49 protein-coding genes and 1 tRNA gene (2 of these 50 running past the window's edge) are annotated in these 57,671 nt (G+C 57.2%); 20 read left to right on the top strand and 30 right to left on the bottom strand.

The features are described from left to right. From ROI90_RS13670 to ROI90_RS13655, 4 genes are all read left to right on the top strand, one after another. Positions 1-1,149: the 3' portion of an IscS subfamily cysteine desulfurase gene (locus tag ROI90_RS13670; RefSeq protein WP_315998905.1), read on the top strand. The gene continues 66 nt to the left of window position 1, outside the view; the window shows 1,149 of its 1,215 coding nt (coding positions 67-1,215); its start codon lies off the left edge, out of view; the stop codon is at positions 1,147-1,149. A gap of 108 nt (positions 1,150-1,257) precedes the next feature. Next, positions 1,258-1,674 (top strand): Fe-S cluster assembly scaffold IscU, encoded by a 417-nt coding sequence (iscU, locus tag ROI90_RS13665; RefSeq protein ID WP_044001465.1) that lies wholly within the window; start codon positions 1,258-1,260, stop codon positions 1,672-1,674. Positions 1,675-1,794: 120 nt separating this feature from the next. Continuing rightward, on the top strand, positions 1,795-2,205 hold the full coding sequence (locus ROI90_RS13660) for a hypothetical protein (RefSeq protein WP_315998904.1): 411 nt from the start codon (positions 1,795-1,797) through the stop codon (positions 2,203-2,205). A 94-nt stretch (positions 2,206-2,299) separates the two neighbouring features. Beyond that, positions 2,300-2,626 carry a HesB/IscA family protein gene (locus ROI90_RS13655; protein WP_125429177.1) on the top strand — a complete coding sequence of 109 codons (327 nt, stop codon included), beginning with the start codon at positions 2,300-2,302 and terminating at the stop codon, positions 2,624-2,626. Positions 2,627-2,750: 124 nt separating this feature from the next. Here ROI90_RS13655 and ROI90_RS13650 read toward each other — a convergent pair whose 3' ends face one another. The 15 genes from ROI90_RS13650 to ROI90_RS13580 form a co-directional block, all read right to left on the bottom strand. Beyond that, positions 2,751-6,221 (bottom strand): choice-of-anchor D domain-containing protein, encoded by a 3,471-nt coding sequence (locus ROI90_RS13650; RefSeq protein ID WP_315998903.1) that lies wholly within the window; start codon positions 6,219-6,221, stop codon positions 2,751-2,753. A gap of 1,055 nt (positions 6,222-7,276) precedes the next feature. After that, the gene (locus ROI90_RS13645; protein ID WP_315998902.1) at positions 7,277-10,669 is read right to left on the bottom strand and encodes a T9SS type A sorting domain-containing protein; all 3,393 of its coding nucleotides are present in this window, start codon (positions 10,667-10,669) and stop codon (positions 7,277-7,279) included. Between the two features lie 468 nt (positions 10,670-11,137). Then, positions 11,138-12,550 (bottom strand): carboxypeptidase regulatory-like domain-containing protein, encoded by a 1,413-nt coding sequence (locus ROI90_RS13640; RefSeq protein ID WP_315998901.1) that lies wholly within the window; start codon positions 12,548-12,550, stop codon positions 11,138-11,140. A gap of 167 nt (positions 12,551-12,717) precedes the next feature. Continuing rightward, entirely contained in the window at positions 12,718-13,110 is a 393-nt protein-coding gene (gene csgH, locus ROI90_RS13635) for a curli-like amyloid fiber formation chaperone CsgH (protein ID WP_315998900.1), read from the bottom strand. Between the two features lie 90 nt (positions 13,111-13,200). After that, entirely contained in the window at positions 13,201-13,743 is a 543-nt protein-coding gene (locus tag ROI90_RS13630; protein ID WP_315998899.1) for a curlin repeat-containing protein, read from the bottom strand. Positions 13,744-13,922: 179 nt separating this feature from the next. Further along, positions 13,923-14,891: a hypothetical protein gene (locus ROI90_RS13625; RefSeq protein ID WP_315998898.1), complete on the bottom strand. Its 969-nt coding sequence runs from the start codon at positions 14,889-14,891 to the stop codon at positions 13,923-13,925. Positions 14,892-15,134: 243 nt separating this feature from the next. Further along, the gene (locus tag ROI90_RS13620; RefSeq protein WP_315998897.1) at positions 15,135-16,532 is read right to left on the bottom strand and encodes a CsgG/HfaB family protein; all 1,398 of its coding nucleotides are present in this window, start codon (positions 16,530-16,532) and stop codon (positions 15,135-15,137) included. Between the two features lie 19 nt (positions 16,533-16,551). After that, positions 16,552-16,980: a curli production assembly/transport component CsgF gene (locus ROI90_RS13615; RefSeq protein ID WP_315998896.1), complete on the bottom strand. Its 429-nt coding sequence runs from the start codon at positions 16,978-16,980 to the stop codon at positions 16,552-16,554. Positions 16,981-17,030: 50 nt separating this feature from the next. Next, positions 17,031-17,663 (bottom strand): CsgE family curli-type amyloid fiber assembly protein, encoded by a 633-nt coding sequence (locus ROI90_RS13610; RefSeq protein WP_315998895.1) that lies wholly within the window; start codon positions 17,661-17,663, stop codon positions 17,031-17,033. A 312-nt stretch (positions 17,664-17,975) separates the two neighbouring features. After that, entirely contained in the window at positions 17,976-18,806 is an 831-nt protein-coding gene (murI, locus tag ROI90_RS13605) for a glutamate racemase (protein WP_315998894.1), read from the bottom strand. Between the two features lie 48 nt (positions 18,807-18,854). Continuing rightward, positions 18,855-19,475: a DUF4304 domain-containing protein gene (locus ROI90_RS13600; RefSeq protein ID WP_315998893.1), complete on the bottom strand. Its 621-nt coding sequence runs from the start codon at positions 19,473-19,475 to the stop codon at positions 18,855-18,857. A gap of 22 nt (positions 19,476-19,497) precedes the next feature. Next, entirely contained in the window at positions 19,498-21,420 is a 1,923-nt protein-coding gene (locus ROI90_RS13595; protein WP_315998892.1) for a RecQ family ATP-dependent DNA helicase, read from the bottom strand. 38 nt (positions 21,421-21,458) lie between these two features. After that, positions 21,459-21,944, bottom strand: coding sequence for a DUF2306 domain-containing protein (locus ROI90_RS13590; RefSeq protein WP_315998891.1), 486 nt, complete (start codon positions 21,942-21,944; stop codon positions 21,459-21,461). A 217-nt stretch (positions 21,945-22,161) separates the two neighbouring features. Beyond that, the gene (locus ROI90_RS13585) at positions 22,162-22,962 is read right to left on the bottom strand and encodes a hypothetical protein (protein ID WP_315998890.1); all 801 of its coding nucleotides are present in this window, start codon (positions 22,960-22,962) and stop codon (positions 22,162-22,164) included. Positions 22,963-23,357: 395 nt separating this feature from the next. Then, positions 23,358-24,014, bottom strand: a complete 657-nt coding sequence (locus ROI90_RS13580) for an ABC transporter ATP-binding protein (protein ID WP_110979954.1) — start codon at positions 24,012-24,014, stop codon at positions 23,358-23,360. Between the two features lie 214 nt (positions 24,015-24,228). Here ROI90_RS13580 and sucC point away from each other — a divergent pair, with 214 nt between their 5' ends. Beyond that, positions 24,229-25,434, top strand: coding sequence for an ADP-forming succinate--CoA ligase subunit beta (gene sucC, locus ROI90_RS13575; RefSeq protein WP_315998889.1), 1,206 nt, complete (start codon positions 24,229-24,231; stop codon positions 25,432-25,434). A 124-nt stretch (positions 25,435-25,558) separates the two neighbouring features. Further along, entirely contained in the window at positions 25,559-26,443 is an 885-nt protein-coding gene (locus ROI90_RS13570; RefSeq protein ID WP_315998888.1) for a transglutaminase-like domain-containing protein, read from the top strand. Between the two features lie 88 nt (positions 26,444-26,531). On the opposite strand, the gene ROI90_RS13565 is transcribed toward ROI90_RS13570, so the two are convergent. Further along, the gene (locus tag ROI90_RS13565) at positions 26,532-27,020 is read right to left on the bottom strand and encodes an organic hydroperoxide resistance protein (protein ID WP_315998887.1); all 489 of its coding nucleotides are present in this window, start codon (positions 27,018-27,020) and stop codon (positions 26,532-26,534) included. Positions 27,021-27,168: 148 nt separating this feature from the next. Here ROI90_RS13565 and ROI90_RS13560 point away from each other — a divergent pair. Continuing rightward, a tRNA-Arg gene (locus ROI90_RS13560) sits at positions 27,169-27,243 on the top strand. 276 nt (positions 27,244-27,519) lie between these two features. On the opposite strand, the gene ROI90_RS13555 is transcribed toward ROI90_RS13560, so the two are convergent. The 3 genes from ROI90_RS13555 to ROI90_RS13545 form a co-directional block, all read right to left on the bottom strand. Next, positions 27,520-29,409, bottom strand: coding sequence for a PAS domain-containing sensor histidine kinase (locus ROI90_RS13555; RefSeq protein ID WP_315998886.1), 1,890 nt, complete (start codon positions 29,407-29,409; stop codon positions 27,520-27,522). 113 nt (positions 29,410-29,522) lie between these two features. Beyond that, positions 29,523-29,984 carry a BLUF domain-containing protein gene (locus ROI90_RS13550; protein WP_315998919.1) on the bottom strand — a complete coding sequence of 154 codons (462 nt, stop codon included), beginning with the start codon at positions 29,982-29,984 and terminating at the stop codon, positions 29,523-29,525. Positions 29,985-30,048: 64 nt separating this feature from the next. Beyond that, a complete protein-coding gene (locus tag ROI90_RS13545; protein ID WP_315998885.1) occupies positions 30,049-30,465 on the bottom strand; it encodes a BLUF domain-containing protein in 417 nt (138 codons plus the stop codon). Between the two features lie 656 nt (positions 30,466-31,121). Here ROI90_RS13545 and ROI90_RS13540 point away from each other — a divergent pair. Both ROI90_RS13540 and ROI90_RS13535 read left to right on the top strand, forming a co-directional pair. After that, a complete protein-coding gene (locus tag ROI90_RS13540) occupies positions 31,122-31,613 on the top strand; it encodes a fasciclin domain-containing protein (protein WP_315998918.1) in 492 nt (163 codons plus the stop codon). 215 nt (positions 31,614-31,828) lie between these two features. After that, positions 31,829-34,156, top strand: coding sequence for an endonuclease (locus ROI90_RS13535; RefSeq protein ID WP_315998884.1), 2,328 nt, complete (start codon positions 31,829-31,831; stop codon positions 34,154-34,156). A 308-nt stretch (positions 34,157-34,464) separates the two neighbouring features. Here ROI90_RS13535 and ROI90_RS13530 read toward each other — a convergent pair whose 3' ends face one another. Together ROI90_RS13530 and ROI90_RS13525 are read right to left on the bottom strand one after the other, a co-directional pair. Next, complete coding sequence (locus ROI90_RS13530; protein WP_315998883.1) at positions 34,465-35,352, bottom strand: universal stress protein; 888 nt, start codon at positions 35,350-35,352, stop codon at positions 34,465-34,467. 116 nt (positions 35,353-35,468) lie between these two features. Further along, positions 35,469-35,762, bottom strand: coding sequence for a GNAT family N-acetyltransferase (locus ROI90_RS13525; protein ID WP_315998882.1), 294 nt, complete (start codon positions 35,760-35,762; stop codon positions 35,469-35,471). 131 nt (positions 35,763-35,893) lie between these two features. On the opposite strand from ROI90_RS13525, the gene ROI90_RS13520 reads away from it, so the two are divergent. From ROI90_RS13520 to ROI90_RS13490, 7 genes are all read left to right on the top strand, one after another. Next, the gene (locus ROI90_RS13520) at positions 35,894-36,352 is read left to right on the top strand and encodes a hypothetical protein (RefSeq protein WP_315998881.1); all 459 of its coding nucleotides are present in this window, start codon (positions 35,894-35,896) and stop codon (positions 36,350-36,352) included. 48 nt (positions 36,353-36,400) lie between these two features. Beyond that, the gene (locus tag ROI90_RS13515) at positions 36,401-36,682 is read left to right on the top strand and encodes a hypothetical protein (RefSeq protein ID WP_315998880.1); all 282 of its coding nucleotides are present in this window, start codon (positions 36,401-36,403) and stop codon (positions 36,680-36,682) included. 141 nt (positions 36,683-36,823) lie between these two features. After that, a complete protein-coding gene (locus tag ROI90_RS13510; protein ID WP_315998879.1) occupies positions 36,824-37,174 on the top strand; it encodes an ArsR/SmtB family transcription factor in 351 nt (116 codons plus the stop codon). Positions 37,175-37,208: 34 nt separating this feature from the next. Continuing rightward, positions 37,209-37,763, top strand: a complete 555-nt coding sequence (locus ROI90_RS13505; RefSeq protein WP_315998878.1) for an ArsI/CadI family heavy metal resistance metalloenzyme — start codon at positions 37,209-37,211, stop codon at positions 37,761-37,763. 46 nt (positions 37,764-37,809) lie between these two features. Further along, the gene (arsB, locus tag ROI90_RS13500; protein WP_315998877.1) at positions 37,810-38,898 is read left to right on the top strand and encodes an ACR3 family arsenite efflux transporter; all 1,089 of its coding nucleotides are present in this window, start codon (positions 37,810-37,812) and stop codon (positions 38,896-38,898) included. Positions 38,899-38,943: 45 nt separating this feature from the next. Then, positions 38,944-39,354 carry an arsenate reductase ArsC gene (locus ROI90_RS13495; protein ID WP_315998876.1) on the top strand — a complete coding sequence of 137 codons (411 nt, stop codon included), beginning with the start codon at positions 38,944-38,946 and terminating at the stop codon, positions 39,352-39,354. Positions 39,355-39,517: 163 nt separating this feature from the next. Further along, positions 39,518-40,342: a universal stress protein gene (locus ROI90_RS13490; RefSeq protein ID WP_315998875.1), complete on the top strand. Its 825-nt coding sequence runs from the start codon at positions 39,518-39,520 to the stop codon at positions 40,340-40,342. Positions 40,343-40,445: 103 nt separating this feature from the next. Here the strand turns inward: ROI90_RS13490 and ROI90_RS13485 are convergent, their stop codons facing one another. Further along, positions 40,446-40,943 carry a GNAT family N-acetyltransferase gene (locus tag ROI90_RS13485; protein ID WP_315998874.1) on the bottom strand — a complete coding sequence of 166 codons (498 nt, stop codon included), beginning with the start codon at positions 40,941-40,943 and terminating at the stop codon, positions 40,446-40,448. A 230-nt stretch (positions 40,944-41,173) separates the two neighbouring features. On the opposite strand from ROI90_RS13485, the gene ROI90_RS13480 reads away from it, so the two are divergent. Next, positions 41,174-42,208, top strand: coding sequence for a Gfo/Idh/MocA family protein (locus ROI90_RS13480; RefSeq protein WP_315998873.1), 1,035 nt, complete (start codon positions 41,174-41,176; stop codon positions 42,206-42,208). Positions 42,209-42,503: 295 nt separating this feature from the next. On the opposite strand, the gene ROI90_RS13475 is transcribed toward ROI90_RS13480, so the two are convergent. After that, positions 42,504-44,630: a TonB-dependent receptor family protein gene (locus ROI90_RS13475; RefSeq protein WP_315998872.1), complete on the bottom strand. Its 2,127-nt coding sequence runs from the start codon at positions 44,628-44,630 to the stop codon at positions 42,504-42,506. A 473-nt stretch (positions 44,631-45,103) separates the two neighbouring features. Here ROI90_RS13475 and ROI90_RS13470 point away from each other — a divergent pair, with 473 nt between their 5' ends. Genes ROI90_RS13470 through ROI90_RS13460 form a run of 3 tightly spaced genes read left to right on the top strand, consistent with a single transcriptional unit; the run spans position 45,104 to position 47,769 of the window. After that, the gene (locus ROI90_RS13470) at positions 45,104-45,775 is read left to right on the top strand and encodes a hypothetical protein (protein ID WP_315998871.1); all 672 of its coding nucleotides are present in this window, start codon (positions 45,104-45,106) and stop codon (positions 45,773-45,775) included. A gap of 10 nt (positions 45,776-45,785) precedes the next feature. Continuing rightward, positions 45,786-46,484 (top strand): hypothetical protein, encoded by a 699-nt coding sequence (locus tag ROI90_RS13465; protein WP_315998870.1) that lies wholly within the window; start codon positions 45,786-45,788, stop codon positions 46,482-46,484. A 58-nt stretch (positions 46,485-46,542) separates the two neighbouring features. After that, complete coding sequence (locus ROI90_RS13460; protein ID WP_315998869.1) at positions 46,543-47,769, top strand: PQQ-dependent sugar dehydrogenase; 1,227 nt, start codon at positions 46,543-46,545, stop codon at positions 47,767-47,769. A gap of 191 nt (positions 47,770-47,960) precedes the next feature. On the opposite strand, the gene ROI90_RS13455 is transcribed toward ROI90_RS13460, so the two are convergent. The 7 genes from ROI90_RS13455 to ROI90_RS13425 form a co-directional block, all read right to left on the bottom strand. Continuing rightward, a complete protein-coding gene (locus ROI90_RS13455) occupies positions 47,961-49,238 on the bottom strand; it encodes a cation:dicarboxylate symporter family transporter (RefSeq protein ID WP_315998868.1) in 1,278 nt (425 codons plus the stop codon). 99 nt (positions 49,239-49,337) lie between these two features. Next, positions 49,338-50,258 (bottom strand): AEC family transporter, encoded by a 921-nt coding sequence (locus ROI90_RS13450; RefSeq protein ID WP_315998867.1) that lies wholly within the window; start codon positions 50,256-50,258, stop codon positions 49,338-49,340. A gap of 125 nt (positions 50,259-50,383) precedes the next feature. After that, the gene (locus ROI90_RS13445; RefSeq protein ID WP_315998866.1) at positions 50,384-53,242 is read right to left on the bottom strand and encodes a TonB-dependent receptor; all 2,859 of its coding nucleotides are present in this window, start codon (positions 53,240-53,242) and stop codon (positions 50,384-50,386) included. A gap of 124 nt (positions 53,243-53,366) precedes the next feature. Then, complete coding sequence (locus ROI90_RS13440) at positions 53,367-54,713, bottom strand: MFS transporter (protein ID WP_315998865.1); 1,347 nt, start codon at positions 54,711-54,713, stop codon at positions 53,367-53,369. A gap of 104 nt (positions 54,714-54,817) precedes the next feature. Further along, on the bottom strand, positions 54,818-56,110 hold the full coding sequence (locus ROI90_RS13435) for a sensor histidine kinase (protein ID WP_315998864.1): 1,293 nt from the start codon (positions 56,108-56,110) through the stop codon (positions 54,818-54,820). Positions 56,111-56,302: 192 nt separating this feature from the next. Next, entirely contained in the window at positions 56,303-56,983 is a 681-nt protein-coding gene (locus ROI90_RS13430; RefSeq protein ID WP_315998863.1) for a response regulator transcription factor, read from the bottom strand. Between the two features lie 97 nt (positions 56,984-57,080). Then, positions 57,081-57,671: the 3' portion of a TonB family protein gene (locus tag ROI90_RS13425; RefSeq protein ID WP_315998862.1), read on the bottom strand. It continues 228 nt past the right edge of the window; only the last 591 of its 819 coding nucleotides appear in the window; its start codon lies beyond the right edge, outside the window — the gene reads right to left on this strand; the stop codon is at positions 57,081-57,083.

Below are 57,671 nucleotides of genomic sequence, written 5' to 3'. Positions count from 1 at the left end.
GCCATGATGCCGTACCTGACCGAGGTATTCGGCAATGCTGCCTCGCGTAACCATCCCTTCGGCTGGGCTGCTGAGGAGGCTGTGGATTATGCCCGTGAGCAGATTGCCGGCCTGATCAACTGTGACCCCAAGGAAATTATTTTCACCTCGGGCGCCACTGAATCCGATAACCTCGGCATCAAGGGTGTGTTTGAGATGTACTCCCAGAAGGGCAACCACATCATCACCGCTACCACCGAGCACAAAGCCGTGCTCGACACCTGCAAGCACATTGAGAAGCTGGGCGGCCGGGTAACTTACCTGCCCGTTAACGCCGAGGGCCTCATCAGCCTGGAAGAGCTGGAAGCCGCCATGACGCCGGAAACCATTCTGGTGACTATCATGTATGGCAACAACGAAACCGGCACCATTCAGCCCATCAAGGAAATTGCCGCCATTGCCCACAAGCACGGCGCGTTGTTCATGACGGACGGTACCCAGGCCGTTGGCAAAGTTCCGGTAGACGTACTGGCTGATGGCATTGACCTGATGGCCTTCACGGCCCACAAGATGTACGGCCCCAAAGGCGTAGGTGCATTATACGTGCGCCGCAAGAACCCCCGCGTGAAAGTTACCGCCCAGATGGACGGCGGCGGCCACGAGCGGGGCATGCGCTCCGGTACGCTCAACGTGCCCGGCATTGTGGGCTTGGGCAAAGCCTGTGAGCTGGCTAAGCTGGATATGGCCGCCGATACGGCCCGCCTCAGCGCCATGCGCGACCGGCTGGAAAAAGAGTTGCTGACGCTGGAGGAAAGCTACGTAAACGGCTCGGTGGAGCGCCGCTTGCCCCACGTGGCCAACATCAGCTTTAAGTATGTAGAGGGTGAAGGCCTGATGATGGGCGTGAAAGACTTGGCGGTATCATCCGGCTCGGCCTGCACCTCAGCTTCTCTGGAGCCCTCCTACGTGCTGAAGGCGTTAGGCCTCAGCGACGACCTTGCCCATAGCTCTTTGCGCTTCGGCCTGAGCCGCTTCACTACCGATGAGCAAATCGATTATGCCATCAACCACGTAAAGGAAGCCGTTACAAAGCTGCGCGAAATGTCTCCCCTGTGGGAGATGTTCAAAGAGGGCATCGACCTGAACTCTATTGAGTGGGCGGAACATTAACAGTGCATGGTTCTTGGTTGTTAGTGCTTAGGTCGTTCTATCCACTAGCAACCAACCTACAACTAGGCACTAAGCACCAACAACTACGCACTAACAACCACAAAAGCCATGGCTTACTCCGATAAGGTAATCGACCATTACAGCAACCCCCGCAACGTGGGCACGCTGGACAAAAGCAAAAAGAACGTAGGTACCGGCCTGGTGGGCGCCCCCGAGTGCGGCGACGTAATGCGTCTGCAAATTGAGGTAGACGAAACCACCAATACCATCACCGACGCCAAATTCAAAACCTTCGGCTGCGGCTCGGCTATTGCGTCGTCGTCGCTGGCCACGGAATGGCTGAAAGGCAAAACGGTGGATGAGGCTCTGGCCATCGACAACATGGAAATTGTGGAGGAGCTGGCTTTGCCACCCGTGAAAATCCACTGCTCAGTATTGGCTGAGGACGCCATCAAATCGGCAATCAACGACTACCGTGTAAAGAACGGGTTGCCCGAACTGGAAATGGCCAAGTCGCACCACTAGTCTGAGAGCAGAAGTTAAGGAGCCAGAAGATAGAATCAACCTTCCCCAGCGGATAGTTGATCTGTCTTCTGGCTCCTTTCTGCTTACTTCTTTCCGCTAGCAACCATCTTCTGCAAAACCATGGACCTCTCCCCTACCGATATACACATCGAAAGTGCCCGGATTCAGCGCCAGATAGAGGATTATCTGGGTCTGGGAGCGGGTAACCTGCTGTTCGAGTTCCGGCAGCTGGATGGACAAACGCGGCTGGATTTAATTACGGTTAACCCGCGCCACCATCAAAGCTTTCTATTCCGTTATGAAACGGGGTACGACAAGTTGGAGGCGTTGCGCAAGATGCTAGCCTACGTACAGCGTTTTCGCGACGAGGAAAGCTCGTACACCATTCAGTGGCGCACGCGCGGCGACAAGGAATTGCAGACCTCCTATTTCCGGGCGCACAATGTGTATGAAGCACTGGATAAGCTCTACTACGGCCGTGACTTAACTACCATTACGGTATTTAGTGTGGTGCTAAACCCTAGTTCTTAGAATGTTTCTGAACAAGCACCGTATCTTTGGTGTTCTGTATCTGACATTCCTCTCGGGTAACGCCTACAGCGCCCCGGTTTAGCCTTTTTCGCCCATGATTACCGTTTCTGATAAAGCCAAGGAGAAAGTTGAAAAGCTCATGCAGGATGCAGAGCTGGATGCTACCTACCGTTTGCGGGCCTCGGTGGCTGGTGGTGGTTGTTCCGGCCTAAGCTATAAGCTTGACTTCGACAACGAAGTAAAACCCATGGACCAAGAGTTCGAGGATAAGGGCGTTAAGGTGGTAGTAGATATGAAAAGCTTCCTCTACCTGGCCGGTACTCAGCTTGATTTCTCGGACGGCCTAAACGGCAAAGGATTTTACTTTGATAACCCCAACGCGTCGCGCACTTGTGGCTGTGGGGAGAGTTTCTCAGTATAACTTTTGAGTATGGCTGTCAAAAAGGCCTCCCGTAGCTAACGGGAGGCCTTTTTATTGCTAGCAACTACCCACTTCATGCAGGAATGGCTTTTCACTGCGGGTAGCCGCTTCTGCACAGCACTATCTATTCCTTGATGAGTTTGTGCGCGAAACGTCCTGCAGCGGTAGTAATTACTATCTGGTATATGCCGGCAGGCAAGTTGCTCACCTGTATGGGCGTGGCACCCTGAACTACTCCGTGCAGCATCACACGCCCCAGGGTATTTACTACCTGATAAGTGCCCCGAGTGGCTGCCGGTGCCTGCAGCATCAGTTCCGTGTGCACCGGGTTAGGGTACAGGCTGATGGCCACGCGCCGGTTTATAACCCGTACCGCCGAGTATGCCGATTTACCATCTGCGTCTAGCTGGCGGAGACGATAGTATAGCTGCTCACCAGACGCGTTGGAATCGAGGAAGGTATAGTGCTGGCTTTGTGTGGTAGTACCCCGGCCTTTCACATGAGCCACTACCTGGAACTCCTTACCGTCCGTGCTGCGCTGCACCTCAAATCCGACGTTATTGAGTTCAGAAGCAGTGCTCCAACTTAGACGAACATTTGTTTGCGCGGCCTCCGCCTCGAACGACACCAGCGTAACCGGCAGCGGATTCATGGTCAGGGCTGGGTCGGTGCTGGCCAGCGCAAAATCACTGAAGGAGCTGAAAGAACCAGAGGTAAGCGTGCCCGCCACGAAATTATTGAGTGAGGCAGCACCAGAACCGGCACTACGGCCAATACTTTCCCAAGGCCCAGCAGAAGTAGAGCGCTTGGCTACAACAAAGGTCTCGGCGGAAGGGTCATGTACCTGGTCATCGGTATCGAAGCTGAGCGTAACGGTACCGTTGAAACCAGTGGGCTGCACATCAGGAGAGATGGATGTGTAATGGAAAGCCGATACACGGGTGAGCGGAGCCATAAGCGTTGAATTGCGGGCCGACTGGTTGAACAGCTCGGCGGTATAAGTAGTCGTGCTGGTTTGCGTAGCTACGGATAAAGCAGCCGGCCGAGCTTTACCATTCTTGCCAATGGGAAAGACGAAACTGACCGGCGTTGTCACCGGTACAACTATGCGTTTTAGAGGGCCATTCACGTAACTGCCCAGCGTAGAGGCCGAGGAGATGGTGGCAGTGGGCAGCAGCGTGAGCGTATTAGCAGCATCGGTGTTGATGAGGCCGCTGGTCAGGGTAAGCGGCCCTTCCAGTGTTATTGCTCCTACCGGCGTCAGCACATCATTGTTCTGCAGCGTCAGGCTGTGGTAGCTGCCGGCGGCAATAGTAGCAGCCGGGTTGCTAAAGACGAGCTGGCCTACCGTCGCGCCCCAGCCCGTAGCTGCCCGTACGCCATCCAGGGTGAGAGTTGGGGCACTGCTGCCTCCCTGGCGCAACCCAACGGCATTTAGTGTAGGGTAAGTATCGTTGCCTGTAACAGACAACAGTCCAGACGAAGGCTCGGTAGCGGATGCGGCTGGCAGCACATACAGTGTAGCAATATCCCCTCCTGCCACTGTCTGATATTTCAGAACCAGCAGGTAAGTAGTATTTAGTTGAAAAACCTGATTAGCGTACGTTGCAATGCCCGTTATGGACAGCCCCATCTGGTAGCCGCCGGTTGCCGATTTTGCGAATACCCGGCCGCGGAAAGAGCTATTATCCCCAGACTCGAGAAAGTGCAGGAAATAGTCGCCGTTGGTGGTAGCCGCCGATACGCGCACCGTAGTAGCCACGTAGAGTGTAGTAGCGCCAGTTGGTGCCGTAAACGTGCGGTGCAAATCGTCGCCGCTTGGTACCAGCTTCACGCGCCGGGTGGTCGTGGTATCGACCAGGCCCAACGGGTAACCACTCAGTGCGTTATTGCCCGTTACCAAGGTTATCGTATTCGAACCAGTGCCTTGGGACACCCAGCCGTGGGTTTTGAGGTCGTCGCCGGCTGGGTAGGTGAAGTTATCTTCCAGCAGAAGCATACCAGTAGCCGTAGCGGCCAGCGAAGTAGTGCCAGAGCCTCTCACCGTTAGGGGGTAGGGGTTTTCATCAAGGTCATTGCTGGCAATACTCAGTACGGCGCTGCGCATACCAGTTGCGGAGGGGGTGAATAGTACTGTGAACTGCACTGAGCTACCCGCTGCCACACTGGCTACGGTAGGCTGGGTAATAGAAAAGTCGGCGGCATTAGTCCCAGATACCGTTACAATGGGCAGGCCCGTTAAGTCCAGCGGAGCAGTGCCCCGGTTTTGAATATCCAGCACAATGCTGGTGGTGGAGGCCGCGGGAGTGTTCCCGAACGTTACGGTACTACCTGCCGGCAAATTCATGCTAGCTTGGAGCACATCTATTTCCGGCTGCGGCGCGCATATGTTCACTGGCCCCTGGGAGTTACGCGGGGTTGGAGTTCCCACTACAAAGTCAGTAGCATTATTGTCCGTGTCCAGGCAGCCACCGCTTTGGCGCACCACGGCGGTGGCATTACTAGGCTCCGGCGTGGGGCCATTTCCTTCGTAGCAGTTGGTTGAGCTTCCGTAACCCACAAAATCGAGGATACCGCTGGTTGGGCAGGTGCCGGTCAAGACTGTGGTATTCCCAACCAGCGCCACTTTTCCATCTGAGTTACTTAGGGTGAAGCTAGTTACCAGGTCAGCCGTGGGCAATGGGGCGCCGGTTGTGCCCGGGCTGCTGGTTCGAATAAGAAAGTAAGCTCCTGCGGCCAGCGTAGTATTGGCTGGAATTGCCAGTACGCTCCAGCTAGAGCCCGCACCGCTGGCATACTGCACCGACCAGCCACCGATGGCCACCGGGCTGCCGGTTACGTTGTGCAACTCTACGAAGTCGGCATTGTACGGAGCATTACTATTGCCGCCGCCCCCGTAGGCCTGGCTGATAATCACCTGCCCTGCTATTGGGGCTGGGTTCACCGTTCCGTTTACTACTACATCCTGCGAGACGCCGCCCGACGCGTTGGTAACAGCGCCCCCGAAAGAACCTGTAGCTGCCCCGGTCAGCCGCACGTACACCGTAGTGCTACCCGTTGCCGGAGCCTCAACGCTGTTGGCAAATGGCCCACCTGTTGTCAAGGATACAGCGTAGCCCGTCGGAGCCGTAACCACAATGGGAGCTGAAAGGGCCGTGGGTGTGAGTACGTAGGACTGCGTGGCCGACGCCGTACCTACTTGGGTAGTAAACTCGCTCAGGCTGCCTGGAGTAACCTTTATGGCTGGCACCTGTGCCGTTACAATACCATCAAGTGCTACGTTTTTCGTCGCTGCATTGAGGGCGGTGTTGGTAACCAGCAAAGGCGCCGAGGCCGTACCATAAGGTCCAGAAGTAGCAGAAGCAGCCAAGCGCACATAAATGGTGCGGCCGGCCGTGGCATTGCTCTGACTGACGGTAAAAGAGGAAGAGTAGCTACCCGGAGAGGTAGGAGTACCCTGCGCTATTTCATAGCCGCCCGGAGCCGTTACTAGTACGCCACTCGTCAGGTCAGTGCCCTTCAATACATAAGTCTGACTAGCCGAAGCTAAACCTTCCGTTGTACTAAAGCCCGACAAGCTACCGGGAGTAACCATAAGTTCGGGAACGGCAGCTACCGTACCACTCACTGCTATAGTAGCCGTGGTACCGCCACCGTTAACTGTCACTGTTTCGTTGTAGGCACCGGCTGTCAGCCCGGCCTTCAAGCGCACATACATCGGAGTTGCCGCCAGCACGCCCCCCGAATTGGAAATAGAAACAACAGAACTAAAAGTAGCATCATCCCCTGATACCTCGTAATTGTTGGGAGCCGTTATCGTAATAGCTCCGCTCGTCAGATTACGGCCCTCCAGGCTGAATGATTTGGATGCCGACGGCCCACTGCCGACCACATACGTGAAGTTTGTTAGGTTTGTAGGTGTAGTATTAAGTGAAGGAGAAGTTGGGGATGTCGTTAAACTAACTTGATCAAGTTGGATATTCCCGCTCGTTTTTGCCGAATAGTTAAATCGGATGTAGCGACTTGATGACTTTGGATTATCTGTATAATTAGCAGTTGTAGAAGATAGATTAACTATTGAACGTAGAGTGGTGTAAGTGCTACCGTCCGAAGATTCTTGAACTAAGAATGTCCCAACAGTAGTACCAGAAGATGGGTTACCTTTAATATAGTATCCAAGAGATCCAACTATGCCGTTGACGGTGATTACGAGCATATCCCCCGTATCATCGAATTTTGCAGACCCGCCCGTAGTGTTAGTACCTAAATTCCCTGAATAGTCGGAGCCTAGTGCACTTTGGGTCCAGCCAGCAGGCAATCCAGAAGTCCATGGGCCGTTATGCGACGTAGGTAAAGAAGCCTGACCCCAGCTTACCAGCGGCAACAGCAATACTAGCGCAAAAAGAAACCGCCATGTATACTGGCGGCATAACGAGGCGGGGGTGGAACTGTAGAATTGCTTCATTGGCAAAAGGTGAGTAAACAGATGAGGAGACGGTTCAGAGCAATATATTCAACTGTAAAGGTCCTATCCATGCCGGATTAAAATATGGGTTGTCTATTATGGAATGGTTAAGAATAGTAGCCACAAAAAAAGTGCCTCCCGTTACCGGGAGGCACTTTTCATTTTTAACTAAGTAAGCTGATTGCTTATTTCTTCACGATGCGGCGGGTTACTTTCGCAGTTCCCTCACCTACCGTTACTAGGTAAGTACCAGTTTGCAGGCTGCTCATGTTGAGCTTGCTGTCGGCACCTAGTTTCTGCGTGCTGATTACGCGGCCGGTCATGTCGGTAATTACAGCCGTTACGCCTTCTGTAGAGCCACCCAGTTCAATGGTTAGCTGGTCTTCAACCGGGTTAGGGTACATGGTCACATCACCCGAGTTCAGGAAGCTTACTGCTACCAGTGAGCTGAAGCTGCTGCTGCCATCCAAATCAACCTGCTTGAGGCGGTAGTAAGACACCCCGTTCAGCGGCTTCTTGTCAACCTCATTGTAAACAGTGCGGCTGGAGGTAGTGCCTTTGCCCTCGCGAATCAGTACTGTTTCAAACGAACGACCATCACGGCTGCGCTGCACTTCGAAGTGCTTGTTGTTTAGCTCAGCAGCAGTTTCCCAGTTCAAAGCAACTTGGTTGTTTTTCACCTTAGCCGAGAAGGACACCAGCGTAACCGGTAGTGGCGAAGGAGCAATGATGCCAGGAATGGTATTCGGTACTGGTGGCGACAAATAGTTTTCAGCTCCGATTACGCTCGTATTCCCACCTACTCCATTGTCAATATTATTGTACTCAAATGTGTAGAAATAATAGGTGGTGGCCAGATCCAATCCGTCTACTACTACCGTCTGGTTAGCACCGGCATACACAGAGAAATAGCCAGGAGCAATTTGCGGACCTTGACCGTACGTCTGGTTACCAGTCTGATACGAGTTACCATCAAGCGGCTGGTTGCTTCCAGGTAGATTAGGATTCGTACTGGCTACAATCAAGCGACCCTCACCGTAACCGAGCTGGGCGTAGTTAGCAGGCAAGTCAAAAGTCACCGTAGCAGTGCTACCACTGCGGGTCACCGTGGCAGTGCTACGCAGAGTTGGCTCAACATCTATAGAACGGCCTGACAGCAAATCATTAGCGCCAAATGCCTGCACTGATTTGTTAGCGAAGTCGTTGCTCTGGAATTGCAGCGTCGACTGTGCTGTCCCCAGGTACGTAGGCTTGTAACGCACATAGATCTGCTGATTGATAGTATACGTTGTCGTGTTAGGCGTCAGCGTCAGCGTGTTTGTGAAAGTCACATTGTCAAGCGACAATTCAAATTGCGGAGCGTTGCCTGGATTCAGCGGGTTAGTGGCCAGCACCTTGGAAATAGTTACTGGCTGCAATACACGCTGTGCATTAATAGTCAGTGCCTGGGAAGCGGAAGTTGTATTGAGTACAACAAGGCTTACCTCTTGGAAAGCGTTAACAATCTGAATGGTAGGTTCACTGGTACCAGCTACTGGAATACCTTGTCTTACCGCTGGGGGACTAGAATTCAGAATTAGCGAGGAAACAGTACGAGCATCTGTAGGAACGAAGCGTACATAAATAGTGGTGGCCGTTACATCGGGACCCGAGTTGCGTGCTACCACAATAGTATTACCCGTACCAGAAATACCCGTGAAGTTTGGATCAGTCGATACCTGGAAGTACTGGGGAGCAACTACCGTAATATCCTGGAGCAGGTTAGAGCCCGACAGCGTATACGACTGCACATCGGAAGGAACTCCCGGTACAGTGGAGAAAAGCGTCAGGTTGCCCGAAGCATTGATTACCGAGTTGTTACCCGTGCTGTTCGCTGTAATGGTAACCACTTGGTTTGTAGCGCCCGTGCTGGAGGCTGTGATGCTGCCCGTGAAAGGACCGCTGGCAATTGGACCGGTCAGTTGCACTTCGATATTACGGATAGAAACCGTGCCGCTCGAAGGAGCAATTACCAATGGGCCATTTGTAAAGCTGCCACCAGCGGAGGCATCCCGGAATACGATGTTGTTGCTAGAACCCGTAAGCACCAGTGGAGCAGTCAGGTTGCCTGCATTAACAGCAAACGTAAGCGTCTGGGCCGATCCAGTGGCGGATACAGTGCCGAAATCCAATGAGTTGGGATTTACAACAATGAAAGGCCCGGTGGGAATAGGATCAGCCTGACCAGTCACTGCCACCGAAGTAGAAGCGTTGGGAGTAGTAATGTTGATAGCAGACGAATACGCACCGGCTGTGGTAGGCTGGAAAGCCGCCTGAAAGGTAAAGCCAGTCGAAACCTCAGCAGCTGTCAACACAATGGACTGCGCATAGCTGTCAGAAGAAGTCCGACGTACTCGGAAGCCAGTGGGAGCTGTTACTGTTACGTTAGATACCACGTTGGTACCAGATATTGTTACGTTCTGCGGAGTAGAGCTCTGACCCACGAAAACGGAGCCGAAAGCAATAGAAGCAGGATTGGCCGACAGAGTAGGTACAACACCATTACCAGTTAGGTCAACCTCGGCCGATGGTACACCGGGGCTGCTAATTACTAATGTGCCGTTATTTACACCGGCGGCCGTAGGCACAAAGCGTACCTGCACCCGCGTACTAGGTACAACACCATTGTTGGCGGCTAGAGCCAGCGAAGAACCGTACGTACCCGAGCCGAAAGCCCGGATTTGATAACCAGATGGAGCAGTCAGCGTCAGGTTGCCTGTCAGGTCTTGGCCGCTCACCCGAATAACCTGGGCTGTGCCGTTAGAACCCACCTGTACATCACCGAAGTCAAGGTTGTTTGGCTGAGCGGTGACCACCCCAGTGGTAGTACCAGTCAGGGTCGCGTCATCAAGTCGGTAATCAAAAGTATTACTGGTAACGTTTACGCGGGAAAACCGAATAGACACGAGGGGGTTACCGACAGCATTGGCGGGCAACGTAACAGTAGCAGTGCCCCAGCCACCGGCAGAACCAGCCGAATACGTGTAGGGAATGTTGTTGTAATCGTATGATACAGTGCCTGCGGAGTTAACAGTGCCAATACCAAACAGCACCCGAAATCGGCTGTTGTTGGCAGCCACGTTACTGCTTGCAAAAGCACCAGCCGGAGCATTCAGCAAGAACGTAAGTGAAGCCGAAGAGAAACCGGCCGTACTAACCGAGCTGATGGTGAAGGTGGATGCCGCTGCTACGTTAGCGAAATACACGTTTGGTCCTGCTGAACCGGTGCTGGCATTCGTTAGAGACAATACGGGCGGGGTAGTGCCGGTGGTAGCATACGTGAAGCCCTTCTCATTGTCATTGTCAAAGCCTAGATTAGCTTCGTACGAATCTACTGTCTGGCCTTCCGTTGCGGTAGTGCCCATCCGTTCCACAAAGGTCTGAGCAAAGCCCGCACCTGGTAGCAGAACAAAGGCCCAAGCAATGAATAATCGAAACCAGCTAGGCTGCTTTTCGACTGCATTGTAAGTCTTTTTCATAAAGTATGGTAAAAGAAAAGTTTCAGATTGTTTTTTTCTGGGTGTAGCGGCTACTAACAAGCTAGCAACCGATGGTTTTTGGGGAGCTATACGGTGAAATGCATGAATAGATTATAACATTACCAAGATGGATTATTACCTTTTATATGAACAAAGATGCAGGAGCATTGTGCATTGCTTTACCATCATAACACGTGCCAAAAATACTTTGCCTACTCGTAAATGCGTTCATATTCACAGGTATACTCTACTTGTATGCAGAATAAATACAGTAAATATTCTATATTCAAGGTCTTCAAATGAAGTTTTCACAAAATTACAACATATGTCGCAGTAGGCTACTATTATTCTTTGAGATAATGAAATAGCTATGTGAGGATGAGTTTAATAAAATGTCTCCGAAACAAATACGATGATAGCCTAGCCGCTTCTATATGTACTTTTTCTACTGAATGTCACAAACAAAAGTGCCCGGGCAAGTCATATATTGCCTGGGCACTTTTGTTTGTGAGGGGAGCTTTGCGCCTGTTACTTCCAGTCGGGCAGCGTGGCATTTTGGAACAGGCGGATTCGATTCCGACCATCCAAGTCAACTGTATATATATCCGGTATCGACTGTGGAACGTTATTCACCTGCACGAAGATGATTTTCGAGCCGTCTGGAGCGTAACGCGGTACCACATCATTGAAGCCTACGGGTTTGCCGGAAGTAGTGCCGGTTGTACCTGTCCCTGCCGAAACGTCCACTACTCCACTCCCATCCAGGTTTTGGGTTATCAGATGGGAGTTTAACTGGCGGCCAGTACCATCATTGAAGTTGTCCAAATCACGGGTGTAGAGTAACCGACGACCATCTACACTAAAAGAGGGTGAATCGAGCCGGCCAGGTAGGTTGCCTACCGCCTGCGTGAACCCAGAACCGTCGGCGTTTAGGTAATATAACTCTGAGTCGTAAATGCTCACCCCTACCGTTTGCACCACTATCCGGTTGCCGACGGCCGTCCAGTCACATTCCCGGAAATGCCGGTCGGCTGGAGCAGTAGCCAGCAACGTAAGGCCAGTACCGTCCCGATTAATCTTGTACAGTTTGTTATAACTACTATACAGGAGTTGGGACCCATCTGGCGACCAGCGGTAACCAACTCCCATATTGAAGTAGCCATCAACCGGCAGCAATGTTACCTGACGCACGTCAGAGCCATCCCGGTTCATGGTGTAAATCTGGAACTGCCCTGTGGCATTGGAAGTGTAGGCTACCCGGTCACGGTTGGGGCTTAGCTGAGGAGCCGTTTCAATGAACGGCGAGGAGGTAAGCTGCAACAAACTCGTTCCGGCCTCGTCAGACGAGTATATATCGGTGTTGCCGTTAACAGTGCGCGCAAACAGGAACCGGTTGTCGGGCTGGCTACGAGTCCGGAAACTCCAGATGTCGCCCCTTACTACCTCCCCTGCCTTATCTCGTACGGTTACCTGCCAGAAGTAAGTAGTATTGTAGCGCAGTCCGGTAACAGCCGCCGCCGTATCCCGAGAATTATTAAGCACCTGCAACCGGGCAGGGGAGTTACTTTCGTAGAGCACCACATCATTGCGCAAGGAGTCACTTTTCCCATCCGGGTCGGTAACCCGCCAGCGTAACGTCAGAGCAGTGGGTTGGTTAGATGCTTGATCGGCCGGGAATGGGTTGGAGGGCGCATTGGGTCGTCTGTTAGTTCCCGAGGCTCTTTCCAGCACTACCCGCACATCTGTGGGGGCATTCAAATTCACCTGCACATTTACGGCCTCCGTCTTAAAATCAGCTTTTCTGACGTTGAGCGTATACTTTCCAATTGCTACTTCTCTCAGCTCAAACTTTCCCTGCGCATCAGTGGTGAAGGATGACGTAGCCGGTGTGGTGGTAATTACTGCGTTAGCAACCGGCGCATTGTCCCTACTGTCAAGCACGGTACCGGTAAGATTACCATATTGAGCCGGCTCCACAGTAGTGTCCTCGCAGGCCCACATACATACACATACCATACACCACACAGCCGCACGAAATTGAGTGCGCAACAAAGAGAACATAGGAAAAGCGAATTTTTAAGCCAGAGGAAGCAGAGAAGGACTATGTATTACGGGCGGCTATCCGGCCGACGAATAAGGGAATCTTGGGCCAGCAACTGTCCTTGCTCGTCAAACACCTTTAACCGGATGCTACATACATCGGTAGGCTGGTAGTTGATAGTGGTTTGTGAAAGGGCCACTTCCTGCGCTGGTGCCAGATTGATGCGGCCCCCTTGCGTGTTGTGCGTACTGCCGGAGCGGCCTTCCCGCTCCATCGTCAGCTCGTAGCTTGCCGCTAGCGGGGACTCCGTCTGGTTTCGGCAATAACCCGTAATCTGGAGTTCCCCATTTTGAAGCTGACTAACCAGCTTGGCCTGGCACATAGCAGTAGGATTAGGTTGAGGGGTGCCTAGCAACAGCATGCCCGCTGCTACCCAAGCATATGCAGAGAAGAAAATCATGGAAGCAAGTGTTGAAGGAGTTTACAGCTGAAAGACACGATACTTGGGCCGACATGAGTAGGCAAGTACCCTTGCCGGCCCAAGCTTAGGTTAAGGCTTATACACAGACCCTTGCTCAATAGAAAGCCGGATACCGTTACCCTGCATCTTGATTTCGTAGCCGGGAGGTGCGGTAGCTCCTGCTTCACGCTGCACCAATTGGTTATTGGTACCCATCTGTTGCACTAAGTACCGCCGGCTGTCCACGCGCAGCTCCTGCTCCACTGAGTTGTAGGCCCCGTTTTGCTTAATGGTAGAAGTAGTACCATTGCCCACGATGGTCGTATTAATCGTATTACTCGTGCCTGACTGCGCTACGGCCTGCACGTTCTGGTTACCTGTTTGACTGGCTATAATTGTGTTATTAACGCCCGTCTGCAGCAGCGTGGCCTGGTTGCCACTGCCCACTTGTGTTAGCATCACCTTGTTGATTAGCGGTAAGGCCGGAGCTACGGCGGCATTTAACTCCGCTCCTGCATTCTGCAACAGCACAAGGCTTGGTACCGGGTTATCCTCTCCGCTGGTTTGAGCCTGGCTGGCGGTAGCGGCACAACACAGAAGCAAGGATGTGAGAATCAACCATTTCGTTTTCATGAGAACCAGTTTCAGAGTGGGGGTGAAACGTACATTAAATGTATCAATTTTATTACTAAATACACTTTAAATTGTATTTATTTTTTAACAGCAATAGCATCCCGCAGACCCGGAAAGTCTTGCGAGATGCTATTAGTATGCTGGGCTGATTGGAAACAATCTCCCAAATTCACGTAGTACTAGCGGTTCTGCGAAACAGAGCTAATGTTGTTATTGCCGGTTTGCGATACAGTGCTCATGTTGCCGACGCCGCCCTGCAAGGTGGTTGCTTGGTTACCCGAGCCGAACTGGGTTTGCGAAGCCATGTGGCTGCCACCGCCGTTCTGGCTGATGTAGGCCGTGTTACCCGGAGTCAGGAAGTCGCTGGGCGCATCCTGGTCCTGGTAAGCTCTGTTGTTACCGGTACCCGACTGCTCGATAGTGGCCGTGTGGTAGTCGCGGCGCTGGTTCTGGGTGGCTACGTTGCCGGCGCTGGATTGCATAATGCTGGCCTTGGCCCGGTAGCTACCCGAATTGTTGGCACCCTGACTCTGCGAAGCGCTGTTGTCGGCGCTGGTTTGCATGATGGAAGCTTCATTCTCAATACCGCGCTGCAGTTGGGAGGCAGTGTTGCGGGCACCTACCTGCGAGATGCTGGCCTTGTTGCGGTCGGGGCTGCCGGGGTAGCCCGGGGCGGCTACCTGGGTCTGGTAGGCTTTGTTGCCTTCGCTGCCGCTCTGGAAAACAGTGGCTTCGTTGCGGGTGCCTTCCTGAGTCTGAACGGACAGGTTAGAGCCGCTTAACTGGGTTGCAGCGGCTTTGTTGCGGCTGCCCGACTGCGTCTGATAGGCTTTGCTGTTGCCATCGAGCGGAATATTATCCCCCTGCTTTACGCTGGCTTCGTTCAAGGAGCCGCTCTGGGTCTGATAGGCCTCCTGGTAAGTATCACGCTGATCAGCCGTAGCTACGTTGCCTGAACCAGACTGAGTTTGGTACAATTTGTTGTACCCGTCTCTCTGGGCGCCGGTAGCAGTATTGCCCGAGCCCGTCTGATTTACAGACACTTGGTTAGCAGTACCAGACTGGGTGGAAGATTGCACGTTGCTACCCTGAGCAAAGGCACCACCAGCAACCATCATTGATGCAACGAGGAAAGATAACTTTTTCATGGAAAACGGAAAAATGGGTTAGAGAAGGAAGGGTACTTTGGGGAATGATTACTGGTTCCCTCCGGAGGAACAGTACAAATATATACTGGAAAAAGTAAAAGTCAAGACCTGATTAATAAAATATTCAAAAAATTTATCAACATTATTACATTATTGAAACACGTAATTCATTAGCCCATTTGTAGGGCTATTTCAATATGCTGAGTTATACGAGTATGGGCTTCAAGCCGCAGGCCTGACCGTTTACTTTCTTGAGCCAGGGCGGGTACCACGAGTTCCTAAGTAAATGGTTGCCCCAAGCCGGGCCGTCCAGAAATAGTCGTTGTACTTGCCTAGTCTTACAAAATCCAGATTATCAGAAAAATAATACCGCGTATCTGTCCCAACAGAAATTCCTAGCCTATCAGTCAGAAGGAACTCGCCGCCCAGGCCAGCAGCCACGTGTGGTAGTAGCGCATTGCCGCCACTGCGCGGATTTTGAGTAGTGGCTCCACCACCGGCCCACAGGTAAGGAGTAAATCGGTCACGGGGAAATACCCGGTAGTAAGCGGCCAACTCTGCATAGCTGAAAGCTTGCTTGTAGTAGTCGCCAGCGGCTAACTCGAAATAGCCCAAGTGAAAGGCAGTACTCAGATTTGAGGCTGGGTTACGTTGGTAGCGTAAGGCCAACTCAGCATTACCCCTGATTTGAGAACGTTTCAGGTCACCAACGTAGCGGGTGGTAGCTCCACTAAGGCCAATGCCTACTTGCCCACGCCGGTCATGCTGAGTACGGCCCAGAATATCAATCTCCCGGTTCTCACTTTTCTCGCGGAAGTAGGTTGCCACCGCAGGGCCATTAGCGTCGGCTGGGTTACGGGGCACCCACAGCTGCTCCCGAATACCTTCGTACACCAGGGCCTGCACCGATTTTTCAATGGCCTCCTTCACGGCCATTTCCGTGGGCTCATTGTAGGTAAAGCCCGTTTCGGTTTCGAGCAGCCGCTTGAAATTCACAAACCGGAACAGGCTGGCGTCTACCTGCTGGGAAAGAATTGTCTTGGAGGTGTAAACCGTTTTGAGAATCTCGCCGGTGCTGGTGCTAATGGCGCGTAGGTATACTGTTACGCGGTCTTGGCGGTACTGCCCCGAGGCTCCGGCCCCGAAATAGCGTAGCCCGGCCCCACCGGTTATTACGTTGGCATCATAGGAGATAATCCCGCCTTCCAATATTACGCCCGCAAACAGCAGAGAGGGCAGCATGGGCTCTTTCTGGCCCGTAAGCTCCTGGTACTCGGCCCGGCTCGACCGAATTATCTTACGCTCATTGAGCAGATTGCCCAAGTTCTCCCGCTCAATGGGGTTAAACCACCGCGACTCTTCCAGGGCCCGTAGCAAGATGCTGGTACCACCCTGGGTAATGGCCGTTGAAAAGCTGGATCCCCCTTGTGTGGGCTTGTACTGTCCGGTTTGGTCCCGAAACTTATACACGGCCACCACTACCCGGTCGGTGGGTGGCTCCGGAAGTTGGGTTAGCTCCTGGTTGCCGCGCACCTCGGCGCCCAAACGGGCCCGCTCCGTGGTAAAGGGCTGATGAAAGTACGGCGCACAGCCGCCCGCTGCCAGCACTACGGCCAGGCAGATAAACAGTAAAAACCGCATAGCAAGGGAGAGTTATCGGTTACAGCGCCGGAACGGAAATAGTGGTTTGATTACCGGTATTGGAGTCCGTAATCTGAATACTGAACCCTCCCCCATTGGGCGTTACCACAATTTGGTAGCTGCCCACCGTGTAGGCGCCTTCCTGCAGGCCCTGGTTGCTGGCGCCAAACTTGTTGCCCACCAGCTTCTGAGCCAACTGACTCAGGATCTGCTGATTTAGGCTTTGCTCAAACTGCTTGAGTGGATCCTGCTGGAAGATGGATTGCGTCGTCGCGGCGGCGGGGTCATCAATGGTGTTCTGCGCCTGGGCAGCACTCAGCAGCCAGGAGTAGTTAAAGGTGTTGCCGCCCCCGAAAGCCGGGTTTTTCGGCTCATATACCAGGTCCTGGCCACAGACCGGGGCCACTCGTAATAACAGTACACATGCGAGTAAGAATACGTATTTCATACAGCAAGAAAGAAGGTGAGAGGTAGAGAGAAACGGGCGGGTAAGAGGTATCAAAACTGCTCCAGCTGGGTGCGGCCTTCTTTTTCCAGCTGCCGCGTTAGGGCTTGTTGCTGCACCAAGTAGTCCTGCACGTAGCCAATGGCCTCCTGCACGGCATCTTGCACTAAATCATAACTAGGCTGCAGTGGGAATTCCAATAAATCGGCCTCGTTTACCCGCACGGTGAGCAGGGTACTGGTGGCCCGGAAGGGTTTTTCTCCGATGGTAATGGTGTATTCCTGCACCTCGCTAGGGGCTTCCCACTGGCTGTAGAACAGGTCGTAAAAATCACGGCCAGGCTTTGTAATGGATTGATCTACCACGAGGCCACTGATTTCCAAACCAGAAATGACTTTGCGCCGAGCCGACTGCAATGAGTCTAGCCGGAACAGCATCCGTAGGTTTTCCTCCAGCTTACGGCCTGATTCGGCACCAGCTTTGGCTTCTCGCGTTGGCGCCTGCGTAGTAGTTTTAGCAGGCGCATCGGCCCTCACGGGCCGTTTACGCTCGGCCTGAGCCAGCGCCCCGGAATGGATAAGTAAGCAGAGTATCAGGCAGCTTAGCCCCCACATCCAGGGCCGCCACCACAGTACTAGCGGTAGTGGCATTTTCTTACCGGTGTTGCGCTTAGAGGATGGACGCATAAGGCAATAGAGAGTAGGCAGCCACAAAATATGCGGCCAGTGGAGCTGATCAATAAGAGACAAGAAACCGTTTGTGATGAGCTCAAACAGTTTGACGGCATAAATGTAATTATTTGATAGAATAGTCCAAGAAAACTAGATTATTTTTTTGAATATATTTTATGTAAAACTGCATATTGCCGATACATAGCAACACTATTACTCGTCGAAATACGTTAGCATTCTGCCACTTACGAGTAGCGGGCAGCACCATAAAGCAAAGGACAGCCTTTTGCAAAGCTGCCCTGCTACCAAAAGAAAGTTAAAGCGCGGTTACTCCCAGAGCGGATAATGCTCCAACTGCACTTCCTGTCCGAAGAAAATGCGGGTGCTTTCCTCAAAGGAGCGGGTAAAATCGGAGACGTAGAAATGATGGACAGGCGGACTGCTGCTTGGCGCTGCTGCCAGGTGCTGGTTCTGCAAATACTGGTGAACGTGGGCGGCCACTACGTCGGAAGCATCCAGTACCTCAGTACGGCCCTGGTAGTATTCGGCAATCTGCTGCTTGATGAGGGGGTAATGCGTGCAGGCCAGCACCAAAGCTTCAATAGTATCCAGTACCGGATTTGACAAGTAGGTTTCGATGACGTTACCGGCAATAGTGTTGTCGAAGAAACCTTCCTCAATCATGGGAGCCAGCAGCGGAGTGGCTAGACTGCGCAGTTCCACTCCTGCGTCCAAATCATCGATTTTTTTGCGGTAGACGTTACTGTTCACGGTTTGCTTGGTACCAATGAGCCCGACGGTACGACCCGCAAACTGCTGCCCAATATGGGCCACGATAGGGTCGATAACGTTGAGCACCCGGGCTTTAGAGCCTACGTATTCCCGCACTAGCTCGTAAGCCGCCGCCGAGGCCGAATTACAGGCAATCAGAATGACTTTGCAATGCTGCTTGAGCAGTAAGTCGCAGATTTTGACGCTGTAAGCCTGAATGGCGGCCGTGCTTTTGTCACCGTAGGGCAAGTGGGCCGTGTCGCCGAAATACACCAGCCGCTCATGGGGCAGCACGCGGTTTACGGCCCGGGCCACCGTGAGGCCGCCAATGCCGCTATCAAACACGCCAATGGGGCGAGTGGTCAGATCAGGAGAAGTAGATACCATAACGGCCCGAAGGTACAAGCTCCGGCGGTACGGTAGTCTGTACTTATTTCATAATACTCCGGACAACAGTTGCGTCTTCAGCTTTAGCAGATCTGTTTTTCGGTGTTGGTAGATAGTGGCTGCTAATTCCACCTCTAACCATTGCAGTGCTTCTACCTGGTAGCCATACATGAAGGCAGCGCGTATTCCATCGGCATCATTGGGCCACTTTTCCTTTAACAGCCCTCTTATAATATCATCCGTCGACTGTACCTGCTGTAAGAACGGCAACGCATAAGCACGGACGTCTGCCAGCACCTCTTGCTCGATTACATCAACTGGTGACTCCGGAGTCAATTCGTACCATCTATCCGGCTTTTCCCCGATAAGCCGCCCAATCCGCTTACGTACCAGGCAATCGGGCTCCAGAAATCGTTCGGCAGAAACACGGCCCCAGTTGTTAACCCGCTCCGCTTCCAATAAGTAGATGCCGACATTAATGGTAAACTGAATGCTACAAGGATCATTCCAGGCACTTTTCTGCACGTTCAGAATACGCCCCCACCCTTCGTCTGCGAAGTACTGCCGAAAATTATTCCCTCGGCGTTTGTAGTCAAGTTCTTTAAACAACGGCCACAGCTTCCCGGAAACCAAATTGTCAAAGCGGATTTGCGTGCTCGATTTAGCCATGACAATTACACGTTATAGTCTCCTACTTCATCAACCGCCCATCCGCCGCGTAGCGCAGCTCCCCCAGCTCTACCAGCTCCCGCAGCAGCGCTGTAACCGGCACTGCCTGACCTGGGGCAAAGTGGGCGAGTACTTCGCGGGGTGTTTGGGATGTGGCTCGAACTAGCTGCAGTATCTGCTCCCGTAGCTCAGGGGCCGGAGTAGCTTCCTGACGGGCCTTTTTGCGGGCCAGGCACCAGTCGCAGACGTTACAAGCGGGGGCATCCAACTCCCCGAAATACTCCAGCAGTAGCTGCTGGCGGCAGTGCCCCCCAGCCGCATACCGAATTACGAACTCAGTTTTATGCACGGCCAAGTCGCGCTGCTGTTGCAGGCGTTTCTGCTCCAAGGGCAGCTTATCGGCGTCGAAGCGCGGTGTAGTAAAAAACGCCTGGGGCGAATCGTGGCGGGGCTGGTAGTGGATGATGCCTGAGCGGTGCAAAAACAGCAGCGTACGGCGCAGCTCCACTACGCTCAGACGCAGGTGCTGGGCCAGGCTGTTTTCGGAAATCCGCTGGAAGCCAGCAAACAGTTCACCCCCGTGAAACCGCAGCAAACTTTTGATGAGCTTATCGTGCTGAGCGTTGGCTACCTGGAACCGGTACAGGTCGGTGTGGTCGATGGGGATATGCACGCGGGCAGGGTTGTGCACAGCCTCATTCAGCTGCACAAACCCCTCTCGCTGCAGCATCCGCAGGCTATTATGGGCATCCAGGGCCCTGATCCGGTAGGTTTCAGCAAATTGTTGAATGTCGAAGTCGAAGGCCACCAGCTCTCCGCCGCCGGCCGCCGTGCGCGAGAAGTTGGCCAAGGCTTGGTACACGCGCCGCACGGTATCCAGGGGCGGAAAGCTCTGCTGAGTGCGGCGGCGCAGCTCATCGGCGTCGTTGGGACCCTGCAGTATCACGGCAAAGGCGTATTTCTCGTCGCGCCCGGCCCGGCCGGCTTCCTGGTAGTAGGCCTCCAGGTTATCGGGCGCATCCAGGTGCACTACTAAGCGTACATCGGGCTTGTCAATGCCCATCCCGAAGGCATTGGTAGCCACGATGCAGCGCGTCCGGTTCTGCATCCAGTCCTGCTGCACACGGCTACGCTGCTCCGAGGGCAGCCCGGCGTGGTAGGCGGCGGCGGCCACGCCCTGCTGCAGCAGGTAGGCAGCGGTATCCTCGGTCTGGCGGCGGGTGCGGGCGTATACAATGCTGGTTTTGCCAGCCCCTACACCCCGCACCACTTCCTGCAGCCGCTTCAGCTTGTCCTCGGTAGCCAGCACCGAATACGAGAGGTTGGGCCGGGCGAAGCTCTGCTGAAATACGCGGTGCGTGGGCCCGAACTGCAGCTTCTCCGCAATATCCAGCCGGACCTGCTCGGTGGCCGTGGCCGTGAGGGCAATGCAGGGCACGCCCGGCAGCAGCTCCCGCAGGTCGGCAATGCGTAGGTAAGGCGGGCGGAAGTCGTAGCCCCATTGCGAGAGGCAGTGCGCTTCATCAATAGCCAGCAGGCTCACCTTCATCTTCACCACCCGGGCCCGGAACATCTCCGTCAGCAAGCGCTCAGGGCTTACATAAAGGAACTTTACCGGGCCGTACACGCAATTGTCCAGGGTTTGGTCTATTTCCTGGTGGCTCATGCCGGCATATACCGCTTCAGCCTTGATGCCCCGCTTACGCAGGTTTTCCACTTGGTCTTTCATCAGGGCAATGAGCGGCGACACTACCAGGCACAGCCCCGGCCGGGCCAGGGCCGGTACTTGAAAGCAGATGCTTTTACCCCCGCCCGTGGGTAGCAAGGCCAAAGTATCCTGTCCGGCCAGTACCGAGCGAATAATATCCTCCTGCAAAGGCCGGAACTGCGTGTGCCCCCAGGTTTGGCGCAGTACGTGCAGAATATCATCGGTGGGGGGCAGCATAGCCCGCAAAAGTAACGCCTGAGTCTGCCTCCCTCCTACTACCCGGCCGCTTTTGGCAGGCGTACCGGCAGCAGGTGAGCCGCGTTACGCCGGATTAGCACGGTACCTAGCATCATTGTGCCAGCCGTAGCCACTACTACCGCCGGCCAGAACCGGCTCATAGGTAGCACACGGGTAAACGTCTCGGCCCAGAATGCCGCGTACAGCCCCACCACCGACCAGCTCATAAAGTAGTAATGCCAGTAAATCCAGCCGCTGATGTGCTTGCGGACCAGCACTGGCACCATACCGCCGGCCATCGACGCCAGGCTGACCAAAGCAAACCAATGAAACACCCCGAAATGGCCCGTAACCCGGTAGATAAAGAAAGCAGTGGCATTTACAGCCAGCATGGCCGCCACGTACAAATAGCCTATCCGCTTATGCAACGGGCTGCCTTTGCGGTTGAGCAGCACAACGGCCCCGGCCACCATAGCCAGCAAGGCGCTTACCAAATGAACGAGGCCGATAGGAGAATGGAACATAGCCGGGGTGCAGTGAAAGGTTCGGCAGCTAAGGTGCACGCCCAGGTGCCCGCCCGCAACTCCGGGTTGCCCAAGCGGCAGAAGGGCCGCCTGAACCCGCAGAACCGGCCGCTGAAACGCAACGCCCGGCGGCGCGCAAATTGTACACGGGTCAGCCAGCACAAAAAAAGCCCGCTGCCAGATGGCAACGGGCTTTCCGTGCTATGTGCAGAAGGAGTTAAGCAGCAGCGGCTGTACCATTCTCCCGGTCGTCAATGGCCTTCTTCAGCTTGGCAATGGCCTGCGTGGCCCGCTCCTCGTCCAGACGGTTGATGTTGAGGAGCATCTTGGTCTTTTCGGGGCGCGTGATGAGCGGATGGTTCAGCAGCCGGATGATTTCCTCCTTCTGCGAGGCCGACGCGTACGCCAGGGCTGGAGCATCCGAAGCTGCTGGCTCAGCGGCTACCGCTTTCATGGGCGCGGGCGCCTCGGCAGCAATGGCGGCCGGAGCAGCCGATGGCGTCACTTGCATGGCCGGCTGCACGGCGGGCGTGTTACCACCATACTCCATTTCCTCGGCCGGCGTAGGCTCGTAACCAGCTGCCCGAATAATCCAGGCCAGAATGTTGCGGTAGGCTTTGCCAATGGCCCGGGTCTGGGCCATGCTCATGATGGCAAACTCCTGATAGAACTTCTTGCCCTGCTCTTTATTAGAGCAAATAGCAAAGCCCGCCCCTACCGTGTGGCCGCTACGCATATCGAATAACGTAACCTTGGCCTGGTACTTGATTTCCTGCTCGTTGCTTACGTTGATGACGTGGTCAACGATGGGCACAATGCCCAGGCGCGAACCGGCGTACTGCCAGCCTTCCACGTTCACAAACTCCTTACCCTGCACCGTGGTGCTGAGTTTATTGTCTTTGATGAATTTAGCTAGGTCCGTCGCCAGATGCAGCGTTTCATCGGAGCGCGAGATGTCGTAGCTCTCCACTTTGGTTTTACGAACCTGCTCTTTGGTGATTTTAGTTGCTTCGCTCATGGCGTCTTTCCGTTAGTGTCCTGTAGTACCGTATTTGTTTACGTGAATATAACGGCTGCCTCCCTGAAAAGGTGCAAAAACGATTCACTTTTTAAGTAAATTTTATCCTTGTTTATCAAGCACTTACAAACATTATTTCTAAAATAATTAGCCAAAGCTGTTTTTTAGTTTTTCAGGTCTTCTTTCCGGCTCATAGTATTCATCACTTGGCTGCTCATTGGCCCGAAAAAAGAAACCCGCTGCCTCGTTCCGGTAACGGGGCAGCGGGTTACGATACACGGCCCGGAGCAGTTCGGGCGCGTGGCCGGAGCACAAAAAAGCACCTGAGCGCAAGGCCCAGGTGCTCAAGTAAACCCAACAGGTTACGATTTTGTTCCTACGCAGTTAAGCGGCCACTAGCCCTCCCAGATATTACCGTCCTTCATGGTAATCTTGCGGTCGGCCATTTCGGCTAGCTGATCATTGTGCGTTACAATGACGAAGGTTTGGCCCAGCTCCTTGCGCAGCAGAAAGAAGATCTGGTGCAATTCCTGAGCGTTCTGCGAATCGAGGTTGCCGCTGGGCTCGTCGGCGAAAATGATTTCCGGGGAGTTGATAAGCGCCCGGGCTACGGCCGTGCGCTGCTGCTCGCCCCCGCTCATCTCCGAAGGCTTGTGGTCGGCGCGGCGCTCCAGGTTCAGCATCCCAAGTAGCTCGCGGGCCCGCACGCGCGTTTCCTTTTCCGAGCGGCCTGCCAGGTAAGCCGGCAAGCACACATTTTCCAGGGCCGTAAACTCGGGCAGCAGGTTATGAAACTGAAAGATGAAGCCGATGTGGCGGTTACGGAATCGAGCTAAGTCGGAGCGGCCCAGGGAGCTGACGGATTCGCCATCAAACAGCACTTCGCCCGAGTCAGGATTATCCAGCGTACCTAAAATGTGCAGCAATGTGCTTTTACCAGCTCCCGACGACCCGACGATGGACACGATTTCCGATTTTTCAATCGTGAGGTCAATGCCCTTAAGGACTTCCAGCGTGTTGTATTTTTTGCGGACGTTGATGGCTTGCAGCAAAACGGACTAAAAGTAAAGTGGAGCCGGAGGTTCAGAAGCAAATCTACGCAATGTAGCGCGTAGCGCGTACGAGCCCGGTGCATTTCCGTTCAGCGGCCAGCCAAACGTAGGTAGGGCTTGCGGCTGGCAAAATCAAAGGGGCAGCAACTATCAACTCTTTTCTGCCTACTTTCGCGCCTAGTTAACCACCCCGAAACCCCTCTTAACTGACTCTATGAACATTCACGAGTATCAGGGCAAAGAAATTCTGAAGCGCTACGGCGTGCGTGTGCAGGAAGGCATCGTGGCCGACACGGCCGAGGAAGCCGTGGAAGCTGCCAAAAAACTGACCGCAGAAACCGGCACCAGCTGGCACGTAATTAAGGCTCAGATCCACGCCGGCGGCCGTGGCAAAGGGGGCGGGGTGAAACTCGCCAAAAACCTGGAGCAGGTGAAAGAAATTGCCGGCCAGATCATCGGTATGCAGCTGGTAACCAAGCAAACCGGCGCCGAAGGCCGCAAGGTGCACAAAGTGCTGGTAGCCCAGGACGTGTACTACCCCGGCGAGTCGGAAACCAAAGAATTCTACATGAGCGTGCTACTGGACCGTACGTCCGGTAAGAACGTTATCATCTACACCACGGAAGGCGGCATGGACATTGAGGAGGTAGCCGAGGCGCACCCCGAGAAAATCCACCGCGAGCATGTAGACCCCCGCGTGGGTCTGCGCCCCTTCCAGGCCGCTAAAATTGCCTTCAACCTGGGCCTGAGCGGCGCCGCGCAGAAGGAGATGGTGAAGTTTGTGCAGGCCCTGTACAAGGCCTACGACGAAACCGACTCGGCCATGTTTGAAATCAACCCCGTCCTGAAAACCTCGGACGACAAGATTCTGGCCGTAGATGCAAAAGTAACCCTTGACGAAAACGCCCTGTACCGCCACAAGGATTTTGTGGAGCTGCGCGACACCAACGAGGAAGACCCGCTGGAAGTAGAAGCCTCGGCCTCAAACCTGAACTACGTGAAGCTGGACGGTAACGTGGGCTGCATGGTGAACGGTGCCGGTCTGGCCATGGCTACCATGGACATCATCAAGCTGAGCGGCGGTGAGCCCGCTAACTTCCTCGACGTAGGGGGTGGAGCCAACGCCCAGACGGTGGAAGCTGGTTTCCGCATCATCCTGAAGGACCCGAACGTGAAGGCTATCCTCATCAACATCTTCGGTGGCATCGTACGCTGCGACCGGGTGGCTAATGGCGTGGTAGAGGCCTACAAGAACATCGGTACCATCAACGTGCCCATCATCGTGCGCCTGCAAGGCACCAACGCCGAGGAAGGAGCCCGCATCATCGATGAGAGTGGCCTGAAGGTGTACTCGGCTGTGCTGCTGAAAGATGCCGCCCAGAAAGTGAAAGAAGTACTGGCGGAGCAAGGCATTTCGTAGGCTTTCCGCCCAAATACTGCTTACTTACCAAGCCCGCCCGGTTTTACCGGGCGGGCTTTTTGCTGCTCTCCCCTCAACCTCAGCCGGATAGCCTGCGTTAAGAGCAATTCATTTTCCTGAGCCTATGCATTCTAAGACGTTTACGCTGATTTTGCTGGCCTTCGGGTGCCACCTTACCGCAGTGGGGCAGTCGCCCTCGGAGCTATTGAGCAGCCCGGCACTCCCCTACCTCACGTCCACTGACCCAGTGGCCTACCCGTTTCAGTTCAGCTCTCCCAACTCTGCGTACCTGACCAGATTTCGGGAAATGTTTGGACTACAGGAAGTAATTGCGCAGGAAACCACCGACCTGGGCCGGGCCCGGGCCTTGTGCCAGTGGGTGCATTTTCGGCTAGAGCACGATGGGCACAAGCAGTTTAAGTCGCAGGACCCTTTTGCGATTCTCAAAGCGGCACAGGCAGGGCAACAGGTGCAGTGCGTGGAGTATGGCTTAGTTCTGGCGGCCGCCTTCAACGCGGTTGGCATCCCGGCCCGCCCGCTCTACCTGAAAGCAGCGGACGTACAAACGCGCGCCTCAGCAGCTGGCCATGCCTTGGCGGAGGCGTGGCTGCCGGATATGGGTAAATGGGTGATGGTAGATGCACAGGCCGATATTATCCCTATGCTGGGCGGTACCCCATTGAATGCAGTGGAGTTGCAACAGGCCTTGGCTGCTGAGCGGGAAGATCTGACGGTGCTGACTTCGACCAACTCCAAGGCTAAGTATTATTACAAGTGGGTTAATCAATACCTGTTTTACTTCGATACGGTGATGGATAACCGCTACGGAGTGAAGTCGGCCCGCACGGGATTGATGCTAGTACCAACGCACGCGCATAAGCCGGTGGTTTTTCAGCGCACTGAGGCCATTCACAATATTCGCTACACCAACTCGGCCGCTACTTTCTATGCCCCTCCCACCACAACCGAGGTAATGACGGCAAAATCGGGCGGCGCTGTAGCCCCTTAACCAGCAAACAATAGGCACAACCGCCAAAGAACAACGGCCGGCTACTCACAAGTAGCCGGCCGTTGTTCTTTGGCGGTTGTGCTATATATTATCCGGCGCCTTTTTCGGCCACACCTGCGTTTTCTTCTGCTTGCACCGGAATTACTTCGCCCTGCACACGCAACTCTACTTCCATATTACCACGGGTACCTACCGAGTACGGACAAATTTTGTGGGCTTGGCGCACCATCTCAATGGTCTTCTCCCGGTCAAAGGCTTTCAAGTCTACGTCCAGTACGGCCGACAAACCGTAGCCTTCACCTTCCTGGAAAAGCGCCACGGAGCATTTTACTTCCGTTTGGGGGTCAAGCCGGTCGCCGGCACGCTGAGCAATTACCAATAATGCCTGCTGAAAGCAGGAAGAATACCCGGCAGCAAACAGCTCTTCAGGGTTGGTGGCTCCTTTTTTTCCACCCAGTCCCTCGGGCACCGACATATCCAAATCGATGATGCCGGTAGTAGAACGAACGTGCCCGCTACGGCCTCCAATGGCAGTGGCTTCGGCGGTATACAAGGTTTTCTTTTCGGTGCTAGCCATAAAAACAGATTCAATGAAAGAACAGATGAGTATGCTAACTGTACTGATGCGCGGAAGGTTACTAAAATAGGGTGCAGGATTTTGCAGAAAAACGCTCAGTACGTTTGGCAAGAGGTGGTTTTCTGCCTAGTTTTGCCATTCCTTACCGGGTCGCGTAGTACAACGGATAGTATGGGAGTCTCCGAAGCTCTTGATCTAGGTTCGATTCCTAGCGCGACCACCAAAAAGCCCTTTAACGTGCCGTTAAAGGGCTTTTTCTTTTTCTCCTTTCTTTCTAACTGGTCTTTTTGAGGTAGGAAGCGTGTTTTCCTTGGACTGTTGGAACGCCTCCGTCTGCTTGATGCATTACCCGCCTATTGGGCACTCCGGTGTTGCTGTAGCAAGGAAGTAACGGCTAACTCAATTATTGACGCCGCTCTAAGCTTCTCGGAGTAGTATATGGAATGTACGCTGCTTCAACAGGATTGGAACAACACCCTCCCTTTTGTAGGCGGCAGGTTTACTCATCCGCTACAGCGGCCGGCACTCCGTCGTGCCAGTGAATGGTAAAGGTAGTCCCTTCCCCTACGGTACTTGCCACTTCCAGCCGCCCCCCTCGCCCGGCCACAATGCGCTGCACTAGGTACAAACCCACACCCGCACCACCGATATGCGCATGCTGACGGGCAAAAGGCTGAAAAACTGGGGCAGGCTGCTCGGGCAGCACCATGCCCAGACCATTATCCTGCACCACCAGTACAGGTTGGCCTTGCTCGGTTATTGCACTTTGTATTCGGATGTGCGGTAGCCGCTCAGGGTGGGCGAATTTGAGTGCGTTGCTGATCAAATTATGCAGCACTGACCGTAGATTGGCTCGGCCGTAGTGTAGCTGCAATCCAGTATCCACATCCACATCTATGGTGGCCTGACTTTCCAGCACCTGCGTCCGCAACCCTAAAAGCACTTCTTCCAGCACCAATGGCACGTCCAGTTCTTCGGTCGGGGCTGACAGCCCCCGTTGGTCACGCACGGTAGCGGCCAGTTCTTGCAGCGTGGTATCCAGCTGCAAGAGGGCTTCGTCCAGCATCTGCAACATAAAGGCTTCTTCCGGATCATGGAATGTAGCCGCCCGGCGCAGCTCATCGAACAGGCCGCGCAAATTGAGAACGGGTTGCTTGAGGTCGTGGGAGGCGGTATATACAAACGTATCCAGGTCGCGGTTGGCTTGGGCTAGCTCGTTGTACTGAGTTTGCAACACTTGGCGCAGCCGGTTCTGGTCGTCCACATCGGTGCAGGCGCCAAACCAGCGCAGGCCCTGGCCATCATCTAGGCGCCGGGCCCGGATCAGGTGCCAGCGGTAGGCACCGTCGTGCCGCCGCATACGCACAACCCCTTCGAAGGCTTCGCCGGAACTTACGCAGAACACCCAGCGCCGGGCCGTTTCGGCTTGCTCAGCGGGGTGCAGCAGGTTAATCCAGCCAGTGGGACCCAGCTCGTCAGCCGTGAGGCCAGAATATTCGCTGATAAACTGGTTGTAATAGTTCACCAGCCCCGTCGGCGAAGCTATCCAGATTAACTCCGGAATACTATCGGCCAGGAAACGCAATTCCGCTTCCGCCTTGCGTAGCACCTCGGCCAGCTCCCGCTGGTCATGCACCTCCACCATGGCGCCGTGCCAGTAAGCGGGTTTGCCAAAGGCGTGGTTTTCGGGCACGGCCCGGCTCAGCATCCAGCGGTATTGCCCATCGTAGCGCCGCAGCCGACACTCGTAGCTCCAGGCCGCGCCCGTAGCCCGGGCCACGTCCATTTGATGCAGTACCCGCAACCGGTCATCGGGATGAACAAGCAGAGGCCAGACGGCCGTAATGTCGCAGGTGGTAGGCTGCCCAGTAAAGGTATGCCACTGCGGACTTACGTACTCGTACTCCCCCTCAGGGTTCATAGTGAAACTAATCAGTGGGGCCGTTTCTGTGAGTACGCGCAGGCGAGCATCCAGCCGCCGCGTTTCTACGGCTAGCTCATGGCTGCGCTGCCGGGTGCGCTCCTGTTCCGTCACATCCACGGCAAATAGGAGCAAACCCTGCACTGAGCCATCATCGGCCGGGTCGGGCTCCAGAGTGATATCAAAGTAGGCTGCAGCGGTTGGGCCGTTGTCATCTGTGCCGGCCAGCAGCGGGCACGATTTAACCACGTATGATTTCCCGGTGCTGTAAACACGCTGCATAAAGCTGATTAAATCAGCCGGCCACATTTGCAGGGTTTCACTGGCCAGGCGCCCTTCCAAATCCTCCTGCCCTAACAGAGCACGCATGGAGTCATTGGCGAAATCGTAGCGGAGTTCCTCACCAGTAAACGCAGCAATGGCGGCTGGTAAGCGCTGCAATAAATTATGGAATGATGGATCAGGCATGCATGGGAATACTGGCAACGGTGGGAATAGCGGCCAGAGAGTAAACAAGGTACAACGGGTAGCCCAACACTACCTATAGGCTCGACAGTAGTTACTCGACTATCTGCTCAGCATTAGAGTGTTCCTTCAGCTTGGGGCAAACTGTCGGCAGTATCAGGAATAGGCCCGAGTACGGCCAAACGTACCAAATCAACCAGGGTGGCGTCGGCAATGCTGAGGCTGACGGGCAAGGGGGGCATCCGGTCGGGTAACAGGAAGCCTTCCAGCGTCTCAAAGCCAGCGGGCTCCAAGGGATGAAATGCCATGGCCCAGCCCGGAAAGCTACGCGCTGTAATTACTCGGTCTACCAGTTTGGTTACATCAGAGTGACGACCATCCTGGGCGATGCGGTTGAACAGGTTGTCAGCTGATTCTTCTTCACCTTCAAAAAGCTGAGCAATATGGCCGTGGCTGTAAAACAGGATGCCCGTAATTCCCTGACGCTTATTATCGTGCCGACACTGATTGAGCAGCTCTTGTAACTCCTGATCTGAAAGAGGGTGTACTGCTTTACTCAGATAAACAATGTGTTTCATGCGATGCACGGAAAAAAAGGAGTGAATCTTTACGCGAAAGTAGTGCAAGCGGATTGCATGCGCGTTACTCGGCCAGCAGCCGCTGCCGCACTGTTTCCAGCAACAGAGCATCGGCGGCCGCTAGGGCAGGTAAGCTTAGTACTACCGACTCCAAATCCTGTATTCCTGCTTCGGCCGTTCCTGCATCCAGGCACTGGAACGCCATCGACCAATCGGCAAACGCCCGGGCCTGAATAGGTTTGTCGGCAATTTTAATCAGGTTATCGTGGCGCGTATCGTGTTGAAGATGATTATAGAGGGCGTGCACCTCCTGCTCCTCTCCTTCAATGAGCTGCATGAAATGCTGCTTGCCGTAAAACAACACCCCGGTTAGCTCATGCTTGGCATTATTGGCGCGACATTCCCGGAGCAACTCACGCAGCTGAGGCGGAGTAAACGCAATAGTGGGTGTGCTCAGGTAGATAAGGTGGTGCAAAGGCATGGGACAGATCTGGGGCTAAAGAAGCAAGTATTCACTACGGAAGCTCCCTCTATCTACAGGAGTGCTTACTGTTTAGTTTCCTACCCTAGGCTGCGGGGACAGTACGCAGGCCTACACAACGCCACCTCATGCAGAGCCCAGCGCAGCAGGACGTTCCGATTGGTAATAAGAAGCGTTACTGTCCCCACAGCCTAGCTCAGAAACCAAAACAGAACAGTAGCATACCTCTGCCTACATCTGCCCAGGGAGGTAACAACATGGATTCCATAACGACCCGCGAAAGCCCTGCAATGCCCCTGAAGAGCTTTTTGGATTCATTGGCGTAGCGGGCAACACCGGCATACTGCTCAGCTTATATCCTTTCTGTAAGCGCCAGCGTACAAGGCGGACATTTCTCTCATAGGGTGTTCCACCCTCAATCCTCTTGCATCATGAAAAACTACCTGCTTTCCACCCTGGCTCTGGCATTCACGCTCACTACCGGCTCGGCCGTGGCCCAGGGTAAAATGAAGTCGGACGACGAGAAAACAAAGGTCAAAGACGGCGAGATGAGCACTAAAACCAAGGTAGCCGATGATGGCAAAACCAAGGTAAAAGGCAAAGCCGACAACGGAGCTAAAATTAAAGCCACCACCAAGCCTCGTGAAGGCAAGGATATGAAGGGCATGACCATGAGCACCGGCAACGGGGTGATGGTAGGGGGCGCTATGATGACCCCAGACAAGGATATTGTAGATAACGCCGTGAACTCCACGGACCACACTACCCTGGTAGCCGCCGTGAAAGCCGCCGGGTTGGTTGAGACGATGAAGGGTGCTGGCCCGTTCACCGTATTTGCGCCCACCAACGCCGCTTTTGAGAAACTGCCCGCCGGTACGGTTAACACCCTGGTAATGCCCGAAAACAAGCAGAAGCTCACTACCATCCTCACGTACCACGTGGTACCGGGCCGTTTGATGGCCGCCGACCTGCGCGACGGGCAGACCCTGACAACTGTGGAAGGCGAAACCCTGATGGTGCACCGCAACGGCAACGCAGTAATGCTGCACGATGCCAAGGGCGGTATGGCCAACGTGACTATTGCCGACGTAGTGTCGAAGAACGGGGTAACCCACGTGGTAGACACCGTGCTGATGCCCACCCGCTAAGCTCTCTGCACTACCCGTTACAAAAAAGCCAGCCTTCCGGGCTGGCTTTTTTTTGTGGCATGGGCAGCTTGCCGCCACAAGTTCCGTCGGTGTAAGGAGTTCATATTACCTTTCTGTTACGCGAGCCGCCAGGTACTGCCCTGAGGATCTGCGTATCCCAAAAGAATCCGACATTTGTTTTTCTCTTCTTCACACACGCACCTTCCCCCTTGCAGATGAAACACTTTTTCTCCTGGATGCTGGGAGCCACGCTGAGCCTGGGCTCGGTGGCGGCCTCCGCCCAAACCATGCCGGCTGCCCCACCCACCAGCTTGCAGGGCCAAAGCCTGAAAGACTGGCTGCGGCAAAACTGGTACGATGGTAAGCGCGTGGTGTTGAGCTACAACGAGGCCCGCGGCAAGATGTACAACTTCATCGATAACCAGGATGGCCGCGTGGTGTGCGTGTACTCGGGCTACACCGAAACGGTGCGGCTGGACTCCAGCAGCACCAGCACGGGCGTGGTGAACCGCATCAATTGTGAGCATACCGTGCCGCAGTCGTGGTTTAATGAAGTGGTACGCATGCGCTCCGATATTCACCATCTGTTCCCGACTTACGATACCTGGAACTCAGACCGAGGCTCGGACCCGTTTGCGGAAATTCCGGACGCCCAGACCCAGAAGTGGGTGCGCGGCACCTCCAGCCAGAGCACCATCCCGACCAGCAACATTGACGAGTACAGCGAAGATACCAACTCGCAATTTGAGCCCCGGGAAGACCATAAGGGCAACCTGGCCCGCGCTATTTTCTACTTCTACACCATGCACCAGGGCCAGACCTTTGACCCGGGCAAGGACGTAATTACGGCGGCGGCCAACCTGAATACGCTGTATCAGTGGCACCTGGCTGACCCAGTGGATGCGCGGGAAAAGGAGCGAAACCGCCGCACAGCCAAAAGCCAGGGTAACTTCAACCCCTACATTGCCTACCCCGATTTGGTGGCCCGGGCCTGGGGCTTCCAAGTGTTGCCTACTTTCTCGTTTTCGGCCGCTACGGCCAGCATTACGGAGGGCAATACCGGTACCAGCTCCTACACGGCCACTGTTACTGTAACGCCCGCGCCTACCTCAGCCCTCACTGTGCAGGTGGCCCTGGATGCGGCCAACTCCACGGCCACCAGCGGCCAGGATTTCACCTTCACCTCGCCCCAGACGCTGACGTTTGCCGCCGGCCAGACCTCCCAGACCGTGACGGTAACCGTAAATGGTGACACCCAGCCCGAGGCCGACGAAACCGTAGTACTCACGCTGAGCACCCCTTCTGCGGGCGGCGCGGTGGGTGGCCCGTCCTCCCAGGAGCTGACTATTACCAACGACGACGGCGCAGCTCCCACTATCAAGTTTGCTTCGACCAGTGGCAGCATCACGGAGGGCAACGCGGGCACCAGCACCTACACCGTAAACGTAACGCTAAGCGGCAGCGCCCCTACGGCGGCCGTAACTGTTCCGGTAACAGTAAGCACCAGCGGCACCACCGCTACCACGCCCGCCGACTATACCCTGAGTACCGCCTCTCTCACTTTCGTGGCGGGCCAAGCTTCCCAGTCGTTCCCCGTTACGGTTACGGTGGTGGGTGATACGCAGCCGGAGCCCAATGAAACTGTGCGCCTGGTGCTGGGTGCTCCCACTACGGGCGGCGCGGTACTGGGTACGCCCTCGGCCCACGTCCTCACCATCACTAACGATGACCAGGCTCCGGCCGGCTCGCCCTGCACCGATTTGTTCTTCTCCGAATACGTGGAAGGCAGCAGCGCCAGCAACACCAAGGTGGTCGAAATTTACAACCCCTCGCCGGCGCCCATTAACCTGACGGGTATTGAGGTGCGTTTGTTCGCCAACGGCGCTACCTCGCCCACTACCATCCAGGCCCTCACCGGCACCATTGCCCCCGGCGACGTGTACGTAATTGCCAATACCGGCGTGGCCTCGCCAGTAGTAGCGGCCCAAACTGATTTGCAGTCGAGCGTAGGGTTCTTCAATGGCGACGACGCTCTGCTGCTGCTAGACGGCACCGATACGCTGGACATCATTGGGGTAATTGGTCAGCAGCCGACCGGCGGCTGGCAGGTGCCGGGTGGTACTACTACCAATGCTACTCTGGTGCGCAAGGTCACGGTGAATGCTGGCCAGAAGCGCTGGAGCGCCGCCGCAAGTGAGTGGGAGTTTGTGGGTACCGATGTGTTCACGCGCGTGGGCAGCCACACCAGCGGCTGCATTACCACGGGCGCTACCAAAGCGGCTCCGCTCAACTTCGGCATCGAAGTATTCCCGAATCCGGCCGCCAGCAGCGTGCAAGTGCGCCTGCCCGAGCTGCGCGGCCGCCACGAAGCCACCATTAGCCTCTATAATGCCCTGGGCCAGGAAGTGCTGTACCGCACCCAGGCGGTTTCGGCTAATGAGGCTGCGGCAGTTCCCGTGCACACGCTCAGCAATGGCCTGTACACGATACGCGTTACCGTGGACGGTATTCGTTACAGCAGCCGCGTAGCAGTACAGCACTAGTTGTACGATTACTTGCTGCAGTAGCTCCACACCACTACTGGACGCTGAATGCCCCGGTTCCTGCCCAGGAGCCGGGGCATTTTTTGTGGCTACTACTTTCAAGGTACAGGCCGTGGCAGCTAACCGCCCCCGCGTGGCTGGCCATTGTCCCGCCGCAGCTCACCTACCCCTGCTTAACCGCTGCGCTTCGGGCTTTTCCCGGTTGAAGTAGCAGCAATGTAAACGGGCCCGCATTGCAGTGCGGGCCCGTTTGTGGGTGTGGAAGCGGATTCAGTCACGTAGGATGCCGAATAATATATAGTGTGTACTTATTGCTCTGGAGTGGTGAGTACCGGAATGCGGCTGTGTGCAAGTAGGCCAGCCGTTACGCTACGCAAAAAATGCGTCCCCGCGTACATGCGTTGCCGCGTCACGAAAGCCAGCAAATCAGCTTGGTGGCGCGTGGCGGCGTGACGGATGCCTTCCTCCACGGAAGAGTGGCGGGTAGAGGTAACTGTGTGCGCCACGCCTTCCAGCAGGCCTGTTTGCTGTATTCGAGTGGCTACATCACCCGGCTCCGGCGCGGCCGAGGAAGTATACACGTGCAGCCCTACCACCGAGGGTATACTATGATGCAATAACGTGTCCACGTCGCCGGGCAGGTAACCGAGGGCGAGTGGCTGATGTGAGGTAGTAAGTTGAGCCAGCAGACCAGGAATGGTGGCGGCTGCCGCCGGCAGCCGCACAGCGCGCCGGTCGGTGTCCAGCACAATTCGGCGCGGTACCTTGCCGGCCCGATACGTAACCGGCACCACCAGGAGCGGCTGTACCAGCTGCCGCACCAAGTGCAGCGCCGTGCTGGTTTCGGCGTTTTTCATGCTTTTAGCCGGATCAGAATTTCCGACTACCACTATCTGGCCTAAGCCTTTTCCCACCGCTGCCGACAGGTGCCGGGTGGGCTCCGAAGTAAGCAGAGTGGCTGTGCAGGGCGCCCACGCGCTTACTTTTTCCACCTGATCTGCCAGCAACTCCTGCATGCACTCCACTGACCATTGCTGACTCAGTAAACTAAATACAGGAGCTTCGCAGCAGCCAGGCTCGGGGCGTATGTGCCATATCCGTACCGTGCCCCCCACATGGCGGGCCAAAAGGGCAGCGTAGTGCAAGGCGTTGGCCGCTGCCGCCGAGAAATCGGTAAGGACGTGGAAAGTAAGCATAGCACTACCCAAAGCGTACCAACTGGTAGTTAGTACTAGTTCAGGAAAGGTACTGGTTTAGCCCACGCAGAAAATTAAGATACTATTAAAAATCAGGCAGATGCCGCATTTACTGTTCAGCTACCCGAATCGGTACTCCGCAGGTCATGATATTCGGGATGATTCTCCACAAACTCCTGCATGTAGGGGCAGCTAGTTACTACCTGTAGCTTTTGGCTGCGGGCATACGCCAAGCCGGCCCGAGCCAGCTCTTCTGCTACCCCCTGCCCCCGTAGCGGCTTATCAACATAGGTGTGGCTGAAATCGATGAGGTGAGGGGCGGGCAGGCTGTACGCCAGCTCGGCAGAGTGGCCCTCTTTCTCGATGGTAAACTCCTGGTTTTTGGGATGATGAGCAACCTGTGCGGCCATGATGAGCAAGAAATCTGGGGCGGATGAAATACGGCCTTTCGCCATTTACCGGGAGTTTACGTATGAAGCACCAGAAGCGGCCACTCTCCCGGCTGCCCATCTTCTACCTACTCTCCTACCCCCCTTACTGTATGCAAACCACACCCGATAACCTCAACCCCGACAACACCCCCGCCAACCACCCCAATGGCACCCCGCAGTACGGGGATTTCGGCACTGTTTCGTCCGCTGAAGCCCGCCAGCAAGCGGAGGATGAGCACAGCGTGACGCAAGGCGGCCGCGTGGCCCCGCCGGTAGCCTTCCCTGAGCAGCGCGGCAGCACTCCCCAAAACGTTGACCCGGCCGCAGTGCGCCAGGTAGAAGATGCTGAGTACACGGAGCAGCGCGAGGGCTGGGCCGCCGATGACCCACGCTACGCTGGGGGCACCCGCAACTGGGCCACCAATGAGCCCGCCAACCAGACCACTGCCCCTGCGGCTGAGGATGAAAATCATCCCAAAAACCCTAATGTGGGCACCAATGACAACCCTGACGAGTTCAGTGCCCTGCGCCCGGACGAAGGCCGTGGTATTCCCGGTTCGGGTAAGTAGTCGGCCCTTGGCCTTTGTTTTCTCTCCTTATTCTTTCTGACCCCTATTATGGCCGCCGATAAGAAAAACCAGAACCAGGACCCCGCCGCCGCCCTCGACCCCAACTCAGGCGCAAACCTGAGCGAAGAGCAGCGCAAACACCGCGAAGAGTTGTACGGTTACAAGCGCGACGAGGAAGGCACCTTGGATACCTCTGCCCGCCTGGAGCAGGAAACAGTTGGTATACCCACGGACAGTGCCACTACTGGCCCGGACCCTGACAACTCCAGCATGACGGACGAGTTGATGAACCCCGGTTTTAATAATCCCATCGACGATAATAACCGTTAGGCCCAGTTGCTTTTCATAGTTCAAACAGCCATTCTACACGCGTAGAATGGCTGTTTTGTTGTAGCCTGGTGTAGTATTCCGTTGCACTAATAGCTACGTATTCAAGAATGTCGTATGTTTACGTCATACTTCATTATACCTATGACCTACGCCAAGCTTTCCGGATTTACTGAGGAGCAGCAACAGTTGTCCCGTTTGGCCAAAGTCCTGGCGCATCCGGCCAGGGTGGCTATTGTTCAGCTACTGGCCAGCAAAACCACCTGCATATCCGGAGATATTGCGGCCGAGTTGCCGTTGTCCCGCACTACCGTTTCCCAGCATTTACAGGAGCTGAAGGCCCTGGACCTCATCAGGGGCGACATTGATGGCCTGACGGTGTGCTACTGCCTGAATACGGAACTCTGGGCGCAGGCTCAGTCTATGTTTGCGGCCTTTTTTGCGCAAGCTACTACCACCACTGCTTGCGGCCCCGCCGACCCCTGCGGGTGTTGAGTCGACTCTTTTCCACCACTTTACTTTTTCTGTCATGAGCACTTTTCCCCGCATGCACGTGTCGCTGTACGTTTCGGATCTGGCGGCTACCGTGAACTTCTACACGGCATTTTTCGGGCAGCCTGCCGCTAAAATTAAGCCGGGCTATGCCAAATACGTGTTGGATGAACCGTCTCTGATTATCTCCTTCGTGCAAAACCCGGAGCGGGTACACAGCAACTTTGGACACCTGGGTTTTCAGGTAGAAACGCTGATGCAGCTGCAAGCCCGCCTGGCGGCCGCTCAACGGGCGGGCCTGGTACAGCGCCAGGAAATGGGGACCAGCTGCTGCTATGCCAAGCAGGATAAATTCTGGGTAACCGACCCCGATGGTACGGAGTGGGAAGTATACTATTTCCACGAGGATGCCGAATTCAACGACCCACGCTACCAGCAGGAGTACGACCAAGCCGCTGACAGCAGCCAGTGCTGTATTGCCCCGGCCGTAGCAACTAAAGCAGTACCCACTATGGCGCCTATGGCTTTCACGCTCATTGATACGGGCGCGGCGGCTGGCTCGGCCTGCACACCGGGCGGAGGCTGCTGCTAGTTGCCCACGTGCGTTCTTCCAGAATAGAGTAGCCTCTTTTTGCCTAATGACTTCTCCTGCAAACCACTCATCCTCAGCGCCACCTGTAGCTACCAGGGCCCACAAGAAGCTCTCCAGTCTTGACCGGGGGCTGACCATCTGGATACTGCTGGCAATGCTGCTGGGCGTGGCGCTGGGATACTGGGTGCCCGGCATGGAGGGGGCGGTCAACTACTTTTCGGTGGGCACCGTGAATGTGCCGCTGGCCTTGGGCCTGATCCTGATGATGTACCCGCCCCTGGCGAAAGTCAACTATGCGCAGCTGCCGCAGGTGTTCCGCAACGTCCGCATCGTGGGGCTGTCGTTGGTGCTGAACTGGATAATTGGGCCGCTGCTGATGTTTTTGCTGGCCGTGTGGCTCCTGCCCGACAAACCGGAATACATGGTGGGTCTGATTTTGATTGGTATTGCCCGTTGCATTGCTATGGTGCTGGTGTGGAATGACTTGGCCGATGGCAGCCGGGAGTACGCGGCTGGGTTGGTGGCGCTCAACGCCTTGTTTCAGGTGCTGTTTTATCCGGTGCTGGCGTGGCTGTTTATAACTGTGCTACCGCCCTATTTTGGGCTGCCGGGCACAGCCGTGGCCATCGGCATCGGGGATATTACTCAGAGCGTACTGGTGTACTTGGGTATTCCCTTGGCCGCCGGGTTCCTTTCCCGCTACATTCTGCGGCGTCTCAAAGGCGCAACCTGGTACGATACGGTGTTTATTCCGGCCATCAGCCCTGTTACCCTGGTTGCCCTGCTGCTCACTATTGTGGTTATGTTCAGCCTCAAAGGGCAAACTATTGTGCGCCTGCCGCTGGATGTATTGCGGGTGGCCGTGCCGCTGGCTATTTATTTCGGGGTGATGTTCGTGGTCAGCTTTGCGGCGGGCAAGTGGCTGGGCGCCAGTTACGCGGAGAACACCAGTATTGCCTTCACGGCCACGGGCAACAATTTCGAGCTGGCTATTGCCGTAGCCATCGGGGTGTTTGGCCTTAGCTCGGGGCAGGCGTTTGCGGGCGTCATTGGCCCCCTCATCGAAGTGCCCGCCCTGATTGCCCTGGTAAACCTAGCCTTCTGGTTTCGGCGGCGCTGGTATCCGGCTTCCTGAGTGCTTACTTTCTCCTTAACACACTCCCCATACTTTCACTACCACATGAACATTCTGGTTTTGTGTACCGGCAACTCCTGCCGCAGCCAGATGCTGCACGGCTACCTCCAACAGTTTCTGCCCAAGGCGCGGGTATACTCGGCCGGGGTGGAAACGCACGGCCTGAACCCACGGGCGGTCCAGGTTATGGCCGAGGATGGGGTAGATATCAGCCGGCACACCTCCAACCTGGCCACTGAGTATGCGGCCGTCCCGTTCGATTACGTGCTGACGGTGTGCGACCATGCCCGTGAAACCTGCCCCATTTTGCCCGGCGCAGCCACCGCCCAGCGGTTGCACCACAGTTTCCCGGACCCGGCTCAGGCCACTGGCTCAGAGCAAGAGGTAATAACGGCCTTTCGAGAAACGCGCAGCCAGATCAAGACTTACGCTCAGGAATTTGCACGGACCCGGTAGTCAGTAACGTGTAGCCATTCGGTTCGACCTGTTGAGTTGCAAGGCCAAAGTTGAGGGGGAAGTAGCGGGCTTTCTTGGGCCGGCATGCAGCATAGTAGCGCTTTTCCCGTATACTTCTACCCTGCATTCCTTCTCCACCCCTACTCCCAATCTGCTCTGCGCCATGGCTGCTCCTTTCCTCGTCCTGACTGACTTTACCCCCGCCGCCGACCAAGCCCTGCAGTACGCGGCGGCCCTGGCGGCCCCGCTTCAGGCTCCGCTGATTCTGCTCCACATCCGCCGCGAAACCCTGTTGGACCCTGATGCTTTTAACGGCAGCATCCGACACATGAGCGAGGGAGAAGTGGCCGCAGCCCTGCAAAGCCGGGTAGCCTCGGTAGCGAGTTTGCCCGTCACGGTGGAGTCAGCCGTGGAAGGAGTGGAAACGGCCGTATCTGAGGCAGTAGGCCGCCACTCTCCCAGCCTGGTAATACTGGGTAAACCCGATACCGAAACTACCCCCGACGAACTGGTTAGCAGCACTTCGCTGAAACTGCTACGCGCTACCCGCACCCCGCTGCTGGTGGTGCCCGTGGGCGCGGCAGCAGCGGTGCCACCGCACGCTATTACTATTGCTGCCGACAACAGCCCCATTAGCCTCAAAACGCAGTCGGAAGGAATGCGGGAACTACTGGCCTATCTGAAGCCCCGGCTCACCGTGGCGCACGTGGCCGAACCCGAAAACAGTGACACCTGCACTGTGGCCCTTGATGCGGTAGCCGCCAGTGGGCTGATTGCGGGAGTAGAATCCCGAATTCATTGCCACGGAGTGCGACACCGCCGCGTACCGGAAGGCATTTTGCAGGCTGCGCAGGAAACCCACGCCGATTTGCTGGTACTGGTGGCGCGTCGCCGCAGCTTCCTGGGCCAGTTGTTCAACCGCAGCGTTACCTCACAGGTTGTGCTGCACGGCCGCCTGCCCATGCTCCTGCTACCCGCGTTGGACTAAATGGTGAAATTGTGAAGTGGTGAAATGGTGAGTTTGACGTTCTGCCTGCGCCACCTGCGCGGATTGAACGACAAACTCACCATTTCACTATTTCACCATTTCACTACATCACCGTGCTACGGCGCTCCAGCAGGCAGACGTCGCGCCACTGGCCGTGGAGCTGGCCCAGCTTTTCGCGGGTGCCGACGAGGCGAAAACCGGCCTGTTCGTGCAGGCGCAGGCTGGGCGCGTTTTCCCGGATGATACCGGCCTGCAGCGTCCAGATGCCGTGCTGTTCTGACTGCCGCACCAGTTCCCGCAGCAGGAGAAGACCTACGCCGCGCCCCCAGAATTCCTCTCCTACGTACACACTCACCTCCGCCACCCCGCTATACACGCACCGCCCCGAAACCGGAGTGAGGGCGGCCCAGCCAACTGTTTCGCCCGCTGCTGTGCGCGCTACCAGCCGGCTATGTGTCAGGTGAGCTGCGTCCCAACTTTCCCAGGTTGGTATGTCGGTGGCGAAAGTAGCCTGGCCGGTGGCAATGCCGGCGGCATAAATGGCGGCCACGGCCGGATAGTGCGCCGCCAATAGTGGTGTGAGTGAAACAGCTTCGGCCATAGAAGATGGGGGAATCGTTGCAGCGGCTAAGGTAGAAGAATCGGGCATTTAGTAACAGCCGGCCCATTACGGCCGTTCAGCCAGGTTCACAGCATGACACCTTTTGCATGGATCCGACCTCTTCACCTGATTCGCGGCGGCGTTTTTTGCGCCAGGCCGGCTTGAGCGCCGCACTGGCAGCCGTAGCCGGTCCGGCCGCTGCCCTACCCTTCTCCGAACCTCTTTCCGCTATGCAAAACGACAATCAGAAAAAACTGGGCTTTGCCATTGTGGGCCTTGGCAAATTTGCGCAGGAGCAGATGATGCCCGCCTTCAAAGACTGTAAACACGCCCGCATCACGGCCCTGGTGAGCGGCTCACCGGACAAGGCCAAAAAGTTGGCCACCGAGTACGGCGTGGACACCAAAAACATTTACAGCTACGATAATTTTGACTCCATCAAGGACAATCCGGCAGTTGATGTGGTGTACATCGTGCTGCCCGTGGGCATGCACGCCGAATACACCGTGCGGGCGGCCAAGGCCGGTAAGCATGTGCTTACCGAAAAGCCTATGGCCAATACACCCGAGGACTGCCAGAAGATGATTGATGCCTGCAAGAAGGCCAACGTAAAGCTGATGGTGGCTTACCGCGCCCAGTACGAGCCGTTCAACCTCGAGGCCATTGCCCGCATCCGCAAGGGCGAGCTAGGCAAGGTGATGCAGATAACTGCTGACCACGGCCGCATCGTGGACCCTACCGGCGACAAAGCCGATACCTGGCGGGTACAGAAAAAGCTGGCCGGCGGCGGCTCCCTGATGGATCTGGGCATTTACTCGCTCAACGCTACCCGCTACCTCACCGGCGAGGAACCCGTGGAAGTAACTGCCTTGGAGATGAGCGACAAAGCCGACCCGCGCTTCAAGGAAGTAGAAGACCGGATTCACTTCACGCTGCGCTTCCCCAGTGGGATTCTGGCCACTTGCACCAGTTCCTATAGCACCGAAGGCGTAAAACGCTACCGCGTATTCGGCGACAAAGCCTGGCTTGACCTCGACCCCGCCACCGATTATTACGAGCACAAAATGGTCATCGGTGACAAGGATGGCCAGCAACAACCCAAGATCAAGGAAGGCAACCAGTTCGCCGCCGAGCTGGACCACATGGCCGAGTGCGTGCTGCAAAACAAAACGCCCAAAACACCCGGCGAGGAAGGTCTGAAAGATGTGCGCCTCATCATGGCCATTTACGAAGCTGCCCGCACCGGCAAGAAGGTGAAGGTGTAAAATGAAGTAAAAGGTGTAGAGTAAAAAGTCAAAGCCCCCGCCCGTCATTGTGAGCAGCGCGAAGTAGTCCGTCCTTCTCGCAGCCTACAACTTTGACCTATTTAAAAGCCCCTGACGCCAGCACGGACGTCAGGGGCTTTGCGCTTTAGGCAGGACGGATTGCTTCGACACTGGCTTGATGCACGGCATGCTCGCAATGACAGGGCCGGGATTTGTGCTCTTTAGGGCTTTGCGCTCTGGGAAAGGCCGGACTGCTTCGCTCCGCTCGCAATGACGAGGCCGGGGCTTTGACTTTTTACTTTTTCTCTTTTCCCTGCCGCAGGCTTACGCCCGCGTACCAGTTGCGGGCGGGGGCGGGCTGGAAGTAGCGGCCTCCGAAGGCGTTGAGGTCGTTGCCCAGGGAGTAGCGGCGGTCCGTGAGGTTTTCGGCCCCGCCGAATACGTCCACGGTGAAGCCGCCGAAGCTGCGGCGCCAGCCGCCGCGCGAGCCGAACGTCCAGTAGCCAGGCGCGGCCTCGGTGTTGGCGTCGTTGAGGTATATGCGGGCCTGGTGGTTGACGGTGGGGCTCAGATAGAAGCCCAGCGGGGCCACCAGATCGAGGCCGGCGGTGAGGGTGTGGGGGGCGGTGCCGGTGAGACGGTTGCCGCTGAAATCCTGCCCGCCGCTTTCGTAGCTTCCGAAACGGTAGTGGTTATAGGCGTAGCTCACGAAAGCGCGGAGGCCCGTAGGTGACACGTCATTCTCGGCGCTTACCGCTTGTGGCTGGAGGCTTGTAGCTCCACCCCGCCACAGCCAGCCACTCAACGCCACCTCCACCCCACGCTGGCGGGTGTTGCCGGCGTTGGCGAAGAGTTGGGTGCCCAGGTCGGTGGTGCGGGTGGTGATGGTCTGACGTTGGCGCTGGTCGTAGAGGGCCACGTCGTAGCGCAGGCGCTGCCGGAGCAGGGTGCCGCGCGCACCTACTTCGTAGCTGGTGCCGCGCTCGGCTTGTAGGGCGCGGTTGATGGAGCCATCAGAAGGCCGGATTTCTTCCTCGGTGGGTGGTGAGAAGCCGGTGCTTACGCTGCCGTACACCGCCAGGGCCGGGCCAAACTCGCGCAGCACTGCCACCCTCGGCGACACCTCGGGACGGAAGTTGCGTTCCAGCGTGGAGCCCGTGGGGTTGGTAGCGGCATCGGAAAGGCGGCTGATGCGGTAGCGGAGGCGGTTGTAGCTGGCCCCGGCCGTGAGCAGCAGCCCGGCCGGCAGCTCGTAATCGGCCTGGGCGAAGGCAAAGCCGGTGAGGGTCCGGATTTCATCGTCGTAGCGCAACGCGCCGGGCTGGCCGGCGCGGTTCTGGTAGTTGCGGGAGCTTTCGAAGCCGGTCTGAGCCTCGGCCCCCGCCTGCAGGCGCAGGGTGCGGCCGGCCAGGGCCGTGCGGTAGTTGGCCACCGTGCGCCCACCCCCGCCCAGTAGCGTATTGCGCTCAAAGTCTATCAGGTAGGGCGTATTGATGCGGCTGCCGCTCAGGTAGAGCGTGGTGCGCAGGCTCAGCAGGTCGGTGAGGCGGGCTTCGTGGGTGGCACCGAGCAAAGCGGTGCGGGAGGCGTAGTAGGTACGCTGCTGCACGGTACCGGGCGCGGTGGCCGTACCGGGGCGGGCCTGGCGCGGGTCGGTGAGGAACTGGGCGCGGGTGAGGCCGCCGGGCAGCTGGTAGTTGATATCCGAGTACAGCGCGTGCAGGCCCACATTCTGCTTTTCGGTGAGCTGCCACTCCCCATCGAGGGCCAGCACGTCGCGGCGCAGGGCACTTTGCTGGCGGTAGCCGTCGAGGCTCTGGCGGGCGTAAGTGGCGCGCAGGTAGCCGGTGGCCGAGCCGGTTTCCACACTCGCCACGTAGCGCCGCAGCCCGTAGCTACCCGCCGTGAACCCCACCTGGGCGGCGCTGGTGCCGGGCGCGGGGCGCCGGCCGCTCAGCAGCACGGCCCCGCCGGTACCGGCTCCGTACACGCTGGCAGCGGGGCCCTTCACCACTTCCAGCCCGCCCAGCAGCGCGGGGTCGAGCAGGTTGAGGGGGGTGCTGCCACTGGCCTCGGTGAATGGGATACCCTGGTAGTAGACCTTGGTGTTGCGCACCCCGAATGGGGAGCGGAGCGTGCTGCCCCGCACGCTGAGGCGGTAGCTGCCGCTGGCCCGCTCCTCCAGCCGCACGCCGGGCAGCGTATTCACGGCCTGGGTGAGGGCGTTCTGCGGAAACCGCTCAAAGTCGCGGGCCGCGAGGGTGCCCACGGCGGCGGCAGTATGGCGCAGCGGCAGCTGCTGGCCGTAGCCCGTGACGGTGGCTTCGGGCAGGGTTACGGCGCGGGTAGTATCGGGCGGCGTGGTTTGGGCAAGCAGCGGGGCGGGCAGCAACAGCAGCGGCACGGCGTAGCGGTAGGGCATTCTGGTAGTAGAGCTGAGAAGGCAGAAGTGAGAACCGAGACGCGGTGAGGCGCTGGTCTGGGCTTGCTAACCCCCAATCGGCCCGCAGGGTTGGCTAGTGGCGGCTTTTAGGCTGAAATACCGCGTTCCGGTCCGGCAGTTGGAAGCCGTCGGGCCGGTTGTCGGGTGCTGAAGTTGTTACGAAAACGTTCGGGCGTCAGCTGACGGCAACCGGCCCGACAGCTTCCAGCTGCCGGACCGGAACAACGCGCGGCGAGTCAGCGCAAAGCTACGGTGACACAGCGGACGGTTGCGGCGGGAAGGCGGAAACTTGTGGCGGGGCAGCGAACGACTGCGGCGAGGCAGCGGGGAGTCGAGGTAAGACAGCGTAGACTTGGGGCATAGCAGCGGACAGTTGCGGCGACACAGCGGAAGGTTGCGGCGAGGCAGCGGCAGATTCTGTATATTTTCCCCTCGCCTACTTGCTTACCGCTATGCCCGCTGCCCTGTACCTCCCCCGCCGTCACCGCCGCCACTTGTTGTTTCCGCCGGGTTTGCTGGCCTTAGCGGGGCTACTGTGGCTGGTGTGTGTGGCGGTACCTAGAATAGTAGGGCCTACCCAATACGTGAAGGAGGTAGCCTTTCCTGCCCTTCATGTACCTGCCAATTCATTTGGCGGATTCCCGACACCACAACAAATTGAAAACTTCGGCCCATGGAAAAGCATTGCTTTATCGGGCAACCCGTGGACCGACTATTTCGACTTGAAAATAATTGAAAACGCTAGTCTTTTGCTCGCTGAAGAACAATCAGAGCATCGGGCGCTGCGTGTATATTTTAATGAATCTACTTCCTACAATACATTTATCGAGTTGTGGGACATGTGTAGCCGATTAGGCATCAAGCGGTATTGGATAGACTGGCGCAAGCAGCCTTTCAGCTTTAACTTACTAGGTAATATTCCTCCCGACCCCAACTATCCTTCATTTGTATGTGGCACATCAAGTCAATATTTAATGCCAGTAAAATCATTCAGTGAACTAGCAGAAGAATGGTTTAAGGATGTAACTGCCATTGACTGGCGCAACACCTGGCTACTACTGCTGCTCATCACCGCCCTATCCACCCGGAAACTGACGCGCCTACGGGTTGCTTCCCGCTACTAACCTTACCGCTATGCCCGCTGCCCTGTACCTCCCCCGCCGTCACCGCCGCCACTTGTTGTTTCCGCCGGGCTTGCTGGCGTTGGCGGGGCTACTGTGGCTGGGGTGTGTGGCGGTGCCAAGGATGCAAGGAACTACAATACACTCTGTTATCGAATGTGCTGTTATAACAGAATATGATACCTCAACAGCCATTGCTCAGGATTTTTCAGAAAAATGGTGTACAGCTGAGAGCAAATTATTTTCAACTAATCGTTTTTCAAACAGTAAATCCATCGTTTTAACAGGCTATAAATTATCTGACTTCTTTGCTTTACAGACAATTTATAGCACTATAAATCACATGTACAGCAAACCTAATATCAGCCAGAAACTACAAATTTCATTTACCTTAAATGCTCGGTACGAAAATCTTATTCGAGTAATTGATTGGTGTAATACGCACAATCTCAATAAGCACTGGATTTCTCTACGACACACCCCAACTACGCTATACGTAATTAGCGAAAGTGCATACTCAGGACCGCAACCCCCTGAATTACAACCAGCATTCTGCGGAACAAACGATTACCATGCTTCGCAGAACCTAGCTACTACAGACGTACTTCATCACCTGATTTCAAACTGGCGCAACACTACGCTCCTGCTGTTGTTCCTCACCGCCCTGTCTGCCTGGAAACTACGGCGGCAGTGGCGGGCGGTGGCAAGCTAAACCGTAACCCCGGGCGGAAAAACGCAGTTAAGCCCAGCGCAACCTATTCACCTGCGCTATGCTTCCGAAACTGACGATACCCCTGGCCGCCGCGTTGCTGGCCGGCTTCACGGCCCCGGCCCAGAACGTGCCCCCGGCCGCCACCCCGTTCCAGATGACGGGCAACATCTACCTGCCCAACAAGCTGCCCGCTACGCCCGAGCGGGTAGCCAGTCTGCAAGTACCCGCCGGCTTCACCATCAGTAAATACGCCGAGGGCCTCGATATGCCCCGCATGCTGGCCGTGGCCCCCAACGGCGACGCCTACGTGAGCAACCGCGTGAAAGGCACCGTTACGCTGCTGCGCGACGCCAACAAGGACGGCAAAGTGGAAACCACGCAGCAGGTAGCCCAGAAGCCCCATTTGCACGGCCTGGCCCTCAAAGATGGGAAACTCTACATAGCCGCCATCCGGGAAGTGTACGTGGCCGATGTGAAGGCCGACGGCACGCTGGGCGAGCTGAAAACCCTGTACAAAGACCTGCCCGACGCCGGCCAGCACGCCAACCGCACCCTGCAATTCGGGCCCGATGGGCTGCTTTACCTCTCAGTGGGCAGCACCTGCAACGCCTGCGACGAGGACAACCCCGAAAGCGCCACCCTGCTCCAGCTGAAACCCGATGGCTCGGGCCGACGCGTGTACGCCCAGGGCCTGCGCAACACCATCGGCTTCGACTGGCACCCGGTTACCAAACAGCTCTTCGGCCTCGACCACGGCATCGACTGGCTGGGCGACGAGGACCAGATGGAGGAGTTCAACCAGATTAAGGACGGCGGCCACTACGGCTGGCCCTCCATCATTGCCGACGGCAAGCACTACCCCGCCAACAAGCCCAAATCGGGAGAAACCTACGAGGAGTTTGACGCTCGCACGGTACGGCCCTTGCTCACCTATAAGGCCCATTCGGCGCCCCTGGGCATGGTATTCTACCGGGGGCAGCAGTTTCCGCAGGCGTTTCGGCAGGATGCTTTCGTGACGATGCACGGCTCCTGGAACCGCGCCCAGCCCTCGGGCTACAAAATCGTGCGGGTGCACTTCAACGAGCAGGGCCAGCCCCAGCAGTTCGAGGACTTCATCACGGGCTGGCTGGTGGAAAACGACAAGTCGGAATTCGGCCGCCCCTGCAGCATCATTGAGGCCCCCGATGGCGCTTTGCTGGTTTCCGACGATGACAACGGCGTGATTTACCGCGTGGCCTACGGCACGCCGGGCAAGGACGGCAAGAAGGCGAAGAAGCGCAGCTAAGAGTTACCATCTACAAAAAGGCCCTGTTCCAACAGCTGGAGCAGGGCCTTTTTAATGAAGCGTAACCTGTTTAGCGGAACAGCCCCAGCCCGTCGGGCCGGTCAAAGCGTGCTGACACCCGCCCGGCGACGGAACAACATCAGCGTACGGCAACCGGCCTGACGGGCTGCGCCTTCCGGACCGGAACCGGACTATTTGTGCGGGTGTAGGTGCTCAGCGGGAGCCGGCACTGGAACCGATACAGGCGCTTCCGTTTCCAGAGGTTCTTCGCCGTTAAGCGTGCGGGTGAGTTGGGCATGGTCGAGGGCGCCTTCGTTGTGGGAGAGGAAGATGGTAGCCACGCCGTTGCCCACGAAATTAGTCAGGGAGCGGGCTTCGCTCATAAACCGATCCACGCCCAGCAGCAGGGCCAGCCCTTCCACCGGAATAACCTTTATGGCCGTGAGCGTGCTGGCCAGCACCACAAACCCTGAACCGGTTACGCCGGCCGCGCCCTTGCTGGTTACCATCAGAATCCCCACAATAGTCAGCATCTGGGCCCCGGTCAGCTCCACATTAAACACCTGGGCCAGGAAGATGGTAGCCAATGAAAGGTAGATGGTAGTCCCATCAAGGTTGAAGGAGTAGCCGGCCGGCACCACCAGCCCCACCACGGGCTTGGCGCAGCCCAGGCGCTCCAGCTTCTCCATCAGTCCCGGCAGGCCTGCTTCCGACGACGACGTACCCAGCACAATGAGCAGCTCGGCCTTGATGTAGCTCAGAAACGCCAGGATACTTACCCGGCAATAGCGCAGAATGGCCCCCAGCACCAGAAACACAAACAAGCCGCAGGTGATGTACACCGTGGCCAGCAGCTTGGCCAGCGGCAGCAGCGTGGCAATGCCATACTTGCCGATAGTGTAGGCCATGCCCCCAAACGCCCCGATGGGCGCGAATATCATCACCAGATGTAGGCCCCGAAACACGTACTTCGAGGCCCAGCTGAGACGGTCGATGATGGGCTGGCGGCCGGCGTAGCGGCTCAGCACCATGCCCAGCACAATGGACACCAGCAGCACCTGCAGCGTGAAGTTGTCGGCCAGGAAATGCAGCCAGCTGAACTCCCCGGCCCGCTGGGTGAACTCGCCCACCGCCTGCCCGTTGAGCTGGCCGGTGCTCACCCCGTCGCCGGGCCGGATGAGGTAGGCCACGCCCACCCCAATAACCAGCGCCAGCGTGGTTACTACCTCGAAGTACAGCAGCGCCTTGCCCCCAATGCGGCCCACCTTTTTCAGGTCGCCCATGCTGCTGATGCCCAGCACGATAGTGAGAAAGATGATGGGGTTGATAAAGAGCTTGACGACGCTGATAAAGCCTTTGCCCAGCACATCCATGCGTACGGCGGTGGCCGGGGCGAAGTGGCCCAGCAGTGCCCCGGCCACAATGGCCGTCAGCACCCAGAACGTCAGATTGGAAACCAGTTTTTTCATGGGGAAGTCGGGGAAAACCCGGCGGCAAATGGAGCCGAGAACAGGAGTGGCGAGGTAGAGTGTACCCCGCAGCGCCAAAAAAAGTGTCAAAAAAGGAGTTTACGGCAACCCAGCGGCTCCCAGCCCCCAGGCCAGCAGCGCCAGCCAGGGCAACGACAGCGGAATGCCCAGGCCCACCATCTGCGCGGCCAGCGGCGGATTAAGGCCGTAGCGCTCCGCCACCACGGCGGCCGTGTTCATAGGCCCGATGGCCGCGCCCAGCACGCACAAATCTACTACCCGGCCAGGTTGCGCGCCTAAGCCGTGATAGAGGCCGAAGATGAGCAGAGGTGCCAGCAGCAGCTTGTAGGTGAGGCCCAGCCCCAGAGCCCGGCGCTGAGCCTGGGGCACCTTCAGGTTCATTTGCAGCCCCACCGAAAGCAGGGCCACCACCGAAAACGGAGCACTGAGTTTTTCCAGTACCCCGCGCACCAGCTCCGGGTGCCGGTAGCCGGCGGCATTAGCCCCCAGCGCCAGCACAAAGGCCACGAAGGGCGGAAAGCGCAGCACCGTACCGGCCATCATCCGCCAGGAGGGCTCCGCCGACCCGTACCACGCGGCCACGCCCACGCCCAGCGTCACGCCAATCAGAAACGAGCCCGCCTGGCTCATCATAATACCCAACTCTAGCCCCTCCGGCCCGTACAGCAGCTCAAAAATGGGGAAGCCTACGAAGGATGTGCTGCTGATGCCGGCCGTGATGATTAGCGCGCCCACCGTGCCCCGGCTCAGCCCCAGCCGCGGCCCCAGCGTGCCAAACAGCAGCCCACTCACCCCGAAAATCAGCCAGGGCGCCAGCACCGGCAGCAGAAAGTGCCGGTCGAGGTGGGCGTCGGCGAGGTGCAGGAACGTGAGGGCGGGCATGAACACCAGCACCAGCAGTTGGTTGAGCACCCCGGCCGTACCCGCGGGCACGGCCTGCCGCCAGCGCAGCCAGGCACCCAGTACCAGGCACACGAGCAGCAGCAGCAGGTTGGTCATGCAGGGAAGGTAAAAGAGAAAACGTGAAGGGGCCGCCAGACTGGCCGGATAGCAGGTTGAACTCGTTGCAGCTATAAAGCCAAGTCTGCTAGTCTGCCGCGCCCAGCAGCCCCAGGCGCGGGCCTCTAGAAGGTCAGCGTCACGTTGGTGTAGTAGTACGCGCCGTTGAAGCCGAACTGGGCTACGTTGCGGGAGTAGGGAATTTCGCCGTTGGAGTAGCTGGCAAAGCGGCTGGAATCCACCCGGTCTGGGTACACGTTGGTCAGGTTGTTGGCCCCCAGCGTAATCGACACCTTTTCGCTGGGCGTGTACACAGCCGAAAGGTCGAGCAGGGTTTTGCCGCCGAATTTTTGGCTGATGTGGGGCACGTAGATGACCGTGGTAACGCCGTTGGTAGTGACGGTGCGGTTGGCGGGCTTCTCGTAGGCAACCACGGAGCCGAAGTAGGTGGCCCGGGGCGTAATGCTGAACTTGCCCACCTGATACGTGGCTGAAAGCAGAATTTTCTGCCGGGGCTGGGCCCGCTCAATCAGCCCGATACTTACCGTGTCAATCAGCAGAATGGGCTTCACGGTGCCCGCCTGCAAAGCGGCCGGCGTGGCCGCCGTCGATACGATGTTGGTGGCGTTGAAAGTCAGGGCTAGGCTGGCCGTCAGGCGCTGCTTCTCCCCCATTTCGGTTTTGTAGGTCGACACCAGGTCGATGCCGCGGGTGCGGGTGTTGATGGCGTTTGTGAAGAAGCGGATTTCGCTGATGTTGGCGAAGTCCGGCGTTTGCAGGGCTTTAATATCGGACTTGATGAGCCGCTCACTATTGATGATGCGGTCCTTGATATCAATCTGGTAGGCGTCCACGGTAAAGAGCAGGTTGTTGCCGGCTTGCACGGCGGCACCCAGGCTGTAGTTCCAGGAGGTTTCGGCTTTGGGGTCGGCCACGCCCAGGGGCTTCAGGCGCGGGTCGTTGTTGCGGAGCTGCTTGGTTTGCACAATGGCGCCCGCCTGCACGGTGGAGGTGGTCACGCTGTTAAAGGTCTGCTGCAGGGAAGGTGCCCGGAAGCCCCGGTTGATGGAGCCACGCAGGGAAATGCCCTCCGTCACCTTGAAGCGGCTGGCGAGCTTGCCCGAGAGGTTGGAGCCGAAGTCGGAGTAGTTTTCGTAGCGTAGGGCCGAAGTCAGCAGCAGGCGGGCGGTAATGTCGCTTTCCACGTCCACGTACACACCCACGTTGCGGCGGGTGGTGTTGGTTTCATCCTCGGGGGCAATGCCGGGGCGGCCGCTGGAGCCGGGGGCCTTGGCCGTGCGGGCCGGCGAGGTAGGCGTAGCCGGGGCGGCCAGGGCAAACGGCCCCACGAAGTACGATTCGGGGCTGCCCCGCTCCAGCTGGAACCGGTCCACGCGGAATTGCCCGCCAAAGGCCACGTTAAAGGATTTCACCCCGAATCGGTCCAGGTAGTTGCGCGACACGTTCACCTCGCTGGTGCTCTGCCCGAAGGCGCTGCGGCCCACGTAAAAGTCGGTCGGCGAGTCAGCCCCCATGGATGGGTTGGCCGTGTTGTTGGCGTTCAGGTCGAGGTAGTTGTAGCCGTAGCCGGTGCTGAAGTCGAGGTTCCACTGCCCGGCTACTTTGCGGCTCAGGCCCACTACGGCCGAGTAGTCGTCGGAGCGGCCGGGCAGCTCGGGCAGGTAGCCGTTGGGCTGCACGGGGCTGTAGTTCACGTTGTTGGGCTGGGCATTACGAAAGAAGCCGTAGGCCAGAATGTTCTTGCGCGACACCCCGCCAAAGCTGTAGGCCGTCCAGCCCGAGCCGCCCAACGGCAAACCCAGGTTGTAGAAACCCTGGTAGATATCGGCCTTATTGCTGCCGTACACGCCCACCTTCAGGGGCTGGCCCACGGGCGGATAGATGCCGGCCCGGGCGCGGGCGTTGTTTTCGGCCTCAATCTGGGCGGCGGTAGGCTGGGCCGGCAGCGCCGGAAAAGCCGTGTAGATGCCGCCCACGTAGTTGTCGGAGCGGTTAGTCTGGCCCTGGTGCTGGTACTGCAGGGTCAGGTTGAGGTAGCCGGGGTTCGTCTTGCCCAGCTTCACGCCGTAGTTAGCGCCGGCCAGGTACTGGGCTCCGTCGCCCTCCTGGGTAATGCCAAACTGGGTTTTGACGGTGGCCACGCCGGTGCTGCGGTTCAGCCCCAGGTTGATAACGCCGGCAATGGCATCGGAGCCGTACTGGGCCGCCGCACCGTCGCGCAGCACCTCAATCCGCTCAATAGCCAAGGCTGGAATGGAGTTCAAATCGGTAACCACCGTACCCGAGCCCACCGTTACGTTCAGGTTCAGGGCCGAAAACTGGTGGCGGCGCTTGCCATCTACCAGCACCAGCACCTGGTCGGGGGAGAGGCCGCGCAGGGAAGCCGGGTCGGCGTAGTTGGCCACGCCGTTTACGCCGGTTTTGGCCGAGTTGAAGGAGGGCGAGTTGAACTGCACCTGCTGGCCTAGGTCAGTCTGACCAGTGAGTTGCAAATCCTTGGCGTTGAGCACGTCTACGGGCATGGGGCGCTCCACGTCGGTGCGGGGCAGGCCGCGCGAACCCACTACGGTCACGTCGCCCAGGTCGGTGGTGCTGGTTTCCAGGCGCACGTCAATGGTGGTGCGCTGGCCCACGGTTACCTGTTGCGTTTTGAAGCCAATAGCCGAAATAGCCAGCGTAGCGCCGGGCTTCACATTGAGCGAGAAGTTGCCGTCGGCATCGGTGCTGGTGCCGTTGGCTGCCCCCACCTCCACCACCGTGGCTCCGGGCACGCCGGCCCCATCGGGTCCAATAATGCGACCTTTCACGGGGTCGGCCACCGGGCGGCTCAGTTCCGTGGCTGTGGGTAGAGCCAGACCGTGGGCTGCTGCCGCGCCGGGCAGGGCCAATAGCAGAAATAGTGCCTGCCCCGGGCGCAGGGGCCGCCGCAGGGGTGCAGAGAAAAAGCGTAAAGAAGAGCTCATGTGTAGGGGGAATTTGGGGTTGGGAAAGAGCAGAAACAGGCTGCCGAACCGGCCTGGGGAGCCGAAAAGCGGAGCAAAACTGAGAGTGTGAGAAGGGCAAAAATTTAGCCCAGGCTGCCTAGACTCAAGCCGCAGGCTGGCCGTCGAAGTCGTGGAAGGAGGTGTGCTGGGTTTCAGTCATCAGCAGGCTCACCAGCAGGGAAATGGCAATGCAACCGGCTACGTACCAGTAGAAATAGGCTTCGTGCCCGATGCCCTTGCACCAAAGCGCAATGTATTCGGCCGTGCCCCCGAACACCGCCACCGTGAGGGCGTGGGGCAACCCGATACCCAGGGCCCGTACCTGCACCGGAAACAGCTCCGACTTCACCACCGCACTGATGCTGGTGTAGCCGCTGACTACCACCGAAGCCAGCAGCAGCAGCCCAAGCGCAGTAGCGGGCCGCGTGACGTGGCTCAGGGCCGTGAGCAGAGGCACGCTGCCCACCGCGCCCAGCAGCCCAAACCCGATGAGCAGGGGCCGCCGCCCAATACGGTCGGCCAGCTCCCCGAACAGGGGCTGCATGGCCGCAAAGCCCAGCAGCGCCAGAAAACAGGTGTTGGTGGCCGCACTCCGGGTCATGTGGGCCGTATTCACCAGAAACTTCTGCATGTAGGTGGTGAGCGTGTAGAAGGCCAGCGTGCCACCCACCGTCAGGCCAATTACCTTGAGCACCGAGCGAGGGTAGCGGCGCAGCACCTGCAGGCTGCCGCGCAACTCCTCCGACTCCTGTTGCTGGGCCACGAAGGGCGCCGTCTCGTCGAGGTTGTGGCGCAGGTACAGGGCTACCACCGAAAGCAAAGCGCCCACCACGAACGGAATGCGCCAACCCCAGGCCAGCAGCTCGGCCTCGGTGAGCAGCACTTTCAGCAGCACCAGTTGAATACCCAAAGCCAGCAGCTGGGCCCCAATCAGGGTGAAATACAGAAAGCTGGAATAGAAGCCCCGGCGGCGGCGGGTGGCCATTTCGCTCAGGTAGGTGGCCGATACGCCGTACTCCCCGCCCACGCTCAGGCCTTGCAGCAACCGGGCCGTGAGCAGCAGAATGGGGGCCACAATGCCCACGGTTTGGTAGGTGGGCGTAAGGGCAATGAGCAAGGAGCCCAACGACATGAGCAGCACCGACAGGGTCATGGACTGCTTGCGGCCCACTTTATCAGCAATGCGCCCGAACATCCAGCCCCCGATGGGCCGCATCAGAAAACCCAGGGCGAAAATACCGGCCGTTTGCAGCAGCTGGGCCGTGGTGTCGCCGGAGGGGAAGAAGGAAGCCGAGAAGTACAGGGAAAATGCCGAGAAAACGTACCAGTCGTACCACTCCACCAGGTTGCCCACCGAGCCGCTAAAGATGGCCCGCAGCCGGCGCCGCGAAATCTGCTCGGGGGCAGCGGCGGCAACGGGTGAGGCGAGCAGAACCATGACGGGCAACATCGGGGTGGGAGAAACAAGTCAGCTTTTACAGCCAGTTGACTTGCTTCAAATGAACAACCCGATTTTGAAGGAATTTTATAGAAACCTTGTGGGGAGTATGAAATTTACGATCCAGCCTCCACGGCGGCAGCAGGTGGGGCAAATTCCACCCGCAGGCAGTGCCAGCCGTCGGCGAAGGTGTAGGCCAGCTGGTGGTGATACAACGCCCCGATGCGCTGCACAATGGCCAGCCCAATCCCAATGGAATCGAGGGCGGCGTTGCCCTTTTTGAAGCGCCCAAACAGCTCGGCTACCGGCAGCAAGGGCGGCAGGCCTGTATTGCGCAGCTCCAGCGCGGCCGGCGTGAGCGTCACCTCAATTTCGCCGCCCGGCAGATTGTGGCGGATGGCGTTACTGAACAGATTATTCAGCAGCAGCTGGGCCAGGGCTTCATCCAGGGGCACGCGCACGCCGGGCGCCACGTGCTGGGTGGTGCGCAGGCCCTTCATTTCGGCCAGGTCGGCGAAGGTGGCCTCGGTAGCGGGCACCAGCTGACTCAGGTCGGTGAGCGGGGCCGGGTAGGCTTCGTAGTGCTCCAGCTTGGCCAGCAGGGTGAGGGCCTGGTTGATTTTGGCCAGGCGCTCCAGCTGGTCGTGGATGCCGGTGAGCATGAGTAGCTGCTTCTGAGTAAGTTCCGAGTCCATTAGCAGCTCCACCTGGGCTTTCATGCTGGCAATGGGCGTTTGCAGCTCGTGGGAAGCGTTTTCCGAAAATTCCTGGAGGCCCTGGTAGTCGCGCTGGGCCTGCCGGGTCATCTTCATCAGGAACTCGTTGAGCACGTTGAACTCCAGCGTGCGGCTGGGTTGCAGGCTGATGGTGGTTTTCTGGCTGAGCTGAAACCGCTCAATACCGCGCAGCAGCGCATTGAAGGGCTTGAGAATATACCAGGAAATCACCTCGCTCAGAATGACCACCAGCGCCAGCAAAAACACGAACGTCCAGGCAAACACGAGCATGATGCCGGTCAGGTATTCGTCGCTGGGAATTACCACCACGGCCTGGCTGGTGATGCCGTAGCGCTGCCCGCCAATGCGCGGATAGGTGGTGAGCCGCACCACGCTGGCCGTTGACTGCAGAGCCGGCACCCACTCCTCGCGCACCCGCACCTGCTGGTCGTGGGCGGCCGTATCGGCAGAGGCCAGACGCCGGATCTGCACCTGGGCCCGGGCCGGGTGGGCGGAGTAGTCCCGGCCGCTGGCCAGCTGACGGCCCACCGTGGCGTTTAGGTGGCGCAGCTTGCCAATGGTGGTTTGCGTGACGCTGCGCGACATGGCCCCGTACACAATCGTAAACCCCACGGCCAGCACAAACAGCGTAATCACCGCATAGGCAATGGTATAGCGGTAATTAAGCTTCATAGCAAGTGGTGAGATGGTGAACTTGTGAAATGGTGAGTTCTTGTTCTAGTGGAGCGAGGGGCGCGGTTGGCATCGGCGCGGCGTTGCCGTGCTAGCGGCGTTGTTCTTCAGGGAGTACCCAATGTGGGCCAACGGCACCATTGGTGCCGACCTAACGTCAAACTCACCATTTCACCATCTCACCATATCACCTCATTCCGGAGCGTTGAGCTTGTAACCGAGGCCGTACACGGTGCTGATGTAGTCCTGGCCGCCGCTGTCGGTGATTTTCTTGCGCAGGTTTTTCACATGCTGGTACACAAAATCCACGCTGTCGAGGTTGTCGGTGTAGTCACCCCAGAGGTGGGCGGCAATGGCCTGGCGGCTCAGCATGCGGCCTTTATTGTTGATGAAGTAGAGCAGCAGGTTGGTTTCCTTGCGCGTGAGGTTGAGCAGCTTCCCCCCTACCCGGCACTCGAAGGAGTCGAGGTCGGCCGTAATATTCTGAAACGTGAGGATATTGTTTTTCTGGGGGCTGCGGCGGCGCATAATGGCCTTGATGCGGGCGTGCAGCTCGGGCAGCGGGAAGGGCTTGGTGATGTAGTCGTCGGCTCCTTCGCTGAGGCCGGTGAGCTTGAAATCCAGCGCATTTTGGGCCGAAATAATGATAACGCTGCTTTCCACCCCATCCTTGCGCAGCAGTTTGAGCAGGTTGATGCCGTTGCCATCGGGCAGCATAATGTCCAGTAACACCACATCATAGGTGAAGAGCACGAGTTTCTCGCGGGCCTCATCGAAGGTGGCGGCCACCTCACAGATGTAGTGTTCCTGCACCAGGTACCCCGCAATACTGCGGGCTAGCTCCGGGTGGTCCTCAATCAACAGAATTTTCATACGGTGGCAGACGACGGCTCGGGCCGGCAGACCACCGGAACCTACCATGAGCACCGGTAAAAATATTGAAAAGCTCCACTATACGCTACCCATTAGGCTACAGAATTCGAAACTCTACCGGCAGCTCATACGGCACGGCCACGGCCCGGCCCGCCACCACGGCCGGCTGCCAGGCGGGCATGATGCTCAGGAGCCGCAACACTTCGGCATCCGTGCTGCTACTGATTCCTTTTACTATTTCCGGATTCTGCACCCGGCCCCGCTTATCCACCACGAACCGCACCCGCACGTTGCCCTCCACCTGATTGCGCGAATCAATGGCTGGGTAGCGCAGATTACGCGTGAGCCAAGTGTGCAAGGCTTGGTCGCCGCCCACAAATTGTGCGGGCCGCTCGAAGGCAAACCACGCGGTATCCCGGCCGGCGCGCGTGAAGCAGCGGCCAGCGGTGCGTAGGCCTGCCCGGTAGGTTTCGGTGCGCAGCGCGCGCCCGTTGGGGTACCAGGCCCGCAGGGAGCCCTGACGCTGCCCTTGCTGGTAGGTGAGCTGCCAGCGGCGCTGCCCGCCGGGGTACCAGGCCTGCGCCACCCCATGCAGCTTGCCGCGCTGGTAGGGGTAGCGAGCCACGCGCCGGCCGGTGGTGGGGTTCCACTCGGTGCTGAACCCCTGCCGCTGCCCGCTCCGAAGCTG

Source organism: Hymenobacter endophyticus, assembly GCF_032464715.1.
Taxonomy (GTDB): domain Bacteria; phylum Bacteroidota; class Bacteroidia; order Cytophagales; family Hymenobacteraceae; genus Hymenobacter; species Hymenobacter endophyticus.
Note: the sequence above shows the minus strand (reverse complement) of the source record. Positions and strands in the feature narration are given on the sequence as shown.

Bases quoted from the DNA above. Each gene is read 5' to 3' on its own strand.
- iscU (WP_044001465.1), top strand. From the start codon at position 1,258: ATGGCTTACTCCGATAAGGTAATCGACCATTACAGCAACCCCCGCAAC.
- ROI90_RS13660 (WP_315998904.1), top strand. From the start codon at position 1,795: ATGGACCTCTCCCCTACCGATATACACATCGAAAGTGCCCGGATTCAG.
- ROI90_RS13655 (WP_125429177.1), top strand. From the start codon at position 2,300: ATGATTACCGTTTCTGATAAAGCCAAGGAGAAAGTTGAAAAGCTCATG.
- ROI90_RS13650 (WP_315998903.1), bottom strand. From the start codon at position 6,221: ATGGTTACTCCCGGTAGCTTGTCGGGCTTTAGTACAACGGAAGGTTTA.
- csgH (WP_315998900.1), bottom strand. From the start codon at position 13,110: ATGATTTTCTTCTCTGCATATGCTTGGGTAGCAGCGGGCATGCTGTTG.
- ROI90_RS13630 (WP_315998899.1), bottom strand. From the start codon at position 13,743: ATGAAAACGAAATGGTTGATTCTCACATCCTTGCTTCTGTGTTGTGCC.
- ROI90_RS13625 (WP_315998898.1), bottom strand. From the start codon at position 14,891: ATGAAAAAGTTATCTTTCCTCGTTGCATCAATGATGGTTGCTGGTGGT.
- ROI90_RS13620 (WP_315998897.1), bottom strand. From the start codon at position 16,532: ATGCGGTTTTTACTGTTTATCTGCCTGGCCGTAGTGCTGGCAGCGGGC.
- ROI90_RS13615 (WP_315998896.1), bottom strand. From the start codon at position 16,980: ATGAAATACGTATTCTTACTCGCATGTGTACTGTTATTACGAGTGGCC.
- ROI90_RS13610 (WP_315998895.1), bottom strand. From the start codon at position 17,663: ATGCGTCCATCCTCTAAGCGCAACACCGGTAAGAAAATGCCACTACCG.
- murI (WP_315998894.1), bottom strand. From the start codon at position 18,806: ATGGTATCTACTTCTCCTGATCTGACCACTCGCCCCATTGGCGTGTTT.
- ROI90_RS13600 (WP_315998893.1), bottom strand. From the start codon at position 19,475: ATGGCTAAATCGAGCACGCAAATCCGCTTTGACAATTTGGTTTCCGGG.
- ROI90_RS13595 (WP_315998892.1), bottom strand. From the start codon at position 21,420: ATGCTGCCCCCCACCGATGATATTCTGCACGTACTGCGCCAAACCTGG.
- ROI90_RS13590 (WP_315998891.1), bottom strand. From the start codon at position 21,944: ATGTTCCATTCTCCTATCGGCCTCGTTCATTTGGTAAGCGCCTTGCTG.
- ROI90_RS13585 (WP_315998890.1), bottom strand. From the start codon at position 22,962: ATGAGCGAAGCAACTAAAATCACCAAAGAGCAGGTTCGTAAAACCAAA.
- sucC (WP_315998889.1), top strand. From the start codon at position 24,229: ATGAACATTCACGAGTATCAGGGCAAAGAAATTCTGAAGCGCTACGGC.
- ROI90_RS13570 (WP_315998888.1), top strand. From the start codon at position 25,559: ATGCATTCTAAGACGTTTACGCTGATTTTGCTGGCCTTCGGGTGCCAC.
- ROI90_RS13565 (WP_315998887.1), bottom strand. From the start codon at position 27,020: ATGGCTAGCACCGAAAAGAAAACCTTGTATACCGCCGAAGCCACTGCC.
- ROI90_RS13555 (WP_315998886.1), bottom strand. From the start codon at position 29,409: ATGCCTGATCCATCATTCCATAATTTATTGCAGCGCTTACCAGCCGCC.
- ROI90_RS13550 (WP_315998919.1), bottom strand. From the start codon at position 29,984: ATGAAACACATTGTTTATCTGAGTAAAGCAGTACACCCTCTTTCAGAT.
- ROI90_RS13545 (WP_315998885.1), bottom strand. From the start codon at position 30,465: ATGCCTTTGCACCACCTTATCTACCTGAGCACACCCACTATTGCGTTT.
- ROI90_RS13540 (WP_315998918.1), top strand. From the start codon at position 31,122: ATGAAGGGCATGACCATGAGCACCGGCAACGGGGTGATGGTAGGGGGC.
- ROI90_RS13535 (WP_315998884.1), top strand. From the start codon at position 31,829: ATGAAACACTTTTTCTCCTGGATGCTGGGAGCCACGCTGAGCCTGGGC.
- ROI90_RS13530 (WP_315998883.1), bottom strand. From the start codon at position 35,352: ATGCTTACTTTCCACGTCCTTACCGATTTCTCGGCGGCAGCGGCCAAC.
- ROI90_RS13525 (WP_315998882.1), bottom strand. From the start codon at position 35,762: ATGGCCGCACAGGTTGCTCATCATCCCAAAAACCAGGAGTTTACCATC.
- ROI90_RS13520 (WP_315998881.1), top strand. From the start codon at position 35,894: ATGCAAACCACACCCGATAACCTCAACCCCGACAACACCCCCGCCAAC.
- ROI90_RS13515 (WP_315998880.1), top strand. From the start codon at position 36,401: ATGGCCGCCGATAAGAAAAACCAGAACCAGGACCCCGCCGCCGCCCTC.
- ROI90_RS13510 (WP_315998879.1), top strand. From the start codon at position 36,824: ATGACCTACGCCAAGCTTTCCGGATTTACTGAGGAGCAGCAACAGTTG.
- ROI90_RS13505 (WP_315998878.1), top strand. From the start codon at position 37,209: ATGAGCACTTTTCCCCGCATGCACGTGTCGCTGTACGTTTCGGATCTG.
- arsB (WP_315998877.1), top strand. From the start codon at position 37,810: ATGACTTCTCCTGCAAACCACTCATCCTCAGCGCCACCTGTAGCTACC.
- ROI90_RS13495 (WP_315998876.1), top strand. From the start codon at position 38,944: ATGAACATTCTGGTTTTGTGTACCGGCAACTCCTGCCGCAGCCAGATG.
- ROI90_RS13490 (WP_315998875.1), top strand. From the start codon at position 39,518: ATGGCTGCTCCTTTCCTCGTCCTGACTGACTTTACCCCCGCCGCCGAC.
- ROI90_RS13485 (WP_315998874.1), bottom strand. From the start codon at position 40,943: ATGGCCGAAGCTGTTTCACTCACACCACTATTGGCGGCGCACTATCCG.
- ROI90_RS13480 (WP_315998873.1), top strand. From the start codon at position 41,174: ATGCAAAACGACAATCAGAAAAAACTGGGCTTTGCCATTGTGGGCCTT.
- ROI90_RS13475 (WP_315998872.1), bottom strand. From the start codon at position 44,630: ATGCCCTACCGCTACGCCGTGCCGCTGCTGTTGCTGCCCGCCCCGCTG.
- ROI90_RS13470 (WP_315998871.1), top strand. From the start codon at position 45,104: ATGCCCGCTGCCCTGTACCTCCCCCGCCGTCACCGCCGCCACTTGTTG.
- ROI90_RS13465 (WP_315998870.1), top strand. From the start codon at position 45,786: ATGCCCGCTGCCCTGTACCTCCCCCGCCGTCACCGCCGCCACTTGTTG.
- ROI90_RS13460 (WP_315998869.1), top strand. From the start codon at position 46,543: ATGCTTCCGAAACTGACGATACCCCTGGCCGCCGCGTTGCTGGCCGGC.
- ROI90_RS13455 (WP_315998868.1), bottom strand. From the start codon at position 49,238: ATGAAAAAACTGGTTTCCAATCTGACGTTCTGGGTGCTGACGGCCATT.
- ROI90_RS13450 (WP_315998867.1), bottom strand. From the start codon at position 50,258: ATGACCAACCTGCTGCTGCTGCTCGTGTGCCTGGTACTGGGTGCCTGG.
- ROI90_RS13445 (WP_315998866.1), bottom strand. From the start codon at position 53,242: ATGAGCTCTTCTTTACGCTTTTTCTCTGCACCCCTGCGGCGGCCCCTG.
- ROI90_RS13440 (WP_315998865.1), bottom strand. From the start codon at position 54,713: ATGTTGCCCGTCATGGTTCTGCTCGCCTCACCCGTTGCCGCCGCTGCC.
- ROI90_RS13435 (WP_315998864.1), bottom strand. From the start codon at position 56,110: ATGAAGCTTAATTACCGCTATACCATTGCCTATGCGGTGATTACGCTG.
- ROI90_RS13430 (WP_315998863.1), bottom strand. From the start codon at position 56,983: ATGAAAATTCTGTTGATTGAGGACCACCCGGAGCTAGCCCGCAGTATT.